Genomic DNA, 54173 nt, shown 5'->3' with positions numbered 1-54173 from the left:
CCGCCAGGCGGTGCACTTCCATCTGCGCAACGCGCAGGCGTGGGCGAACAAGGCGGTCGGTGAGGATCTCACCGCCCAGATCGACCCGGACTTCGCCTTCGGGCCGGAGACCACCGTCACCTGCCACTCCGCCTGGCGTGCCCACCGGCGTCAGGGCTTCCTGCCCACTCCGCACACGATCAGGGCCTGCGACGGGTCGTCGTAGAGCGAGAGGTCCCTGGGCCTCCACTCGGGCAGCCAGACGAGTCCCGGATCCACCAGCTCGAACCCGTCGAACAGTTCCATGATCTCCTCGCGGGAGCGCAGGACGAGGGGCGAGTTGGCCCGCCGGTAGACCTGGGTGCCCTTCTCCGCGACCTCGGCCCGGTAGTCGTGGGTTCCGTGGGAGAGGACCAGGCAGCTGCCGGGCGGTACGGCGTCCCGCAGCGTGGCGAGGATGCGCCGGGGGTCGTCGGCCTCGGTGATGAAGTGCATGATGGCCACGAGAAGCACCGCCACGGGCCTGGAGAAGTCGAGATGCTTGTGGATCTCCGGGGCGTTCAGGATCTCCTCGGGCCGTCGCAGGTCGCCTGAGACGACTGTGACCTCGCCCCGCATGCCGCGCAGGAGCGCCCTGGCGTGGGCCAGGACGATGGGGTCGTTGTCGACGTAGGCGACCCGGGCGTCCGGGATGATCTGCTGCGCCACCTCGTGGACGTTGCCCTGGGTGGGCAGTCCGGTGCCTATGTCGAGGAACTGGTCGATCCCGGCCCGGGCCAGGAACCTGACGGCTCTGCGGAGAAAGGCCCGGTTCTCCCTGGCGGCGATCCGTACCTCGGGCACGATCGAGAGGATCTCCTCGGCGGCGACGCGGTCGGACGAGAAGCTGTCTTTACCACCGAGGTAGTAATCGTACATTCTGGCGACGCTTGGAGTGTTGACGTCGATCCCGCGTTGCGTCCACTCTTCGTCGGCCACGTTCACCCTCCGCCTGAACAATAGTGAAGATCTCTAGCCCGAGAGTAATGCCCCATGTGTCGGCATAGGCAATATTTTTGGTAGAAAGCATTACCGGTCGTTGTGCTGCGAACAGGCGGCGTGGGCCGTTCCCCTACATGTGGGCGGCGGAACCCCGACGGGCCCCGGGGCCGGAGAACTCGGGGGACCTGGGTTCTCCGTGCCGTACGGGGCCTGCCGGGGGGTGGACGCCGTTCCTCATGGAGGGGGCCGTCGGTTCTTCGCGGAGGGTTATCGACGCCAGACCCGGACCCAGGCCGACCGGCTGGTGCTCTCGTCGAGTTCGTCGTTGCCCTCGAAGACCGCGCGGTACTCGCCGCTCCTCAGAGCGCGGGCCCTGGCGTTGAACTTGCCCTTCCACTCGGTGTCGCCGGAGGCGACCCACTTCCAGGTGTTGGAGCCGTTGGAACGGAAGTAGATCGCCACCTCCTCGTCCTCCACGCCCTGCCAACGCCGGTCGTCGTCGACCTGCAGGCGGCCGGTGAAGTAGACCCAGCGTCCCTTCCGGACCGGCTGCGGGCCGGCCCGGAAGCTCGACAGGCGGGTCTCGGCCTTCTCCCGCTGCTCCTGCTTGACGGAGAAGTTGACCTGGTCGGTCACCTTCCTGCCGTCCTTGTCGTAGGCGTTGGCGATCGCAAGCCAGCGGCCTTCGAAGTCGTTCTCATCGAAGCTGGTGCTGAAACGCCACAGATCACCCTCGTGCATGATCTTCGGCTCGCGGACGTCCTGGGCACGGAACCGGTCGGAGACCGGCTTGAGGCGGAGCTCGACCCGGGTCGCCTCCGTCGTGCGGACCTCGATCGTGACCTGCGTGTCCCGGCCGTTCTCCACCACGACCGGGTTGGGGTTCACGCTGTCGACGCGCACGCTCAGGGCGGTGCGCTCGGCGGAAGCCGTACCGGCGGACAGGAGCAGCGAGCCCCCTACCGCCGCGGACAGCAGGCCGACGGCGATTCGGTTCATCAAGATGTTCCCTCTCCCCGTTGTCGAAAGCGGTCAGGAGTGATCGCTTTCACCTATATAAGACAGGTTTGTCGGAGCAAAGGTTGCTCCAAATCCCAAAAAAGTCTGGATAAAGTTTCCATCAAGTAACGTTTCGCTGTAAAGCTGCAGGTCAGGGCTTGTCCGGGAAATCCCCCCAATTTTGGGGACTTAAAGTGAAATATGTCGGATTTGCCGGGAATGGGCTCGATTCTGCCGTCCGATGACCGGACACACGGGGCAGCCCTCCGGGCGACGGGACCGGAGCGCGCCCGGGACCGCGGATCGCAGGTAGCGTCTTCCCATGAGCGCCACCATCGTCGCCAAGGGGATCGCCGCGGGACACGGCGACCGCGCACTGTTCTCCTGCCTGGACCTGGTCGTCGCCCCCGGCGACGTGATCGGCCTGGTCGGCGTGAACGGGGCGGGCAAGTCCACCCTGATGAGGATCCTGGCCGGGCTGCTGCCCCCGGAGCAGGGCACCCTGCGGCTCAGCCCGCCCACGGCCTCGGTCGGCTACCTTCCCCAGGAGCGCGAGCGCCGGGCGGGGGAGACGGTCGCGGGCTTCCTCGCCAGGCGGACCGGGGTGGCCGGGGCCCAGCACGCGCTGGACACCGCGACCGAGGGACTGGTCGAGGGCCGCCCGGGAGCCGACGACGACTACGCCGTGAGCCTGGAGAGATGGCTGGCCCTGGGCGGCGCCGACCTGGAGGAACGGGCCGAGGAGGTCGTCGCCGAACTCGGCCTGGCGGTGGAGCCGGACCGGCCGATGACGGCGCTCTCCGGAGGCCAGGCGGCCCGGGCCGGGATGGCCTCCCTGCTGCTCAGCCGCTACGACGTGTTCCTATTGGACGAACCCACCAACGACCTCGACCTGGACGGGCTGGAGCGGCTGGAACGCTTCGTCGCCGGGTTGCGCGCCGGGACGGTCCTGGTCAGTCACGACCGCGAGTTCCTGGCCAGGACCGTGAACCGGATCGTCGAGATCGACCTCGCCCAGCAGCAGGTCCGGGCCTACGGTGGCGGTTACGAGGCGTACCTCGCCGAGCGGGAGGTCGCCCGGCGGCACGCCCGCGCCGAGTACGAGGAGTTCGCCGGCACCGTCGCCGCGCTCAACCAGCGGGCGAGGACGCAGCGCGCCTGGATGGAGAAGGGCGTCAAGAACGCGCGGCGCAAGGCGCCCGACGGCGACAAGATCGGCCGGAACCTCCGCACCGAGACGAGCGAGAAGCAGGCGGCCAAGGCCCGGCAGACCGAGCGGATGATCGAGCGGCTGGAGGAGGTCGAGGAGCCGCGTAAGGAGTGGGAGCTCCGGATGGAGATCGCGGTCGCGCCCCGGGCCGGCGCGGTCGTCGCGACCTTGCGCGGCGCCGTGGTCCGGCGCGGCGCCTTCACCCTCGGCCCGGTGGACCTGCAGATCGGCTGGGCCGAGCGGGTGGCGATCACCGGGGCCAACGGCTCCGGCAAGTCCACGCTGCTGGCCGCGCTTCTCGGCCGGATCCCGCTGGAGGAGGGGAGCGCCTCGCTCGGCCCCGGCGTGGTCGTCGGCGAGGTGGACCAGGCGCGGGGGCTGTTCCTCGGCGACGAACCGCTGATGGACGCCTTCGGCGCCGCCGCGGGCGACATGCCCCCCGCCGAGATCCGTACGCTGCTCGCCAAGTTCGGGCTGCGCGCGGCGCACGTGCTGCGCCCGGCCGCGACCCTCTCCCCGGGAGAGCGGACCCGGGCCGCGCTCGCGCTGCTCCAGGCGAGGGGGGTGAACCTGCTCGTTCTCGACGAGCCGACCAACCACCTGGACCTGGCCGCGATCGAACAGCTGGAGTCCGCCCTCGCCGCCTACCCCGGCACGCTGCTGCTGGTCACCCACGACCGCCGGATGCTCGACGCCGTGCACACCACCGGGCACATTCATCTCGCCGACGGCACGGTCACCGGCGGCTGAACCCACGACGGCCCCGGCGGGCGGCGAACCCGCGAGGGCGGTCGCGGACGGTCACCTGGACAGGTAGAGGATCTTCCAGCTCCCGGCGTAGAGGCAGTTGAGCGAGGGCTTGGCCGCCCTGCCCTCGGCGCAGACCTTGAGCTCGACCTGGTAGACGTCGTGGTAGGCGAAGGTGAAGGGCTTGGGCGTGCCGTAGGAGCAGTTGCGGACGCTGTGGTGCTTGAACGGCAGGTTTCCGTCCGGGCTCCGGTAGGTGACGCGGAAGACCGCCCAGCCGCAGGTCGGGCCCTTGCCGGTCAGGTCGTGGAGCCTGCCGGAGATCCGGGCGGTCGCGGCGGCGGGGATGTCCCGGTGGTCCTCGCCCGAGACCTTCAGGGAGCCGACCGCCCTGGCCTTGTGACCGGGCGCGTCGTAGGGGCCCCACCGGGTCGCGGCGGCGGTGGTGGCGTCCGGCGCGCCGGACGCGGCCTGTGCGGCCACCGGGGCGGCCAAGGCGATCAGGACGGCCAGGGCGAGGCCGGCCAGGGGCCGAGTGATCGTCATCATCGGAGGGGTCCTTTCCTGTCGGGATATTCCGCAGTTTGTGACGGACCGCTTTCAGTTCGGTTGACCGCTCACTGCAGACGAGTATCAGCGGCCCGTCAGGGGGAAGGAGCCCGGGACAGGAGGTGGGCGTCATGGAGACCCTGGGGATCGACATCGGCGGATCGGGGATCAAAGGTGCCCCGGTGGACACCGCCAAGGGGGAGCTGACCCGGGAGCGGCTGCGGATCCCGACCCCCGCCCCGGCCAAGCCCAAGGCGGTCACCGAGGTGGTCGCGAGGATCGTCGAGCACTTCGACTGGGCCGGACCGGTCGGGGTGACCTTCCCCGGAGTCGTGATCGACGGTGTCACGAGGTCGGCGGCCAACGTGGACGAGTCGTGGATCGGCACGGACGCGCGGGTGATGTTCGCCAAGGCGACGGGCCTGCCCGTGGTGGTGCTCAACGACGCGGACGCGGCGGGCATCGCCGAGATGGCGGTGGGTTCGGCCCGCGACCAGCCCGGCGTGGTGCTGGTGCTGACCTTCGGCACGGGGATCGGCAGCGCCCTGTTCGTCGACGGGCGCCTGGTGCCCAACACCGAGCTGGGGCATCTGGAGATCAGGGGCAAGGACGCCGAGAAGAGGGCCTCCGACCACGCGCGTACGGAGGGCGAGCTGAGCTGGGGCAAGTGGGCGGGGCGGGTCGAGGAGTATCTCCAGCGCGTCGAGGCGCTGTTCTCCCCCTCGCTGATCGTCATCGGCGGCGGGGTCAGCAGGAAATCCGACAGGTTCCTGCCCATGGTGAAGGTGCGCACACGTGTCGTCCCGGCCACCCTCCAGAACGAGGCCGGCATCGTGGGCGCCGCCATGGCCGCCGCGGCGCCGTAGTCGCCCTGTGCGTCATATGCCGGAAAGGCCGTTGAGATTTTGATCTTCCTTTGACGGACACGCCCTCTTACCTGGGTAGGTAGCGAGAGTTAGCAAGATCGCATCTGCTGGAAGCGGAGAGACGTGATGCACTCGACTGGCGTGCTGGCCCGCTGGATCGTGGTCACCGGGACGGTGGTCCTCACGGCCGCCGGGGCGGCGGGGACGGCCGCCGCCTCGGGAGACGGCGAGGAGGTGAGGCTCTCGCCGTACCGGGCGGGGCCGGGGGCCGACCTCAGGATCACGGCGTACGACTGCCGGGGACCGGCCTTCGCCCAGTCGGACGCCTTCCAGGACGAGCCCGAGCTGGAGGAGGACGACTCCGGCGTCGCCGTCGGCTGGGCCCAGGTGGACTACGGCGCGCGGAGCGGTTCGTACACCGTGGAGGTGGACTGCCGCGGCGACGGCGGGACCATCTACGGGGAGTTCTACGTGGTCGACGGCTACGGCCCCAACACCGGGGGCGGTGGTCTCGCCCTCGCCAGGGGCGCGGCGCGGGCGGCGGAGAACTGGAAGGCCGTCCCCCGGCAGACGTCCGGCACCCTGCCGGGCTCGATGCTCGGCTGGGAGACCGGCGGGGCCGCCGTACTCGCCGGTGCCGGCCTGCTCGCGCTGCTGAGGCGCCGCAGGGTGGTGAGGCGCGGCTGACCCTCGGGCGGGTCCACCCCGACCGGCCCGCATCCCACCGGAACGGCCCGCATCCCACCGGACAGGGCCGAGAATATTGAGGTGCACAGGGTGCGGAACGTCGGGCACCATGGGCGGTTGGCTCCTGATCTGTGGGCCGAACGTATTCTGGTCGCAGTATGGGAACATCTTCGTTGACATCTCCCCTCGCCGAACTCCACGCGCGCCTGCCCGAGCTCACGCTGCGTGACCAGCGGCGGTTGCGGCGCCGGCTCGACGGCGCGCGCAGAATCAGAAACCGTGCCGCGCAGCAGAAGATCGCCGCGGAGATCACCTCCGACATCGAGAGGGCGGAGCGCCGGGTGGCCGAGCGCCGGGCCGGAGTGCCCGCGGTCACCTATCCGGAGGCGCTGCCGGTCAGCCGGCGCAGAGACGACATCCTGGCGGCGATCCGCGACCACCAGGTCGTGATCGTCGCCGGTGAGACCGGTTCCGGCAAGACGACCCAGCTGCCGAAGATCTGCCTGGAGCTGGGCCGGGGGGTCCGGGGACTGATCGGGCACACCCAGCCGCGCCGGATCGCCGCCAGGACCGTGGCCGAACGCGTCGCCGAGGAGCTCGGCACCGAGCTCGGCGACGCCATCGGCTACAAGGTGCGCTTCACCGACCAGGTGAGCGACGGCACGCTCGTCAAGGTGATGACCGACGGCATCCTCCTGGCCGAGCTGCAGACCGACAGGGAGCTCGCCCAGTACGACACGCTGATCATCGACGAGGCGCACGAACGCAGCCTCAACATCGACTTCATCCTCGGCTACCTCAAGCAGCTGCTGCCGAAACGGCCGGACCTCAAGGTCATCATCACCTCGGCCACCATCGACCCGGAGCGCTTCTCCAAGCACTTCGGCGGGGCGCCGATCGTGGAGGTCTCCGGCCGGACCTATCCGGTCGAGGTCCGCTACCGGCCGATCGGCGAGGAGGACGACCAGATCCAGGCGATCGGCAAGGCCGTGGACGAACTCTGTGCCGAGGGGCCGGGCGACATCCTGGTCTTCCTCAGCGGCGAACGCGAGATCCGCGACACCGCCGACGCGCTCTCCAGACGCGAGGACACCGAGATCCTCCCGCTGTACGCCCGGCTGTCGGCCGCCGAACAGCACAGGGTCTTCCAGCGCCACACCGGCCGCCGGGTCGTGCTGGCCACCAACGTGGCCGAGACCTCGCTGACCGTGCCCGGCATCAAGTACGTGGTCGATCCAGGATTCGCCCGCATCTCCCGTTACAGCCACCGCACCAAGGTCCAGCGCCTGCCCATCGAGGCGATCTCCCAGGCCTCGGCCAACCAGCGCAAGGGACGCTGCGGTCGTGTCTCCGAGGGGGTCTGCATCCGGCTGTACGAGGAGGACGACTTCCTCACCCGCCCCGAGTTCACCGACCCGGAGATCCTGCGCACCAACCTCGCCTCGGTCATCCTGCAGATGACCTCCATCGGCCTGGGGGACATCGGGGCCTTCCCGTTCGTCGAACCGCCGGACCAGCGCCAGGTCAAGGACGGTTACGACCTGCTCCAGGAGCTGGGCGCGTTCGACCAGGTCAAGCAGATGACCCCGCTCGGACGGAAGCTGGCGGGCCTGCCGGTGGACCCGCGACTGGCCCGCATGGTGCTGGAGGCCGACCACAACGGCTGCGTCCGCGAGGTCATGGTCATCGCCGCCGCGCTGTCCATCCAGGACCCGCGCGAACGCCCGGCGGACAAGCAGCAGGCCGCCGACGAGAGGCACCGCCGCTTCGCCGACAAGGAGTCGGACTTCGTCTCCTATCTGAACCTGTGGAACCACCTCCAGGAGCAGCAGCGGGAGCTGTCCTCCAGCGCCTTCCGGCGGCTCTGCAGGGCCGACTTCCTGAACTACCTGCGCGTCCGCGAGTGGCAGGACGTCTACAGCCAGCTCCGCCAGATGTCGAAGTCCCTCGGTGTCACGCTGAACAGCACCCCCGGCGACGAGCAGAAGATCCACATGTCCCTGCTCTCGGGCCTGCTCTCCCACATCGGGGTCAAGGACATCGACAGGAAGACGCCGAACGACGGCCCACGCAGGCCGGCCGGCGAACCGCGCAGGCCGCTCACCGAGTACGCCGGTGCCCGCAACGCCCGCTTCGCCATCTTCCCCGGCTCCGCGCTCGCCAGGAAGCAGCCGCTGTGGGTGATGTCCGCCGAGCTGGTGGAGACCTCCAGGCTCTGGGCCCGGGTCAACGCCAAGATCGAGCCCGAGTGGGTCGAGCCGCTCGCCCAGCACCTGGTCAAGCACACCTACTCCGAGCCGCACTGGGAGAAGAACCAGGGCTCGGTGGTGGCCTATGAGAAGGTCACCCTGTACGGCGTGCCGATCGTGGCGCAGCGCAAGGTCAACTACGGCCGCATCGACCCCGAGCTGAGCCGGGAGCTGTTCATCCGGCACGCGCTGGTCGAGGGCGACTGGGAGACCCACCACGCCTTCTTCACGGAGAACCGCAGGCTCCTGGAGGAGGTCGAGGAGCTGGAGGAGCGGGCCCGCCGCCGCGACATCCTCGTCGACGACGAGACGCTGTTCGACTTCTACGACCAGCGTGTCCCCTCAGACGTCGTCTCCGGGCGCCACTTCGACTCCTGGTGGAAGAAGGCCAGGGCCGACCAGCCCGACCTGCTGAGCTTCGAGAAGTCGATGCTGATCAGCGAGTCGGCGGCCGACGTCAGCCGGCGCGACTACCCCGACGTGTGGCGCCAGGGCGGCCTGCGCTTCCCACTGACCTACCAGTTCGAGCCCGGCACCGACGCCGACGGCGTCACCGCCCACATCCCGATCTCCCTGCTCAACCAGGTGAACGCCGACGGTTTCGACTGGCAGATCCCCGGCCTGCGTGAGGAACTGCTCGTCGCGCTGATCCGGACCCTGCCCAAGAACATCCGGCGCAACTTCGTGCCCGCTCCGAACTACGCCGGACAGGTGCTCCAGCGGGCCGAACCCACCCAGGAACCGCTACTCGCGGTGCTGGAGCGGGAACTGCTCAACCTGACCGGCGTCCAGGTACCGAGGGACGCCTGGCAGCTCGACCTGGTCCCAGAACACCTGAAGATCACCTTCCGGGTTGTCGACGGGCGCAAGCAGAGACTGGCCGAGAGCAAGGACCTGGCCGAACTGAAACGCCGGCTCGCGCCCAAACTCCGCCAGACCCTCTCCAAGGCGGCGGACGGCCTTGAGAGGTCCGGGCTGACCACGTGGACCGTGGGGGAGCTGCCCAAGACGTTCGAGCAGCGCAGGATGAAGGCCTATCCCGCGCTGGCCGACGAGGGCGCGACCGTGGCCGTGCGGATGTTCGAGACCGAGGCCGAGCAGCGCCGGGCCATGTGGGAGGGCACCCGCAGGATGCTGCTGCTCAACACCCCGTCCCCGGCCAAGTCGGTGCTCGGCCGCCTGGACAACCAGTCCAAGCTCGCCCTCAGCCGCAGCCCGCACGCCGGTGCCGCCGCGCTGTTCGACGACTGCGTCGCCTGCGCCGCCGACGAGCTCATGGGCCGGTACGGCGGGCCGGTCTGGGACGGCCCGGCCTTCACCGCCCTGCACGACAAGGTCCGCGCCGAACTGTTCGACACCACCGCCGAGGTGGTGACCAGGGTCGAGGCCGCCCTCAAGGTCTGGCACAAGGTCATCACCCTGCTGCCGGAGGCCCGTTCCACCCCCGCCGTCGAGGACATCCGCGACCAGGTGGCCGATCTGGTCTACCCCGGCTTCGTCACCGACACCGGTTACAAGCGCCTGCCCGACCTGCTCCGCTACCTCAAGGCGGCCGAGCGGCGGCTGGAGAAGCTCCCGGACGACCGGTTCCGCGACGAGGAACGGATGCACAAGGTCCACGACATCGAGGACGAGTACCACGAACTGATCGAGAGGCTTCCCCCGGCCCGCCGCTCCGCCGACGACGTCCTGCAGATCCGCTGGATGATCCAGGAGCTCAGGGTCAGCTACTTCGCGCAGACCCTGGGCACGCCGTACTCGATCTCCGACAAACGCATCCGCAAGGCGATGGAGCAACTGTAGGCCCCACCTCCCCGGGAGCCGGGGAACGCCGTTCCCGGCCCCGCGAGAGCCGCGAACCCCACCCCCGGCCTTCCGCGAGTCGCGAACGCCGTTCCCCGGCTCCAGCGAGAGCCGTGGACTCCCCCCGGTGATCAGCCGATGTCTTCGCCGGGGTCTTTCACCACTCGCGCCGGTACGGCGAGTGGTGAAACCGGCCCGCCCGGCGTCGGTGCGCGACGCCCGACCGGCCACGGCAGGTCGGCCGGGCAGAGCGCCGTCAGCCGGAGGGGCTCACGGTCAGGTTTCCGTCGATGATCTCGGCGCGAAGGCAGAGGGTGGGGGGCAGGGATTCGAAGAGCTCTCTCGGGGTGCGAGGCAGGATGTGCCCCGCTGGAGCCGTGGTCTGCTCCGGCTGAGAGACGGTCTGCTCTCCGGCAGGGGTGTGCCGACCGGATCGCTGCGGGGCTGTCATCACCATTGACCTGTATCCCTTCGTATCCGAACAGACACTCCAAGTATTTCATGGGATGCCTGCGGCGGCGGAGGACATGCGCCATGGCTATGACGCACCTTGTCCTCCTTTTCTGGACTAAGAAAGTGATCACATGGGCTGCGGGCCCTCATCTAGAGTCGTCCGCGTGCCTGATCTCTCCTACCTCGCCGCTGTCCGGGAGTCGTACGACACGGTCGCCGCCGACTACTTCGAACAGGTCAAGCCCCCGGCCGAGCTGGATCCGCTGTCACGTGGGATGTTGAACGTGTTCGCCGAGGTCGTGCGAGCGGCCGATCTCGGGGCTGTCGCGGATCTGGGATGCGGGCCCGGCAAAGTGACGGCGCACCTTGCCGAGCAGGGAGTGCCCGCGTTCGGCATCGACCTGTCGCCCGCAATGGTCGAGTTGGCCCGTAAGGCATACCCACATCTGCGCTTCAGCGTCGGCTCGATGACCTCGCTTCCGATCGAGGACAACGAACTTGGCGGCATCCTTGCCTACTACTCCACCCACCACACGCCGCCAACGCTGTTGCCGGTCGTGTTCAACGAGTTCCACCGCGTTCTCGCACCCGGCGGCTGTTTGATGCTGGCCGGCCACGTGGGAGTCGGCCAGCATCTACGTCCAACACAGGCGTATGGCGGCCATCAGGTGTCTTACGAGTCCTACCTGTTGCCGCCAGATCGGATAGTCGAGCTCTTGAAGCAGGCTGGGCTCGTCATCACAGCGCGCTTGATGGAGGAACCCGACGAAGGAGCTCAGAGGACCATCGCTACCTTTCTTGCCCGCAAGCTCGAACGGCCTTGAAGCTCGTATCTGTCCGCGGTGGCGGGGCGGCATCGGTGAAGACCGGCATGCCGAGGGAGACCTTGCGGAGCTCGAACAGGCCTTCAGCTGCGCATTCGCGCGGTCGCCGGGGCCGCGGAGCTTCGCGTGAGCGGAGTTGGCCGCCTTCTGCGAGGCCGACTTGTTCCTGCCCTTGTACGGCACCAGCACCCGATGGCCTGCGCCGGCGTACCCCCTATCCGCCGGCGTGAGCAGCCCGGCGACCTCAAATCGGTGGACGATCCCTCAGATCCGGGAACTTCGCCCAGCCACCCGTTGACCTGGGCCTTGCCGATACATGCTTCTCTGAACCAGCGATAGCCCGGGCGAACGGACGGGAGGGAAGATCGTGATTCTCTCGGCTCGCCTCAGCGCCGGGAACTACTGTCGCGAGCATGGCCGAACACGATGCCCTCAGTACCACCCGCGAGGCTTACGATGCTGCTGCCCCCACCTACGCGCAGCTGTTCCGCGGCGAGCTGTGTGACAGGCCCCTGGACCGTGCGATCTTGGGTGTCTTCGCCGAGGTCGTGAGTGCGAGTGGGGACGGCCAGGTCGCGGACCTGGGGTGTGGACCTGGCCATATCACCGCCTATCTGGACGGGTTGGGGCTGGCGGCGTTTGGTGTCGATGCCTCTCCTGCGATGATCGAGTTGGCTCGACATGCCTATCCGGGCCTGCGGTTCGACGTGGGCTCGATGGCCGCGTTGAACATCGCTGACGGCGTGCTGGGCGGCGTACTCTCACGTTGGTCCATCATCCACACTCCCCCGCGGGAACTCCCCGTCATCCTGGCGGAGTTCCATCGTGTGCTGGCACCCGGCGGCCACCTTCTGGTCGGCTTTTCGGCAAGCGACGATCCGTCTCACCTGACGCAGGTCTTCGATCACACAGTCGCGCCGGCCTATCGGTGGCGGCCTGATCACCTCGCCGCGATGCTGCGCAAGTCCGGGTTGGCCGAGGTGGCCCGGATGGTTCGCGAGCCTCAGCCCACCGACCGGCGGCAGTTCCAGGAGGTTCAACTGCTCGCCCGCAAAGCCCAGGCAGGAGCCGCCTGACCGAACACATGCCCGCGTTCGGATGCGCAACGCGTACCGGCCGGACCAAGTGGGTGAGGCAGTCCTCTTCGGCGCGCCGCCCCTTGGTCCGGTCAACACCTCGGTGCAGGTCCCCGGCCCCGCCACCGTGCGGAGGCGACGGCGCTCGCCGAGGTCCGCCGTACGGAAAGTAGGATCGGTGGGCCGATCGAAGGGGGAGCATCGTGGTCCGGGCGCTGGTGTTCGATGTCGGGGAGACACTGATCGACGAGACGCGGATCTGGTCCCGCTGGGCCGACAGGCTCGGGGTCACCCGGTTCACCATGCTCGGGGTGCTGGGCGGCATGGCGGCCCTCGGCCAGTCGTTCGAGGAGGCGTTCCAGGTCGTCAGGCCCGGGTTCGACGTCGAGGCCGAGCAGGAGTCGTGGCGCCGGGACGATCCCGGCGGGCTCCGGGTGAACTTCGACGCCGACGACCTCTACCCGGACGTACGGCCCGGCCTGGCCGCGCTGCGCGCCCTCGGATACGAGCTGATCATCGCCGGGAACCAGCCGCCGCAGGCGTACGACGCGCTGGCCACGATGGATCTTCCGGTCGACGCCATCCACACCTCCGACGGCTGGGGGGTGGCCAAGCCCGACCCCGGGTTCTTCGCCAAGGTCGTCGCGGTGTCGGGACGGGAGCCCGGTGAGATCCTCTATGTGGGGGACCGGCTCGACAACGACGTTCTACCGGCCCGTACGGCGGGCATGCGGACCGCCCTGATCCGCCGGGGCCCCTGGGGGCACCTGCACGCGATCCGTCCCGAGGCGGGCGAGGCGGACTTCGTCGTCGACGACTTCCCCGCTCTCGTCGCGGCCCTCTCCTAGTGCCTCGTTTCCCAAAGCAGGGTTTCCCAAAGCAGGTAGGTAAAACGGCGTCGGCGCCGGCTGTTCAAAAAGGAACGGAGCACTAACCCGCGGAACCTCGAACGCCCGGTCAACGGCGAGATCCTCTGATCAGCCATCTGTTGCTCTCTGCTGGGCTTCCTATCCGTTCCGTAGGCGAATTTCGTCATTCGGCCCCCCGTGAATATCCACCGGCGGATACTTAGTGTGTACGACTCCTGGCAATGCGTTGGGTAGGGGGTGAGAAGTGAGTCCTCGGGCGACGCGGGCTTGGGCGGCGGCGGGCACGGTCGCCGTCGCCGCCCTCGTGAACATCACGACGGGAGTGCTCACCGAAAAGTGGACGTCGGCTTGGTGCGCGTTCCTCGCCGTCCTGGTGGTCGTCGGCGGCGCTCTCCACGCCTGGCTCTCGGTCGGCGAGAGAGCGGCGGCATCCCAGCGAGCTCAGGACGTGAAGGTCGGCGGCCGGGTTCATCAGCGGATGGGCGGCTCCGGCGAGCAGGCCGTCATCGGCTCCGAAATCGGGGCCGACCTGATCCAAGAGCAGGGCTGAGCGTTGGCGCACAAACCGCAGCCACGGGAACCCGAGCAGGTGGCGGACGGCAACAACGTCGGCGGCGGGATCTACCAGAATCGTGGCGCTCCCATGTTCGTCGGCGACGGCATGCAGGTGCACCTCACGGATCAGCGCTCCGGCCACGTCTCGCGTCGTGCGGTCCTGATTGGGCTGGGTTCGGTGGCACTGACCTCCGCTGGTGGCTGGGCCGGTTACCTGATCCTCGGCTCCGAAGAGGTCGGGAAGCCCGCGAAGGGCACGGCCGCCAAGGCGCCCTCCGATCGTGATGTGCTGACCGGCCACACGGGGGCGGTGAAGGCCGTCGCCTTCAGCCCCAACGGCAGGACGCTCGCCAGCGCTGGCGCCGACGGCACGATCCGATTTTGGGATCTATCGACCAGGGTGACCACCGTGACACTCACCGGCCACGGCGCGGATGTCACGTCCGTGGCGTTCAGCCCGGACTGGAAGACGCTGGCCAGCGCCAGCGCGGACAGCACGATCCGGCTGTGGGACCTCGCGCGCGGCGTCACCAGGACGGTGCTCGCCGACCACACCGGCCCGGTGAACTCCGTGGCCTTCTCGCCCGACAGCGGCTCCCTCGCCAGCGGCAGCACGGACCGGACCACCCGGTTGTGGCGTACGGCGAGCGGGAAATGCACGGCGGTGCTCCGGAAGAGCCCGGCGACGGTGAACTTCGTGATGTTCGGTCCCGACGGATCCAAGCTCCTGGCCGCGTACGCCGACAATACCGTGGGCTTCTGGGACACCGCGAACACCGGGGACGGCCCCAGTGTGCTGACGGTCAACGACATCAGTTCGGTCAACAGCCTGGCGATCTCGGCGCCGGTCATCGCGGTCGGCGCGACGCCCGGCATTGTGCGGCTTTGGAACGGCGACAAGAGCGTCGGGCCGCTGCTGGAGACCGACAGTCCGGTGAACGCCCTCGCGTACCACCGCGACGGCAGGAGGCTGGCCGTCGGCACGAGCAGTGGAACCGTGCTGCTGTGGGACACGAAGACATACAAGATCCTGGGCTCCCCCTTCACCGGGCACACCGGCGCCGTCACCTCCGTGGCGTTCAGCCCCGACAGTAAGGTGCTCGCGAGCGGGAGCGAGGATCACTCTGTGCGCCTCTGGACGGTCTGACGCGCCCGAGGGCGGGCCACAGGGAGCGGGATCCGGTCAGACGTCCGGCTCGATGTGGATCGCGCGTTCCTCGGCCGACAGATCACCCCCGTCGGGGCCGACGTCCCTGGCGTACTCCTCGGAGGTCTCGTCGGGACCCAGCCCCTGGTCCGGTGCCACCAGCCGGTCCTCCCGGCGCGGGGTCCGCTCGCGCTCCGGAGCCTCGCGCCAGAGGCGCTCGTCGAGGGTGTCCTGGTGCCCGGGGTCGTCCTCGACGATCTCGTGGGTGAAGCCGAGGTCGTCTGTCCATCCCTCGACTTCGACCGCTTGCTCATCGCTCAGACCTTCGCGGTCTGCGGGCATTTCACTCATACTGCCGCCCTACCCGTTCCATGCCCGAAAACCCTAGAAAACCAGCCCGTACCTGCCCGCGTCAGTCGACCCGCTCCTGGTCCGGGCCGGGGTCCGCCCGGCGGCGTGGTCACCGAGCCGGCCTGACCACCAAGCTGCACTTGGCCGTCCATTAGCGGCAAAAGCCCATGTCGATTGTCATCGCCGCATGATCCAGCCATGGTTCATACCTCCTCGAAACCCAGTAGGCCGTAGAACTCCCGGCTCTCCTGCACGGCCTCGGATTGGATATTGGGCACGACACGGCGAACGGCCATCGATGACTCCAAACAAGCGAACGGGTCTCTGAGACTGGGCCGATCCTGGTTACGATGTTCCGATGCGTGAAACGCCCGAAGAACTCAACGAACTCCAGGCACTGCTCGACGCCTCCCTGTCCCGCTCCACTACCCATCTCCGCTCGATCATCGCCGAGCGCACCCTGACCGCGGAGCGGCTCACCCGGATTCTGACCGGCATGTGCACGCTCGCCCTGTCCACCGTGACGGCGAAGGGGGAGCCGCGGATCAGCGGCGTGGACGGGCATTTCCTGCACGGCAAGTGGTACTTCGGCACGGCGCGCAGCGCCGCCAAGGCCCGCCACCTCGCCGCCCGCCCCGCCGCCAGCGTCGCGCACATGCGCGGCGAGGACTTGGGCGTGTTCACGCACGGCACGGTGGAGATCCTCAATCCCGAGGACGGCGAGTCGGCCGCGGACTGGCCAGACCTGCTCGCGTACTTTCAGGACTTCTACGGCGATGACGCCTTCGACTGGGACAATGACGTGGTCTTCTACCGGCTGCGCCCGCACTGGATGACCGTCTACGCCCCCGATGTCGCGAAGCTCACCGCCAAGTGACCGTAGGCTCTTGAGCGATCACAGCCACTCGTTGACCGCGGCGGCGGGGACGGTGGCTTCGTAGTGGACGGTCGGCTTGTCATACCGGATCGCCACCGCTCGATGGTGCTTGAGGCGGTTGATGCCGCACTCCACGGCATGGCGGCCGCGGTAGTCGCCCCGGTCGAACGCAGGCGGACGGCCGCCCCGGTTCTTGCGGTGACGGATCTGATCAGCCTTCTCCGGGATCGTGCAGGTGATGCCACGCCTGCGCAGGTAGAGGCACGGTTGGTGCGGGAGATCAGGGCATGCCCTAACCCGTCAGGTACACGGTCTGCCTCTCCTTCCGGGCGTGGCGGGCCGAGGGCAGCCGCGCCGCGGTGTGGCTCGGCAGCAACGCGGTGGCCTCGTCCCAGGGCAGGAAGACCAGGTCGTCGAGCTCCTCCGTCTGGAGCCGGATGCCGGAAGGGTCGTCCACGGTGCCGCCGTCGAACAGGAAGTTGACCATCGGTCTGGGGCGCTCCTCCAGTGGAGGCGACCAGTGCACGACAAGAAGCTCACCCGCCGTCACCACCAGGCCGAGCTCCTCGGCGATCTCCCGCGCGGCGCAGTCGTGCGGCGTCTCACCCGCCTCCACCACTCCGCCGGGGATGGACCAGTACGGCCGGTAGTTCGGTTTGACCAGCAGCACCCGGTCTTCGGCGTCGGTGAGCAGCAGGCACGCCGAGGCGAACACACTGGGCAGGCTGGCATACCACTCGGCGGGCTCAAGGTAGGGCTTGCTCACCTTGATCAGATTACCTTTCCCGGACGCGGCGTCACCGGTCGAACCGGCCGCCGGGACTCTCCCCGGGGCGTCGCCGGACGGGTGCCCGTTGCCGGCGCGGGATCACCGGCATCTCCGTACGGCGATGCCGGTGCCCCCTCACGCCCTCATGCGTGGTTACGTGCGGCCCTCTTCCCGCTCTCCCAGCCAGACGAGGTCGGAGTGGAGCCGCTTCGCGGCGCTGTAGGCGCTCCTCCACCGGCCGAACCCCTGGACCACGCCGACGGTGGCCGCCGCACCGCACGGCATTTCCAGCCCGTAGGCCACCACCTCGGCGGCGTCCTCCTCCTCGAACCCCTGGACGAGCGCGAACAGACGGGGCAGGCCGCCGGTCAGCACACGTACCCTCTCCATCCCCACAGCCGCGAACGCGACGTTCCGAAGCGCGTCCTTTTCGCCGTTCTCACTCGTGCTCCCCCGGGGAGCCGGGTCGTGGTAGACAGTCGGGTAGTCGGAACCAGTGAGGTGCTCCATAGCGGGTGCTTCCTTCCGGCGTCTGAGGCCGGGGCGGCCCTGCCCTCCAAGCGAAGGCCGCCCCGGCCTTTCCGATGTTCATGTGATCACGTGACCGTTCCGTGGTCACTGGCTGCCATTTACTGCACTCCTTGTGACCAAGTTGCTACCGTGGGTATAGTGACACGCGGTTACGAAGTTTCACAAGCTGTGAAATCAATGACTGTGAAGTCTTTGGCTGCACAGCGCAGTCTGGGAGGGATGGTGTATGGCTGCTCCGAAGTGGGTGACGCTCCGAGCGCAGTGGCTCGGTCAGCAACTCCGTGACTTACGGGAGGCCAACGGCCTGCTGCTCAGGGACGCGGCCGAGTATCTCCAGCGTGATCCGTCCACCGCGGGCCGTTTCGAGTCCGGGGAGTATCCGATCCGGCGCCCCGATCTGCTGGCACTGCTCGACCTGTACGGCGTCGCCGACAGCAGACGGCGCGAGGACCTGATGAAGCTCAGCCAGGAGGTCTGGCAGAAGGGCTGGTGGGACGGATACGCCGGAGAGGTCGCCGGAGCGTTTGTCGACTACGTGTGGCTGGAGTCCCGAGCACGCGAGATCCGTGCCTTCGACAACACATTGCTCCTCGGGTTGTTCCAGATCGAGGAGTACGCGCGTGCGGCAATCACCGCAGCGGAGTTCGGAGCCGGGGACGAACAGATCGATCGTTGGGTCGAACTGCGTATGGCCCGTCAGGAAATTCTCAAAGGCGATAATCCGCCTCGACTCTCGGTCATTATCGATGAAGCGGTATTGCGCCGTAAGGTCGGGGGTCCGGCATGCCTGACGGAGCAACTCCGTCACCTGGCCGAACAAGCTGTTCAGCCGAATATCGAGATCCGGGTGTTGCCGTTCAGCGCAGGGGCGCATGCCAGTCCGACGGGTGCCTTCCGCGTCCTGATGATGGAGGCCCGTTTTCCCGAGGTTGCCTATGCGGAAACCGCGAAGGGGGCCATCTACGTGGAATCACCCGATACAGAGCAGTTCATACTGACGTACGATAATTTACAGAAGCTCGCCCTCGGCCCCGAAGAGTCGGCCGAGTTCATCTCCGCAACGGCAGAAGAGGTGCGGTGAACGCGATGGAAGAGCACAGGTCTACCCCCGGAGAACTGGTCGGCGTCGCCTGGCGCATCAGTACGAGGAGTGAGAACGGCGGTGGGAGTTGTGTTGAGGCTGGGCCCTTCGCCGATGGTAGTGGGCGGGTGGCGGTGCGGCACAGTCATCGGCCTGGTGGTGAGGTGATCGTCTATACCCGTGCCGAGTGGGAGGCGTTCATCGGCGGCGTCAAGGACGGCGAGTTCGACTTCCCCGTCGGGTAGAGGTGGTGTCGCGCGGGGGCGCGTGGAGCGATGAACATGAGAGCAGGGGGCCGTCCCGTGCCGGGACGGCCCCCTGCTCTCCCACCCTCCGGGTCAGATCATCGGAAGCCGGCCGTAGTAGCCGCCGATCTCCTCGCGGTAGCCGGAATCCCGGTAGGTCGCCTCGTCGAACTCCGGCGCCGCCTTGATCTCGTCCTTGGTACGGTTGACGTAGACCTTGCGTTCCTGCGGGTCAATCCGGGTGACGGTGGAGGCCGGCAGCACCACCTTCTTGCCGAAGATCCAGAAACCGGTGTCGACGACGATGTAGCTGTCACCGACCACGTTGCTCTCCTCGTCCACCGAGCCGATCTTGCCGTCGGTGGCCTCCACGTCGAAGCCGATCACGCTCAGGCTCTCGTCGCCGAAGACGCCGGAGCGGTAGGCCCACACGTTCTCACTCGTCATCTTCACGCTCTCCTCATCGATCATGGGGTCGGGCAGAAGATGAGCTACCCGGGTCGGCCGGGCTAAACGGGTCCGGGGCAAGGTTTCCCTCGATCACCGGCGATGACCGGCTTGGCCGCCCCGGACTCCGTCACGCGTGGTCGTTCAGTAGGCGATCCGCTCCAGGATCCAGTCGGCGAGTGTCTTGGTCACCTTGCTGTGCTCTGAATTCTCGGTGTCGCAGTGGAAGTCGTCCAGGTCGCTGCTTCCGGCGGGCATGGTCGACAGGTCGGTGTACAGGTCGACCGGCCAGTCGACCGGGTCGTATTTGAGGGCGACCGCGCTCACCGAGGGGACGAAGCACACGCTGCGATGCCGGTCCCCGATCTCGACGCCGAGCTTGTCGGCGAGCATGCCGTAGGAGGCGAGGGTGCCCCCGGGGGCGCCGTCGAACGGCGGGACCTCGGTGGTGTAGGTCTTGCTCACCCACAGGGGCACGGCACGCATCCCGCCGACGTGCTGCCTTGTCCCGTAGGCGGGCTGGGCGTGGACCGTCGCCCCGACGAGGCCGCCCAGCTCGCTCCACTCGAAGATCAGCTCCCCGGGGGTCACCTCCCGGCCGGTCCCGGTGGCGGTGCCGTTGGCCACTCCGAGCTTGCGCGGCCGGGCCGGGAACCAGTTCACCCCCTTCAGGTCGGCGAGGAACTCGCCGCGCAGGGGGCTGGCGGTGGCGACGGGGCCTGAGTAGCCCGTCTTCTCGATCCAGCCCCAGAGGAGCTGCTGCGCCGCCGGGCTCTTGATCAGGTCCGCCTGGCTGGGTCGGCCGGGCTCGGGCGGGGTCAGGTTCTCGGAGAAGTAGGCCAGCTGCTGGAGGATCAGCGGGATCCAGGCCCCGTTGTGCGGTGAGTCGTAGGACAGGTAGGTCTCGGTCTGGTGGTCTTCGCCCTGGCTCTCCATGGCGGCCAGCGCGTAGCGGGTGACCAGGCCGCCCATGCTCGCGCCGCCGACGATCAGGGGGGCGTCTCCCTGCCTGCGCTCGATGGCCTGGCGGATGCAGCTCACTGCCACACCGGCGTTGGCCTGGATGTGGGTGTGCCGCATGTCGAAGCCGAGCAGGACGATGTCGACCCCCGCGGCGAGCAGCTGGTCGAAGAGCCTCTCCTGGGAGGGCGAGTAGGGCTCGTTGAAGTGGTCCCAGAGCGCCGCCAGGTCGCTCGGGCCGTAGTTGAACCCGTCCGCGAAGATCATTGGCCTCGTCAGGTGGCTGTGACCGGCGCCGTAGTAGACCGCGGCCGTCCCGCTCGCCGTCTGCCCCTGGTACGGCCAGGCCGAGGTGAGCGTCCACTCCTCGTCGGGCACCCGGGCCGGTTCGCCGGAACGGCTCGGCTGGGTCGCGAACATGACCCCCTTGGGGAGCAGTGCGGCGATCTCTTCCGCCCGCCCGGCGGGAGGGGTCTCCGCCTGTTGCTGGAGGAGCCGCTCGACGTCGACCCTGGCTTGCTGGTCCATCGGAGAATTAGTCATCTTTTTCCGATTTCCTCTCGCTCGACATCTTTGTAAGAGATGTCAGAAATTGGGCGATAACTGCCATGAGGGAGTTCGCAAGACGCGTCCTACCCGGCGCCATTGAGTCGGCAACTCGATCGGGTCGGAAATCTTTCCTCCTTGTCATGATTTTTTTCCTCTGGAATTTCACGAAAAGCCTTTAGTGGGAGCTAATCGACATTTAGTGCATGTTCTCGGGGTGGGGTCTGTCGGCGCCGGAGCCGCGGCGACACCTGTGGGAAAGCCGCGGAGCTGCGGAAACGGCCAGGCTGGACGCGGTCGACGGCGTGATGGGACCCGCTGGGCCATGCCGGGGAAAAGGAGAGGGAAAGAGGCTCCGTGTGGCCGGGTGTTTCGGCGCCGATTCATATGAAAGCTATTTTGGGGCCTGTGGTCTGGGATAAAGAAGGCTCGATCGGGACGCCGCTCCGTCGATTGTCTGGTTCATTCCTTGGCGTCTTGACCGAAACGTCGGGCGGGGGAGTCATTCGGCGGTGTGCTCGCCGAGGCGCTCTCCCCGTGCCCCGCGAGATCCTCCATGTCCTGCGAGAGCTGCCATGTCCTGAAAGGGGCGCCGTGTCCTGAGGGAGCCGTCGTCCCGGCGGGGGCGGACACCGCCGGGGCGGCGGGATCGGCCGGTCAGTCGTGGGGAGGGATGCCGGAGACCTCGTGGTCGGCGTGGAAGAGGGCCTCGCCGATGAGCGCGCTGACATGGGCGTCGCGCGCCCGGTACAGCACGCGGCGACCCTCCCGGCGAGTGCGTACCAGCCCGGTGAGGCGGAGTTTGGCCAGGTGCTGGGAGACCGAGGGGCGCGCGACCCCGACGGCTTCGGCCAGCGAGCCCACGTCGTACTCGCCGGAGGACAGCAGCCACATCAGGCGGAGCCGCGTGGCGTCGCTGAGCATGCGGAAAGCGTCGACCGCCTTGTCCACCTGGGCGGGAGTCGGTTGTTCCTGCGACAGGCCGGTACTTGAGTCGTTGTCGCGTGCGTACATGAATACATATACTCCGGGATGAAGGCGTCATTCGCAAACGAGGTGGCTATGTCCGACCAGCAGGATGCGGGTTCCCCGTTCCCCGACGCGCACCACGAACACGGGCACGAACACGGCCGTGGGCACGGACACCCTCGCGGGCGTGGGGTGTCGGCCGGAGGCGGCCGGCTCAGAGGGCTGATCTCGCGGGCCGGCCACGTTCTCACCCCGCACGGTCACGACGGCGCGGACAAGACCGACGCGGCACTGGAGTCCAGCAGCCGGGGCATGCGTGTGCTGGGCGTCTCGTTCGCGGTACTGGTCGTCACCGGGGTGATCCAGGCGGTGATCGTGGTCCTCTCCGGCTCCGTGGCGCTGCTGGGTGACACGCTGCACAACTTCGCCGACGCCCTGACCGCGGTTCCGCTGGCGATCGCCTTCTCTCTCGGGCGGCGGACGGCCACCCGCCGGTTCACCTACGGCTACGGCAGGGCCGAGGACCTGGCCGGGATCGTCATCGTGGTCATCATCGCCGTCTCGGCCGTGTTCGCCGGATACGAGGCCGTGGAGCGCCTGATCAACCCTCAGGACATGCACGCGCTCGGCTGGGTCGCCGTCGCCGGGGTGGTCGGTTTCCTGGGCAACGAATGGGTGGCCCGCTACCGGATCAAGGTCGGCCGTCAGATCGGTTCGGCGGCGCTGGTCGCCGACGGACTGCACGCCCGTACCGACGGGTTCACCTCGCTGGCCGTACTGCTCGGCGCCGGGGGTGCCGCCCTGGGGTGGCCGCTCGCCGACCCGGTCGTCGGCCTGCTGATCACGGTGGCGATCTGCTCCGTGCTGCGCGACGCGGCCAGGGAGATCTACCACCGGCTGATGGACGCCGTCGATCCGGCCCTGATCGACCTGGCCGAGCGGATCCTCACCGCCACCCCCGGTGTGCGGCGGGTCGGGTCGCTGCGGCTGCGCTGGATCGGCCACGCACTCCGCGCCGAGGTGGACATCGTGGTCGACCACGACCTGTCGCTGCTGGAGGCGCACGCCGTGGCCGTGGAGGTCGAGCGTCGGCTGATCCACGGTCTGCCCCGGCTGAGCGCCGCCACGGTGCACGCCGACCCCGACGGCCATGACGGCGAGGGTCATCATGTCGTGCCCGCCGCCCGGCAGGCCCCGCACCTGCGCGGCGTCTCTCCGCGATAGGGCCGGGGCGGGGGCGTCACGCTCAGGCCGGGCGTCTCGTCTCGACGTCTCCGCCGGTGCCGGTGACGCCCCCGGCGGCCTGGGCGTCGCCGAGGCGCCAGCGGGTACGGCCGCCGACGATCGTGGCCACGCACCGTCCCGGCCCCTCGTGGAGCAGGGCGGTGTAGGCGGTCCGCGCGTCGGCCTCCACCGCGAAGACGGCGAAGTCGGCGCGGCTGCCCGGGCCGAGGCACCCCAGCCGGCGCCGTCCCTCGGCCACGCCCAGGGCCCGCGCGCCGCCCAGCGTCACCGCCTCGACCAGCAGCCGGTCGAGGCCGGGGGAGCGGTCGTGGGCGAGCATGCGGGCCGCGGCCAGCGGGTCGCCGCCCGTCCGGGTGCCGAACGCGATCGGGTTCCCGCCGTCCAGCAGCCCCTCGGCGGCGAACGGCGAGGAGATCGCCACCGTGGTGTTCCGGATCCGCAGGAGCTTGCGGTCGGCCTCGTCGAGCGGACCGAAGATCGCCACATGGCAGCCGCGGCCCAGGGCTCCCACCTCGTCGAGGAACCCGGCGGGGTGGCGGCCGAGCTCGACGTGGAGTCGGAGTCCGAACGTCCGGGACAGGATGGCCAGGTCCTCCATGACCAGGGGGTCGGGGGAGTGCGGGGCGATGCCGACGGCCCCCGGATGGTCCACCTCGCGGATGGCGGTGATCAGCCGGTCGCGCTCCTCGCCCTCCCAGCGGGCCTCGTCCGCACAGCGCGTCTCCAGGTAGGTCACGCCGCCCAGTCCGGTCCCGCCGAACGCGGAGGCGGTCTCCGGGTCACCGGCCACGCCCGCGACCGAGGTGACACCGTGGACGAAGACGGGAGGAGCGTTCCGGTCAAGCCTGAGATGGGCGTCGATCAGTCCCGGTGCGACCGTGCCCGGCCAGCGGACGGGGGCGAGTTCGGGATAGGCGGCCTCGATCTCGCGGCGAGGCCCGACCCGGAGCACCCGGTCGTCCCTGATGGCGAGGGCGCCGTCCTCGACGGGCGGCCCGCAGATCGGAAGGATCAGCGGCGCGCTGTGCACGACGACCGCCGACGGCGTACGCGCGCCGATGGCATGGCGCACGTGCGTGGGCATTAGGCACTCCTGGCTGTTTTGTCCTTTGGGAGAGATTAAGGGCATTACCCTGCTGATCTCAAATGTCGGACCGAAATGATCTGAAGTGGTCGTTTTCCCGCCGTCGGTGGATCTTCCTGGCGGGCGATTGATCGCTGCTAAACCGATCTATAGCGTCATTTATCGTGACTCGTCCCCCCAGGTTCCTGAAAGTGCTGATCGCGGCTATCGTCGTGATCCCGATCGGGTTCGGCTCCGTGCCCGCCTCCGCCGACCCTCCGTCCGGCCCCGAGTACCCCTGGCGCCTGGACCAGTGGCCCCGGATCCAGCCGTGGCAGCGGGACGCGCCCGTGACGGCCACACGGCGCGGCCGGCCGGGCGACCCGGCCCCCATCGACCCGCAGAACTGGAAGAACCCCGACCACATGACGTGGGCCGACTACACCAGGCCACCGGGCACGAACTGGGCCGACCCCACGGCCAAGGGCTCCAGGCGGACCTTCCGCGGCGCGCTCGTCCTGCTCGACTATCCCGACCAGCCGTTCGTGGTCACCCGGCCCCAGGGCTCCACGGTTTTCCGGAACCCCAGCGCCGAGGCCCACGACATCCCGCGCGAGCGGGTCGCCCGGTTCTACCGGGACTTCCTCAACACCCCGAACGAGCTCAACCGGGGGCACACCATCCACGAATACTGGATGGAGGACTCGGGCGGTCGCTACGGCGTCGAACTGACCGCCTTCGGCCCCTACCGGATGCCGGGCAGGTCCCACGAGTACGGCATGGAGTTCCAGGCGGGCACCGGCTGCCCGGCCGGGGACCGCTGTGACAGGAACATCAGGACCGACGGGCGGGCGGCGTGGACCGCCGCCGCCGGCCAGGACGTTCCGGCGGGGTTCGACTTCGTCTTCTACCTGAGCGCGGGCCAGGACGAGTCGGCCACCTGGCAGGAGTTCGGATCGATCAAGTTTCCCGTCAAGGAGGCGGTGACCGACGACTTCGGCCCGCCGGACCCGGCCCTGCCCAACTGGGCCGGGACCCGCTACGTGGAGTGGACCTCCTGGGCCTCGGCCGCCTCCCTCTGGCCCAACGCCGGGGGTGGCTCGTCCACCCAGGCGGAGAGCTCGGGACAGGGCGTCTACGCCCACGAGTTCAGCCACATCCTCGGCATCGGCGACAACTACAACAACCCGTTCGGGGTGCCGCCGCGCCGCGCGTACACCGGCATCTGGGAGATGCTCAGCCGGGGCAGCTTCAACGGTCCCGGCGGGCCGCACAGCCGGTGGCTGATCCCGCCCACCTCGGGGGGCTCGATGGGCGCCCAGCACATGCTCCGCAACAAGATCAAACTTGAGATGGTGGACGAGCGGAACGTGCTCCGCCTGTCCCGCGAGGCGCTGGCCGAGTCCGGGCTCGTCGTGGCCAGGGTGACCGCGCGGGCCGTACAGCCGGGCCCTGACGACCTGTCCGGGATCACCGTCGCCCTCGGCGGCGGAGACCGGAGCCCCGCCTGCGACATCGCCGCCGACCCGCTCTGCGACGGCGGTGGTTACGACGACTACACCGTCGAGGTCGTCGACCGGATGGGCGCCGACTCCTTCACCCCGGACTCCGGCGTGCTGCTGGCCAAGACCAAGAACGCCGACCGCGCGCCCTTCGAGTGGGTCGTCGACGCCAACCCGCGGGACATCGGCATGACCGACTACGTCCTGCCCGACGGCACCGCCGTGCCCATCACGATCGGCGACTACCGTCAGCTGTCGGACGCGCTGTTCCACGCGGGCACCGGCTCCGGCTCCGAGTACGAGTACGCCGACAGGGCCAACGGGCTCCACTTCTACGTGCTCGACGTACGGCGGGACCGTCGGGGCGTCCTGTCCTACACGGTGGCGGTCCGCTCCCTGGACGGCGGGGGACCGCGGCGGCGCGGTCCGAGGCTGCTCCCGGCCGCCGGGATCCCCTCGGGCGGGGACCTGTCCACCTGCCGTTTCCCGCTCCTCAACACCGGCGGGCCGGCCCCCGCCGGGGGACGGCACCCCGAGGACGTGAGTGCCTATCTCGGCGGTGACGTCTACCGGCTGTCGGCCACCGTGGAGGGGCGGGGCTGGACGGCCTCGCTGCCCAACGGCCTGGCCACCGCGGACTCCGGCGGGTGGGTGTCCGTGGCCGTCGACGCCCGGCGGACCTCCGGCGGCAGCCGCCTGGCCAAGGTCACGCTGACCGCCGTCTCCGAGAGCGACCCGTCCAGAACCGCCCGCGCCACCTGCCACGTGGTCGGTCTGTGACGCCCGTTCCCGCCGGAGGAGAGCACGCCGGACGGGGCGGTGAGCCGCGAACCAGGAGGTCATGGAAGGGGGTTGCCGTTTGCGGTAATGAGCCCGGACGTTAACTGCATGGTCATTCCATGACGTATAAGCTCATTGGTGATGAATGATCTGACGCGATGGATTGATCTTGAAGGTGCCGTCAACGTGCGCGACCTCGGCGGGCTCGCGACGGTGGACGGCGGGACCACACGCTTCGGCCGGGTGTACCGGTCGGACAACCTGCAGGGCCTGACAGGGCGTGACATAGAGCTGCTCGTCGGAGGGCTCAAGCTCCGCCACGTCGTCGATCTGCGCTCCGGAGCCGAGGTGTCCCTGGAGGGCCCCGGCCCGCTCACGGCCGTTCCCGAGGTGAACATCCACCATCTCACCCTCTTCGCCGAGGGCGGCAGGAACACCGACGTCGGCGCCGACAGGATCGACGCCGACAGGGTGCTGCCCTGGCAGACACAGCTGGAGGAGGATCTCGCCGAGCTGCGGGTGACCGGCTACTACTACGGCTACCTCCGCGACCGCCCCGACTCGGTACTGGCCGCCCTGCGCGCCATGGCCCACGACGACGGCGCCGCCATCGTCCACTGCGCGGCGGGCAAGGACCGCACCGGCGTGGTCAGCGCCCTGGCCCTGGAGGTCGCCGGGGTCACCAGGGAGGCGATCGTCGCCGACTACGTCGCCACCGGCGACCGCCTGGAGGGCATCATGGCGCGGCTGCGGTCCAGCACCACCTACCGCGACGACCTCGACTCACGCCCGACCGACGACCATCTGCCCCGCGCGGAGTACATCGAGCAGTTCCTGAGCGTCCTCGACGACCGCTTCGGCGGTCCGCTGCCCTGGCTCGCCTCCCAGGGGTGGACCGGATCCGACCTGCGGGCCCTGCGCTCCCGGCTGCGGGACTGACCGTCCAGGCCGCGCCGTACCCGGCGAGGCCGACACGGAGGTCAGTCACCGCGCCGCTCGTCGCGTTCGGCGAGGAACGCCTCGAACTGGGCGGCGAGCTCCTCGCCGGTGGGCATCTCGGCGGACTCGGCCATCAGGTTCTCCTGCTGGGAGCCGGCGGCGAACGCGTCGTACTGCTGCTCCAGGCCGGTGATGGCGGTGGACAGCTCCTCGGAGGACTCGATCTGCTCGGCGATCTCGGCGTCGGTCCGGCCGGCGGCCTCACGCAGGCTCTCCAGCGGGAACACCAGCCCGGTGCTTCCGGCGACCGCCTCCAGAGCCGTCAGGGCGGCCGCGGGATACTCCGCCTGGGCGAGGTAGTGCGGGACGTGCACCGCGTAGCCGAGCGCGTCGTGCCCCTTGGCCCCGAGCCGGAACTCGACCAGCGCGGCCACGCTCCCCGGCACCTGGACCCTGCCGAAGGCACTGGTCTGGCCGCTGATGAGCTCGGGGCGGCTCGCGTGCCCGGTGACGCCCAGCGGGCGGGTGTGCGGGACGGCCATCGGGATGCCGTGGGCGGTCACCAGCCTGCCGACGCCCAGCCGGGTGGCCAGCGCCTCCAGGGCCGAGGCGAACAGCTCCCACTGGCTGTCCGGCTCGGGCCCGCTGAGCAGCAGGAACGGCGTGCCCGCGGTGTCGTGGACCAGGCGCAGGGCGAGCTCTGGGCTCTCCACCTCCACCCACCGGTCGGTGTCGAAGGTCATGATCGGCCGTCGTGACCGGTAGTCGAGCAGGCGGTCCACGTCGAACGTCGCGACGACCCGGTGCTCCAGCTCGTCCATCAGGTGGCCGATGGCGAGCCGCCCGGCGCCACCCGCGTCCACGAACCCGTCGAAGTGGTAGAGCAGCACCGGATCGGTCAGCTCAGGGACATCTCCGCTGAGCCGGTAGAGATCCGTCGGGTCGAACACGTGTTCCAGCCTTTCGTCGGGCGTCTCTTCACATCATGAACCCGTGGGCCGCCCGGTGAATTCCGTCCGCCCCCAGGCGATCACTGGGCACCCTATCGGGGCACAATGAACGCCATGCAGCCTGACCCTGAGCTTGAGGAGTTCGCTACCCGCCTGTTCGACCTGGCCAGGACCGGGGAGACCGACCGGCTCCGCGCCTACGTCGAGGCCGGGGTGCCGACCGACCTGAGCAACGACAGGGGCGACACCCTGCTCATGCTCGCCGCCTATCACGGCCACGCCGGAACGGTCCGGGCGCTGGCCGCCCTCGGAGCCGACCCCGGCCGGGCGAACGACCGGGGGCAGACGCCGCTGTCCGGCGCGGTCTTCAAGAAGGAGTCCGAGGTGATCCGGGCGCTCCTGGAGGCCGGCGCCGACCCGGACGAGGGGACCCCCTCGGCGAGGGAGACCGCACAGATGTTCGGCCACAACGAATACCTGAGCTGGTTCGCGCGGTAACTACGATTTACGGCGTTCCGTTATTGGAGGTGTATAGGAAACCTTCTAATTTTCGGTCATTCTTAACGGGTGGGAATTACTACTACGCACGGTTTTGACCAATCCCTCCGCCTCCCGCCGCTTCCCTGCCCCTTCCCGAGCGAGGTGAATCCCCACGTCGAACGGGTCAACGTGGAGACCCTGGAGTGGCTCGTCGCCTCGGGAATGCTGGGCGACGGGAAGATGATGGAGAGCTACAGGCAGGCGAAATACGGCTGGCTCGGCGCGCGCACCTACCCCTACGCCGAGCATCACACGCTCCGCCTGGTGACCGACTGGTGCGTGTGGCTGTTCGCCTTCGACGACGCCTTCTGCGAGTCGGACCGCCGTGCCGCGGAGATCGCCCGCGCGCTGCCCCAGTTCTACGCCGTCCTGGAGGATCTGGACACGGGCGACGAGGTGGACGACGTGTTCGCGAAGTCGCTGCTGGAGATCAAGGGCAGGATCGCCGCCTACGGGGACGACGACCAGCTCGACCGCTGGCGAGCCGTCACCAAGGACTATCTGTTCGCCCAGGTCTGGGAGGCCGCCAACCGCGAGGACAAGGTGGTGCCCCCGGTGGAGGACTACATCTTCATGCGGCGCAGGACCGGGGCCATGCTCACCGTCTTCGCCCTGATCGACGTCGCCACCGGCCGTCCCCTCACCCCCGGCGAATGGCGCCACCCCGGGATCCGCGCGATCACCGAGAGCGCCAACGACGTCGTCGTCTGGGACAACGACCTCATCTCCTACGCCAAGGAGAGCGACGGCGGCAACTCCCGCAACAACCTGGTGAACGTGCTGGCCAGGCACCGGGGCTACTCCAGGCAGGGCGCGATGGAGGTGATCGGCCGGATGCGCAACCGGGCCATCGCCCACATGGTCGAGCTGCGCCCGTCACTGGAGGCGCTCGGCTCGGAGGCGGTGCTCGCCTATGTGCGCGGCCTGGAGTTCTGGATCAGCGGCAGCGTCGACTACTCGCTGACCAGCTCTCGCTACACGCTCGCCTGGCAGCAGACCCGGCGGCCGGCAGGGACGTGATCACACCTGGGGGAGCGGGTCGCCGGGCTCCTGGTCGCCGAGCGCCAGCTCGATCAGCTCCTCCAGGTTCAGCCTCTTGCCGTCGGCGAACGCCTCCTCGTGCGCCCTGTCGCCCATGACGCGCCTGCACTCCTTGACACATCGGTCGTGCTCGGCGTTGAAGAACGGCGAGTTCATCCGGGGCATCCCGAAGGTCCGCCAGTTCGCCTGACCGGCACCCATCAGCTGCGAGGCGAGCACCGGCTGCCCGTCCTCCAGCGCCTGCTTGGCGACCACCTCGATCGCCAGGCCGATGCCGAGCACATCGTGGAAGTGGCGCTTGAGCCGGAGCGACTCGCGTGCGTTGGCCATGGCCTCGGAGCCGCGGCCCATCGCCTGATAGACGCAGGCCAGCGCGTAGATGGCGTACGAGCGCAGCCACAGCTCGCCGCGCTGGGTGCAGACCATGACGCAGTCGCGCAGCAGCACCTCGGCCTCGTCGGGGTCGTTCTGCATGAGCAGCACCATCGACAGCTCGACGATCGAGGGGAGCAGTCCCGGGTTGAGCTCCCGGCCGCTCTTGTGGAACTCGATCGCGACACCGAGCAGCGCGCTGGCCTTCTGCAGGTCGCCTTGGAGGAACGCGGCGGTGCCGAGCATCTTGGTGGACAGGATGACCGCGCCGGAGTCACCCACCCGCACGGCGTCCGAGCTGCACCTCTCGGCGGCCTCGACAGCCCCGGAGATGTTGCCCTGGGCGCTGTTGATGTAGGAGAGCACCCACAGCGCCTTGCACCGTTCCGGGCTTGGCTGGGGCGTCAGCTCCAGGGTCCGCTCCAGGTACAGCCTGCCCTCGCGGCCCAGCCCGCAGGCCACCCACATGAACCAGAGCGACGACAGCAGCCTGAGCCCGGCCTGCACCTCGCCGGGGGTGCTCAGGCAGTACTCCAGGGCCACCCGGACGTTGTCGTGCTCGTGGCGCATCCGGACGTACCAGTAGACCTGGCGGGCGCCCGACCAGGCGTCCTCGCTCCTCTTGGCCAGCTGCAGGTAGTAGTCGCGGTGCCGCTCCCGGATGCGGCCGGTCTCGCCCAGCTTCTCCAGCCACTCCTCGCCGTACTGGCGCAGCGTGTCGATCAGCCGGTAGCGGTGCCCGGAGGGCGTGTCGACGCTCAGCAGGATCGACTTCTCCACCAGGCTGGAGACGAGGTCCATGATGCGCTCGCCGGGCAGGTTGTCCTCCGAGCACACCTGACGGGCCGCGTCCAGCTCGAAGTCGCCGGCGAAGACCGACAGCCGGGCCCAGAGCAGCCGCTCCGCCGGCTCGCACAGCTCGTGGCTCCAGCCGATCGCGGCGCGCAACGTCTGGTGCCGGGGCAGCGCCGTACGGCTGGCGCCCGCGAGCAGGCTGAACCGGTCGGCCAGCAGGCCGAGGATCTGCTCCACCGACAGCGCCCGCATCCGCACGGCGGCCAGCTCGATGGCGAGCGGGATGCCGTCCAGGCGGCGGCAGAGCTCCGCCACCGGGCCGATGTTCTGCTCGTCGAGCACGAAGTTGGGCACCACCGCACCGGCCCGCGCCGCGAAGAGCTGCACGGCCTCGTTGGTGAAGGGGCTCTCGCCGGGGAAGTCGCCGGGGACGGTCAGCGGCGGGATGGTGACGGTGTGCTCACCCCGGGCGTTCAGCGACTGGCGGCTGGTCGCCAGGATGGTCAGGCCCCCGGCGCTGCTCAGCAGCTCCTCGAAGAGCATGGCGCACGCGTCGACCAGGTGCTCGCACGTGTCGATGATCAGAAGGACCTCACGGTCGCCCAGCCACTCGACCAGCGTCTCGTCCGCCGTGCGGGACGACTGGTCGGCGATCCCGAGAGCGGAGGTGATCGTGTGCCGGACCATGCCGGAGTCCTGCAACCTGGCCAGGTCGGCGAACCAGATGCCGTCCCTGAACCGGCCCCTCATCAGATGCGCGATGCGCAGCGCCGTACGGGACTTGCCCACCCCGCCGATGCCGGTCACGGTGACCAGCCGATGCTCGCCGAGGCGCTGCCGGAGAACGGTCAGGAGCCTGGTGCGCCCCACGAAACTGGTTAGCTCGTTGGGGAGATTGCCGTCTCGCCGCCATCCTGATGGCGTTGCCATGGCCGCCTCACGGGGGTAGCTGACACCTGCCCTCGCATCGTACTCGGCTGCGCCGCCGCTGTCCCCGGGGCCGAGGGCGCCGGGAGCCGGCCTTTCCCCCGGGGCGGAAACGGCGCGCCGTGACGCTGGCTAGCATGGACGGGTGACTCCGCTTGAGCCCGACGACCTGCGCCCCGTCGACATCTCCGACGACGGCCCGCCGATCCTTCCCGACTCCACCCGTGACGACACCGATCTCGGGTGGGGCGGGTGGCACGAGCCCGACGACAACGACGCACGGCTGCTGGAGGACCGCCCGCCCCACTGGGGCTGAGCCCCGCCGGTCATGACACCACGTCCCCGCGCCGGAACCGGCGGAAGGCGAAAGCGGTCAGGATCGCCGAGTAGGCGATCGACACGGCCACGCCCCTGACCATGCCGCCATACTCCGGTTGCGGCGCGAGGGCGTCCAGCCAGGCCGTGTTCCAGAACGTCGGGAGAAACTCCCGGAGCGAGCCGAGTGCCTCCACCGCCTGCAGGATGTTGCTCACGATCACCAGGCCGACCGCGCCGCCGACCGCGCCGAGCGGGGAGTCGGTGCCCGTCGAGAGCAGAAAGGCCAGTGCGGCGGCCGTGAACTGGCTGACCAGCACGTAGCCGACCACGACGCCGAAGCGCGGCAGCACCTCCAGCGCGGCGACGGTCTCGCCGGTGCCGGGAACCCGCACGTCGTTCCAGCCGAACGCCAGCGTCCCGGCCAGCAGCGCCATCAGCGGCAGGCAGACCACCGCGGCGGCCGAGTAGGCCAGCGCGACGATCAGCTTCTGCCGGAGCAGCCGGTCGCGGGGGATCGGGGCGGCCAGCAGATAGCGCAGCGAGGACCAGCCGGCCTCGCTGGCCACGGTGTCGCCGCAGAACACCGCCACCGCGACGACCAGCAGGAAGCTCGCCGACACCGACAGCGCGAACGCGGCGAAGTTCAGCCCGCCCTCGGTCGCCAGATCCGAGACGCGCAGTGCGGTTCCCGGCTGGCCCGACCCGGCGCCGACCTTGAACGCGATCACCAGGATCCACGGCAGCGCGAGCAGCAGGCCGAACATCACCAGCGTGCGGCGCCGCCTGAACTGGCGGACGAACTCCACCGAGAGCGGCAGCGTGCGCCCGGCCAGGTAACCGGCGGCCGAGCCGTCCTGCCGGAATCGCCCGCGCCCGGCCGCCGGGCCCGCCTCCCGGGAGCCGGATCCGGCGGCCGGTCCGGCCTCCGGCGGGCCGTCTTTGGCCGGGTCGCCGGTGAGGATCCCGCCGGAACCGTTGACGTCGCTCATCGAAACTCCTTAAGCGTGGAGACTCCGGGCTTCAGCCGTGGGGAGGAGGTCAACTCTTCTCTCCGATCAGGTCCAGGAACACGTCCTCCAGGCGGATGGATGAGCCGTTGGCGGAGGTGCGGCCGCGCAGCAGCTCACTCACCGGGCCGGCCGCGACGAGGCGCCCGCGGTGCATGACGACCACGTGGCCGCAGGTCTGCTCCACCTCGGCGAGCAGGTGGCTGGAGACGATGACCGTACGGCCCCGGGCGGCGTAGGAGATCAGGACCTCGCGCATCTCCCGGATCTGGGGCGGGTCGAGGCCGTTGGCGGGCTCGTCGAGGACCAGTAGGTCGGGCAGGCCGAGCATGGCCTGGGCGATGGCCAGGCGCTGGCGCATGCCCTGGGAGTAGGTCCGCACGGTACGGTCCAGCGCGCCGCCGAGCCCGGCGATCTCCAGGGCCTCGGCGAGATGGGCGTCCTCGGCGGGGCGGCCCGTCGCCCGCCAGTAGAGCTCAAGGTTGGCCCGGCCGGTCAGGTGCGGCAGGAATCCGGGCCCCTCGACGAACGAGCCCAGCCGGGACAGGACCGGCGCGCCGGGGACGACCCGGTGGCCGAAGATCCGGATCTCGCCCGCGTCGGGGTGGATCAGTCCCATCAGCATCCGCAGGGAGGTTGTCTTGCCCGCGCCGTTGGGGCCGAGCAGGCCGAGCACCTGGCCGTGCTCCACCGTGAAGGAGAGCCCGTCCACCGCGGGTTCGCCGTTGCGGTACGCCTTGGTCAGGCCGTCGATCCGCAGCGGGACCCCGGCCAGGGCCGGGTCGTACTCGCCGGGGTCGCGCCGGCGCCCGGCGAGCAGCAGGACCGCCGCGACGGCCAGGGCGGATGCCGGGAGCGCCCAGGTCCACCAGGCGGGACCGCCGGCGGGGGTGCGCAGCGAGGCGTCGGTGGGAACGGTCAGGACCGGTGAGGCCAGCCCGATCTCGTAGACGGCGGGGGTGGAGGGCGAGCTGTAGCCCAGGTCGGTGGTGGTGAACGCGACACGCAGCCGGTGCCCGGCCTCGAAGCGGTGGTCGACGGCGGGCAGGGTGACCGTGGCCTCGCCGCCGCCGCCCGCGGGGATGTCGATCCTGACCGGGGCGACCAGGCCTTTGGGCAGCAGCGGCGCCTGCGCGCCGCCCGCCACGTCGTAGAGCTTGGCGAACAGCGTCGCCTCCGTCGGGGCCGCCCGGCCCGGCCTGGGCGCGCCCCCCGGGGCCGCGGGAGGTCCCTCCTCGACGGACCTCACCCGTACCGTCACCGTGGAGCCGCCGGTGACCTGGAGCGGGGCGGTGAGCGGGGCGGAGTCGAAGAAGGCGCTCTGGCCGGCCACGTCCATCGACACGCTCAGATTGCCGGCGCCGCCGGTGAGCCCCGCGAACCCGGGGACGGAGGAGATCGAGGCGGGCGAGCCGCCCGGCGGGCTCGCCACCAGCTGGCCGGGGCCGCTCACCGGCACCGTGACCTCGGCGGCGCCGGACAGGCCCGGATAGCGGTCCGCGGTGGCGTGCAGCTGGACGGGGCGGCGGGTGCCGGGGTCGCGCCCGCCGTCGCGGGTGACGGTGAACGGGCTGTTCACCCGGTCGGCGCCGGCGGTCTCGCGCAGGTGGTGGTCGAACCAGCCGAGGGTCTGCTCGTGGATCCAGTCGACCTCGCCGCTGCCGCCGTCGTGGCCGCCGTCGAACCAGGCGACGCCGACCGGGGCGCCGGTCGCCGCGATCGCCCTGGCGTTGGCGTCCGCCTGGCCCAGTGTGAACAGAGAGTCGCGCAGCCCCTGGAGCAGCAGCGTGGGGATCCTGATCCTGCCGGGTACGGAGATCGGGCTGGATCTGCGCAGCGTCTCGACCGCGTCCGGTGTCGCCCGGCCGGTCTCGGCCACCCGCTGGTAGACGGCGCAGATCTCCGGCAGGAACCGGCCGCACCGGGCCTCCTGCGCGGTCGTGGGCCCGCCGGGCTGGGCGGCGTCCGCCTGGCCGGGCCTGGCGGGCCGGGCCGCCCCGCCGCCGGCCGACGGCGCCGGACCCGTGGCCGGACCGCCCCGGCTGAAGAACAGCCCGGCCCACATGCGCTTGAACACCCCGTTCTCCGGCCCCCGGCCGCCCGCGTCGGGGAAGAGCGCGTCGGCCAGGTCGTACCAGGTGATCTGGGGGACGATCGCGTCGATCCTGTCGTCGTAGGCGGCGGCCATCAACGCGATGGCCCCGCCGTAGGAGCCGCCCGTGACGCCCACCCGGGGGTCGCCGCCCGCGTCGAGCCGGACCTCGGGCCGGCGGGCCAGCCAGTCCACCAGCCCGCGGACGTCCTTGACCTCGTAGTCGGGGGAGTTGAGCGCGATCTGCCCGGTGGAGCGGCCGAAACCCCGCGCCGACCAGGTCAGTACGGCGTAGCCCTCTCCCGCCAGCCGTGCCGCCGCGTCCCGGACGCTCTCCTTGCTGCCGCCGAAGCCGTGGGCCAGCAGCACCGCGGGGGCCCTGCCGCCTCCGGCGGGCGGGAAGAAGCTCGCGTCGAGTGTGACCCGCTGGTCGTCGCCCGGACCGTCGATCACCGTGATCCTGTGGTCCTGAGCCTCCACCGCGGGCGCCGACGGCCAGAGCCACCAGGCCGAGGCGCCGACGACCAGCACGGTGACCACGGCGACCCAGATGACGGGCCTTCCCCCAAGCTTCATGCGGCGAGCCTACTGACGGCGGCTGAGAGGTGGCTGAGACCGTTCCGCGATGGCCGGAGAGCCTTCCGAAGGGGTGAAATTTTCCGACATATCACCTATAAAAGGCAACTAGTTGGACAGAGAGGTCAACCCCTACCGATCTCTCAGGGATGTTCCCGATTGCGGACCAAGGTAAAGGGCGGGCATCATTTCGCGCGTGAAGTCAGTCCTGAGCTTGAGAAGAAGAGCCGCCCTGGTCATCCAGTGGGCCCTGCCGTACTGGACCAGGGGGAAGGCGGGCCGTGAGACGCCGGAGGCCCTGTTCCGGGTCCTCTACCTCGGCTGGCTGGTGGCCTTCTCCTTCAAGGTCCTTGGCGCGTCCTGGGACGTCTCGTGGCACTTCAAGTGGCTCCGCGACGACCTGGCGCCACCCCACCTGCTCAACAGCGTCGGCACGGCCATCGCCCTCGCGCTCACCGTCGCCCACCTCTACACCGGCTACGGCGTGGACAGAACGGCCCAGCGCCTGATCGGCTGGGGCACCGGGATCTTCCTGGTCGCGGTCCCGCTCGACCTGATCAACCATCGTGTCAACGGGCTCGACATCACCTCGTGGAGCCCGTCTCACATGATGCTCTACTTTGGCACGTTCCTGATGATCGCCGGGGTGATCCGAGGCTGGTTCATGGGCGCCCCCGCAGGGCGGACACGGACGATGGTGCTCGGCGGCCTCTTCGTGTTCCTGTTCGAGAACGTCTGGTTCCCGGCCCAGCACCAGGAGTACGGCGTGTTCGGTATCGCCGCCTGGGACCGGGGACAGCCGGAGGCCGAGCCCATCCTGCTGCAGTTCGCCGCCGACCAGATGGGCCGCGCGGTGGACCGGAAGATGGTGGTCAACTTCGCGCTGCCGGTCCCCGACCAGGTGTATCCGCTCTACGCCGCGGCCGTCGCCGTGATCGTCCTGGTCTTCGCCCGCGCCATGATCGGCCGGACGTTCGCCGCCACCGCGGTGGCCGCCTCCTACATCGCCTACCGCACGCTCATCTGGCCGCTCCTCGCCCTCGCGGACTTCCCGCACTCGGCGGTGCCGATCTTCCTGATCGCCGGGGCGCTCGCCGTCGACCTCGCGTTCCTGATCCGCGTCCCGCCGCTCCGGGCACTGGTCGGCTCGCTCGCCGCCACCGTCCTGGTGGACCAGGCGCTCCGCCTGCAGAGCATGGCGTTCCTCACCCCGCCGCTGGTGCCGCCGCTGACCATGCTGATCGGCGGGGCGCTGCTCACCGCCCTGTGGCTCGGCGGCGAGTGGGCACTGACCCGCCACCGGCTCCGGGCTCAGGATATGGAGGCCGTGGTCAGCGCCACCGCGACTCCGTAGGCCAGGCCCATCACGGTGAGCTCCGCCGCGGCCCAGGTGACGACGGCGGTCCCCCGCCCCGCCGCGACGTGCGGCAGCAGCCGGAATCGGATGTGGGCGGCGAACGGGATCAGCAGCGCCACGCAGACGGTCTTCGCCACCACGAGCGGTCCGTACTCTCCGGCGAACAGCGCCCCGGGCAGCTCGACCCCCTGGGTGAGGGCGATCGTGGCCAGGCCGTTCACCAGGCCCGAGAGGCTCACCACGACCAGCGCCAGGGTCGCCAGCCGGGAGAACCTCGGCAGGACCCGCGCCAGCAGCTCACGGTCTCCGGCGACCAGCAGGACGATCGTGAGCAGCCCGCCGGTCCAGGCGGCGGCGCCCATCACGTGCAGTTCCATCGAGATCATGATGGGGTCGTGCCAGATGGAGTTCACCGCGTGGCCGGTGACGGGGATCGGCAGCAGGCCGAAGAAGGCGATCACGATCCTCAGCTCCGCCGGGACCTTCTCGCCGAACCGCACGGCCAGCAGCCCGATCCCGGCGTAGCCGAGCGCGCAGGCGGCGCTGAAGAGCATCCCCTGGCCCGCGCCGACGTTGTCGACGTACTCGGCGATCATCCCCGGTGTCGGGACCGGTCCCGGGTTGAGCTCGGCGGTCTGGAAGACGATGACGACCAGCGCCAGCACCGCCCACGCCCACGCGAACGTCACCGCGGCCGGCCGGGCCCGGCGCATCACCGGCTCGGTCCGGTCCGGGTCGTCGAACCCGAGCAGCTTCGGCAGCAGGCTCAGCCCGACCACGGCCACCGCCGCCAGGTCCAGCAGCACCCGCAGCACCGGCAGGCCGTACTCCACGAGCGGGCCGGGGATCGCGATCCCCGGCACCGCCTCCTGCGAGGTGAACGCGGTCGCGGCCAGCACGGCGATCAGGGCTCCCGAGACGAACCCGCCGGCCACCAGTCGCCGGACCGTTCCCGCCTCCGAGGGCCGCTCCAGGGTCGCCGTCATCGCGGTGCCCCCGGCCCCCCGGTACGGCGCAGCGCCACGACGGTGGCCCCGCCCAGCACGACGAGCGCGCCGACGATCCAGAGCACCGCCATCCCGGCCCCGCCGTTCTGCGCGGCCTCGGCCGCCTGGGCGCTCAGGTCGGGCGCCTGCGACGCGGTCGCCGGGGTGGCGCCCGCGGTGGCGGCCGGCTGCGCGGCGGTGCCGGTGCCCGCGGCGGTCAGGGTGAAGGTCACCTTGCCGGCCACCGGGTGACCGTCGGAGGACAGGATCCGATATCCCGCCACATACCGCCCAGCCGGGCCCAGGGGCCTGACGCCGACGCTGACCCGCGCCCCGTCCACGGCCGTCCCGCCGTCCTCCCAGCGCGTCCCGTCGGGACCGGTCACACTGATCTGCGCGAAGCCCCGCCGTACCGACTGGTCGAAGGTGAGGGTGATCCTCTCCGGTCCGGCGGCGAGCCGGGCGCCGTCCTTGGGGTCGCTGCCGATCAGCACGTTGTGGGCCTGCGCCGGGGTGACCACGCCCAGGAGCGCGGCGCCCGCGAACAGCAGGACGGTCAGTAGCCGCCTCACCGATCGTGGCCTTCCTTTGGGTCTGTCATGACCCGGCCATGCTCCCATCCCCGCCTTCCGCCGTGGGAACCGAGTGAGGTCCATACTCACCCACTCGGCGGGACGCCGCGCGGACCGTGGCGCCCGCCCGTCCGCCAAGGCGGTCCGGGGGGTGCCGCCGGAGGGGCGTACCGCGTACTATTCCGAGCATGCCTCGCGTTTTTGGGCGCCTGGGCGACGCTGCGAGCACGGAGTACGAGGCACATGAGCACTGTCCAGCCGGTTTCCGACCTTCCGGCGGCGCTCGCCGAACCGACCCGCAGGGTGGGCCCGCGCTGGGTGGCCTTCATCTCGCTGGCCAACCTGGCGCTGTGGATGGGCTACTTCGGCCCGCTCCAGGTGCTCCTTCCCTCGCAGGTGGCGCAGATCGCGCCCGGTGGCAAGGAGGCGGCTCTGGCCCTGGTCACCGGGGCGGGGGCCGCGGTGGCGATGCTCTGGAACCCGATCGCCGGAGCCCTGTCCGACCGGACCGCGAGCCGGTTCGGGCGCCGGCATCCCTGGTCGCTGGCGGGGGCGCTGGCCGGCGCCGGGGCCATGGTCCTCCTGGCCGGGCAGACCACGATCCTCGGCATGGCGGTCGGCTGGTGCCTGGTGCAGGCCGGGCTCAACGCGATGCAGGCCTCGCTCACAGCGGGGGTGCCCGACCACGTGCCGGTGAGCCAGCGGGGTGAGGTGTCGGGCTGGGTGGGGATTCCGCAGTCGCTGGGGGTGGTGATCGCCGTGGTGCTGGTCACCGTGGTCACCACCACCACCGAGTCCGGATATTTCCTGATAGCGGCGCTGATCCCGCTCTGCGTGCTCCCCTTCGTCCTCACCACCCCGGACCCCCGGCTGACGGCCAGGCCGCGCTTCGAGCTCGGCGCCTTCCTCAGGGGTTTCTGGATCAGCCCCCGCGCCCACCCCGACTTCTTCTGGGCCTGGCTGACCCGGTTCCTGATGCAGCTCGGCAACGCCGTCGCCACGCTCTACCTGCTGTACTTCCTCACCGACGCGGTCGGCTACGAGCGGCTCTTCCCCGGTGAGAAGGCGGAGAACGGCCTGCTCACACTGATCCTGATCTACACCGCGGCCGTGGTCCTGACCGCCGTCGTCGCGGGTGTGGTCTCCGACCGGCTCGGCCGCCGCAGGCTCCTGGTCACGGTCTCCGGCCTGATCAGCGCGGTGCCCGCGGTCATGCTCGCGTTCTGGCCGCAGTGGCCGGTGGCCATGGTCGCGGCCGCGATCCTGGGCGCCGGCTTCGGGATCTACCTTTCGGTCGACAACGCCCTGGTCACCGAGGTTCTGCCGACCGCCGAGGGGCGCGCCAAGGACCTGGGTGTCATCAACATCGCCAACTCCGGACCACAGGTCCTCGGCCCCGTCATCGCCGGTCCCATCGTGGCGAGCTTCGGCGGCTACCCCGCCCTCTATCTGGTCTCCGCCGTGCTGGTCCTGGTCGGCGCCGTCCTGGTGACGAGGATCCGCTCCGTCCGCTGACCCCGCCCGCGGTCCCCTGACGCGGAAAGTCCTAGTGCGGAAAGTCCTCGGCGGGTATGAGGTCCACCGTGTCGGTGTGGCGTCCTTCACTCCGCGTGTTAGTCGGGCCACCCTCCATCCGTTTAGTGATCTTCCGGTAGCCGAACGTAGTGGAATCCTTCTTCCATGGCAGCGGTACCCGCTCCCCGACCCCTCTTGGGAGCCGTGCTTCTGTTGTTCGTCAGCGTCGCCTGGGGGTCGGCTTTCCCGCTGATGAAGGACCTCATCACCCGCATGCCGGTGGCGGACCTGCTCACCGAGCGGTACGCGGTCTCGGCGTTCGCCCTGCTCGCGCTGCGCCCGCGCTGCCTGCGCGGACTCTCCGAGAGCACCTGGCCGACCGGCGTCTGCCTTGGCCTGCTGTTCGGCGTGGGCCAGACGGCCCAGGCGGTCGCGCTGCGCGACCTGCCCTCGTCGATCTCGGGCTTCACCGTCGGCTCCTACGTGGTGATCACCCCCATCCTCGGGCTGATACTGCTCGGCGCCGGCGTCTCGGGGCGCACCTGGGCCGCGGTGGCGCTGGCCGCGGCGGCGATGACGCTCTTCACCCTGCTCAGGGGGGCCGAGGACGGCGCGGTCTCGCTGCCGGCCCTGGCCGTCACCCTGCTGTCGGCCGTACTGTACGCCGGGCACACGCTGATGCTCGGCAACCTCGCCAGGGCGCGGCGCGACGCCTACGCGATCACGGTGATCCAGCTCGGCACCATCGCGCTGCTGGCGGGTGTCCTCGCCCTGCCGGACGGTCTCACCCTGCCCAGCTCGCCGGGTGACTGGGTGATACTCGCCCACCTGTCACTGGTGGCCTGCGCCCTGGGGTTCCTGGCCCGCTCCTTCGGGCAGCTCCACGTGCCGCCGGCGCCCGCCGCGGTGATCCTGTCGGCTCAGCCGCTCTGGGTGACCGCCCTGGCCGTCGCGATGTACGGCGAGCGGCTCACCTGGACCGTCTTCCTCGGGGGAGGGCTGATCGCCCTGGCCATGCTCCTGGTCGTGCTGCCCCGGGGGCTGCTCAGCGCAGTGTGTCGGGGGAGAGGCCCAGTTCCTTCGCGGTAGCCGTACGGACGAACTCGGCCAGGCGGCCCCGGGGCAGCAGGCGCTTGTGCACGGTCACCTGGGTGGACAGGCCGTCGATGAGCGAGACGATCCGCCAGGTCGCGCCGTCGGGGTCGGAGCAGGTGAAATCGCCCGCCTCGGCGCCCTCGTCGATGATCGCGCGCAGGGTCTGCTTCCAGCGAAGGTCGGTCCTGCGGGACATCTCCTCCAGCTCGGCGTTGCGCATCGACTCCGCCCAGGCGTCGATCCACAGTGCCCACGACTTGGACCTGCCGGTCGGGGAGTAGAGCCTGAGCAGGGTGCGCAGCCGCTCCACCGGAGGGCCGCCCGCCCTCTCCAGCTTGATGAGACCCTCCAGGTCGCGCTGGGCCGCGTAGTCCAGGGCCAGCGCGAACAGTTTCTCCTTGGTCTGGAAATGGTAGAACAGCAGCGCCTGGCTGACCCCGGCGGCCTGAGCGATGTCCGCCGTCCGCGTGTGCCCGAAACCTCGGACCGCTATGACGTCGCAGGCGGTCCGGAGTAGATCTTCGCGACGTAGTCGCCCAAATCCCCGTGCCACATGGGAACCCTAGCGGTTTAGGGGGAGACGCAACACGAAACGTGCGCCTTGGGGGCTGTCTTCCAGCGTCAGGGTTCCGCCGTGCGCCTCGGCGACCTCCCTGGCGATGGGCAGTCCCAGGCCGGTGCCCCCGGCGTCCCTGTTGCGTGAGGCGTCGAGCCGGGTGAACCGGCGGAAGACCACGTCCCACTGGTCGCGGGCGATCCCGGCGCCGTCGTCGAGCACCTCCAGAACGGCCGTGTTCCCGTGCGCTGCCACGCTCACCGTGATCCGCGAGGCCGCGTGCCGCTGGGCGTTGTCCATCAGATTGGTCAGCAGCCGTGCCAGCCGCAGCCGGTCACCGGTCACCGTGACCCCGGACCGCAGCTCGCGGACCACCTTGACACCGCGTTTGCGGCGCCCCAGCTCCTCCTCGCACAGCCTGCTCAGGTCGACCGGCTCCGCGAAGGCGGGTGCGCCGGAGTCGAGCCTGGCCAGCATCAGCAGATCGGAGACGATCGCCTGGAGCCGGTCCAGGCTGGTCAGCATCTCGTGCGCCTTCGCCTTCCAGTCGGTGTCCTCGGGGTAGTGCAGCGCCTCCTCCACCTGGGTGCGCATGGCGGTGAGTGGGCTGCGCAGATCGTGGGAGGCGTCGGAGGTGAACCTGCGCTGCTGCTCCGCCGCGGCCTCCAGCCGGTCCAGGGTCTGGTTGATCGTCATGGCCAGCTGCCTGATCTCGTCCCAGGCCGGAGGCACCGGCACCCGGCGGCCGAGGTCGGTCGCGGTGATCTCGGCCAGTTCGCTCCTGATCGCGTTCACCGGGACCAGCACCCGTGTCACCGCGTGATGGACCCCGAACCCGGTCAGCGTCACCAGCAGCAGATAGGTGCCGACGATGATGGTGAACAGGCCGGGATGGACGTACCAGGGGACGACGTCGTCGGCGGAGTAGACGATCCAGTCGCCGTCCGGCTGGTGGATCCGGAAGGTCGCCACGACCATGCAGCGGCCGGGGAACCGGGGGAGGTCGCAGCTCTCCCGGAACGTCCTGATGCTTCCCGGCGGGGGGAGGAACTCCGCGATTCGCGGGGCGCCGTACAGGTTCGGGGTCGACGAGACGACCCGGCCTCTCGGGTCCAGGACCTGGATGCCGCCGGACGTCCGCGGCGGCAGTACGGCGGGCAACCGCCCCCTCAGCGTCAGGTTCAGGGTCTCCAGGGTGGCGTCGCCGATCTCCCGGGCCTGGAAACCGCCTGCCAGGTTGTACAGCGAGAGTGTGGCGACCACGGTGAGGATGAGGCCCGACAGGGCGGCGACGGTGATGGCGATCAACGTCAGCCGGGTCCGCACGGACCACGTGTGCCGCGTGACCATGCCAACCTCCCCCGAGGTCAGACGAGCGCATTAGACGGAATAATTGCCGTTTCCTGGCCATCCATGGCTAAGCGGGGGCAAAGATCCTCCCTGCTTCCGCTGTAGAGCATTGCCCGGCGTGGTCGTTCCGTGGCGGGTTAGAGTAAGCGGGCACTGACGAGAGCCCGGACGGATCCTCAGGAGCACCGAGGGATCCCCGAGCCCGTCTCGCCGGCCCGCTGGAGCTCCGAGGGAGGAGTCCCATGCCCGATATCAGCGCGCTCCCCGGCTTCTACCGGATCGCCGGGGCGGACCCGGACCGCCGGGCGGTGATCGGCACCGGTGGCACGGTGATCACCTTCGGTGAGCTGCTCGCCAGGGTCAACCAGGTCTCGCACGGGCTGCGGGCCAGAGGGCTCGCCGAGGGGGCCGTGGTCGCCGGGGTGCTGCCGGCTGGTGTCGACGCGCTGGTGATGCTGCTGGCCACCGGGCAGACGGGGCTGTACTACGTGCCCGTCGACCGGCACCTGACCGACGCCGAGATCACCTACGTCCTGGCCGACTGCGGTGCCGAGGTCGTGGTCACCGGGCCGGGCCGTCCGGTGAACGGCACCCTCGACGCCGGTGACGGCGGTGTTGCCGGCAGATCCCCCGGCGGGCCCGCCGGGGGATCTGCCGGCTGGGCCGGCGGCGTCGCAGACCTGGCCGAGGGGCAGCCGGTGACCGCCCCCGGCGGCAGGTCGGCGGGGAGCGTCATGTGGTACACCTCGGGCACCACCGGCCTCCCCAAGGGGGTGCGGCGGCCACTGCCCGGCACCGAGCCCGAGGCGACGATCCCGCTCGCCACCTGGTTCCTCGGCGAGATCTGCGACCTGCGGCCGGGTGACGGCGTCCACCTGGTGACCGCGCCGATGCACCACTCCTCGCCGTGCGCCCACAGCGTGTTCGCGCTCCACCTGGGTCACACCCTGGTCATCGCCCCCCGCTTCGATCCGGTCACCGTCCTGGAACTGATCGACAGGCACCGGGTGACCAACTCCATGATGGTCCCGACGATGTTCCACCGGATGCTGCGGCTGCCACAGGAGGTCCGGGACGGGTACGACCTCTCGTCGCTCCGGCAGGTGATCCACACCGGCGCGGCCTGCCCGGTGGCCGTCAAGAGGGCGATGACGGACTGGTGGGGCCCGGTGCTGTACGAGTACTACGGCTCCACCGAGTCGGCCATCGCCTTCTCCGTCAAGCCGCGCGACTGGCCGGCACGCCCCGGCACGGTCGGCCGCCCGGCCCCGGGTTTCGAGGCGAGGATCCTCGGCCAGGACGGGCGCGAGCTCCCGGCGGGCGAGCCCGGCATGATCTACATCAAGTCGGGTATCGGCGGTTTCCAGTATCACGGGGACCCTGAGAAGACCGCCCTGAGCATGCGTGGCGAGTGGTACGCCTCCGGCGACATCGGCTTCCTGGACGAGGACGGATTCCTGTTCCTGTGCGACCGCCGTACCGATCTCATCGTCTCCGGCGGGGTGAACATCTATCCCGCGGAGATCGAGGCGGCGCTGCTTGAGCACTCGGCGGTCGCCGACGTCGCGGTCATCGGCGTGCCCGACGAGGAGTGGGGGCACCGGGTGGTCGCGCTGGTCCAGCCGATGCCCGGCCCCCGGCCGTCCGCGCGGGAGCTGCTGGACCACCTCGGTCCGCGCCTCGCCCGCTTCAAGCACCCCAAGGTCGTCGAGTTCCGCGACGAACTGCCCCGCACCCCCGGCGGAAAGCTCTCCCGCTCCAGGCTCCGGGAGGAGTATCCGGCCGGATAGCGCCTCGTGCGGGGGCGGCGCCCCTACAGAGTGATCCATTCGGTGGAGACGGTGACCTCGTCAAGGATGTCGGGAACGGGGTCGACGCCGATGCCGGGGCCGGTGGGCACGGGCAGGTGGCCGTCTCGCAGGACGAACGGTTCGGTGATGTCGGTGGCGTAGTAGCGGTGGGAGCCGGAGGTGTCGCCGGGCAGGGTGAAGCCGGGCATGGCGGCCAGTGCGAGGTTGGCGGCACGGCCGATGCCGGTCTCCAGCATGCCGCCGCACCACACCGCCAGGCCGTGGGCGCGGGCCAGGTCGTGGATACGGCGGGCCTCCAGGTAGCCGCCCACGCGGCCGGGTTTGATGTTGATGATCGAGCAGGCGCCCAGGCTGATCGCGGCGGCGGCGTGCTCGGCGGACTCGATGGACTCGTCCAGGCAGAGCGGGGTGGTGAGCCGGGGGGCGAGCCGAGCGTGCTGGACCAGGTCGTCGTTGGCGAGGGGTTGTTCGATCAGCAGCAGGTCGTAGGGGTCGAGTCTGGCCAGGTGGGGCGCGTCGGCGAGGGTGTAGGCGGCGTTGGCGTCGACCTGCAGGAGCAGGTCGGGGCCGAACCGCTCGCGCACGGCGCGGACCGGGGCCAGGTCCCAGCCGGGCTCGATCTTCAGTTTGATCCGCCGGTAGCCCTCGGTGAGGTAGCCCTGGACGGTGTCCAGCAGCTCGGGGATGGAGTTCATGATGCCGATCGACACTCCGCAGGGCACCTGGTCGGCGGAGGCGCCCAGGAAGGCGGCCAGGGACTGGCCGCCGATGCGCAGCTGCGCGTCCAGTACGGCGGTCTCCAGGGCGGCCTTGGCCATGCGGTGGCCCTTGAAGGGGTGCAGGGCGCGGCCGACGGTGTGGGCGTCGGGGTGGGCGGGCAGGGCGGGGATGAGGAAGCGGCGCAGGACCTCGGCGGCTCCGTCGACGTATTCCGGGGAGTAGAGCGGATCGGTCATGGCCACGCATTCGGCCCAGCCCTCGGCGTCGGGGGTGACGACTCGCAGCAGCAGGACGTCGCGTTCGGTCTCGGTGCCGAAGGAGGTGCGGAAGGGCGCGACCAGTGGCATCGCGATCCGCCGTAGTTCGATTCCGGTGATCTTCATGGTGGTGTGCGGCGTGGGCCGCGTCTCCGTTCCGTTGTTCTGTTCCGTTGTTCGCCGGCCCTCTTGGGCGGGCCCCTGGGCGGGCTTGGCCGTACGGGCGGCCGGATGGGGCGACGGGGTCAGCCGGTCCGTTCCACGATGTAGCCCGATTCGGGGTGGAAACCGGTGACGGCGGCCCCCTGCCCCAACAGGCCGCCCAGGACCTCGCGGACGGCGTGCCGCCAGGCGCGGGCGGCCCGCGGATCGGCGCGGCGCAGGGTCTCGACGTCGCGGGGGACGGCCACCAGGATCACGGCGGCGTCGACGGTGCCGACGACGGGCCGGTCGTGCCGGTCGCGCAGCCCGGCCGCGGCGCCGGCCGGGACCGCGGGGGTGTACGGGTTACCGGCGGCGGCGGCGATCACGTGGGGGGCGTTCAGCCGCCAGCGGACCAGGATCCGGTCCGACTCGTCGCCGACGTTGATCGCATCGTCCATGGTGCCGTAGAAGGACGGCAGGTAACTCTCGGGGCGGGCGCCGAGCTTGACCAGGTTGAAGTGGGCGTTGCGGCGGACCAGCGGATCGTAGGTCCAGGTGATGTGCTCCAGGCCGCGTTCCAGCGCCCAGGCGCGCTGGTGCTGCTTGAGGGCGAACCCGACGCCCCTTCCAGAGGGGGCGCCGGTGACGTGGGAGTGCAGGACGTGCCCGGCCGGGGCGGCCAGGAAGCCGACCGAGGCGCCGACCAGCAGATCGTCCCGGTAGGCGCCGGCCACGTAGTTGCCCGCGTGCGACAGCGCCCGCATCAGCTCCACACTGATCGGCGTGTCGCCCGATTCGGGGCGCCAGATCTCGTCGAACAGCCGGCGGACCCGCTCGAACTCGCCGAGGTCGAACAGCTCGGCGACCCGCACCCCGGCGACCCCGGCCGCCCCCTCCGCGGCCTTCCCCGCCTCGGCCGCGACCTCCGCCGCGCTCTCGGCCGCGTTCTTCACGGCGGCCTCGGCGCGTACGTCCTCGGAGGAGGGGCCGGTCATCCGCCGTCCTCCGCCGACGGAGACGCGGCCTCCCTCAGCCGGCCCCGGAACTCCCCCGACGGGGCCGCGGTCCCTCCCGCCGGGGCGGCGACCGCCCCCGCACCCGTCCAGGTGTCCCCCGCGAGCACCGCGCCGATCAGCCCGGCCAGCAGTCTCGTCCTGCCGGGCATATCCGCGACGACCACGTGCTCGTGGGCGGCGTGCGCGCCGCCACCCACCGCGCCCAGCCCGTCGAGCGTCGGGCAGCCGACCCCCGCGGTGAAGTTCCCGTCCGAGGCGCCGCCCACGGCCACCCCCCGCAGCGGCTCCATACCCAGATCCTCCGCGATCCGGCAGGCCAGCTCGAACAGGCGCGCCGAGGAGGACTCCTCCAGCGGAGGACGGTTCGGCCCCCCGCTCACCTCCAGACGGGTCCCCGGAAGACGGGGAACGAGCGCCCGCACCAACCCGTCCACGCGGCCCTGCTCGGCGATGCTGGGAACCCTGACGTCCACGGCCACACGCGCCAGCGCGGGCACCGTGTTGACCGTGGTCCCGCCGGACAGCACGGTCGGCGTCACCGTGGTCTCTCCGGAGCCCATCGCGCCGAGCGCGAGAATCTGATGGGCCAGCTCGATCCCGGCGTTGGCCCCCTTCGCGGGCTCCAGACCCGCGTGGGCGGCCCTGCCGTGCACGGTGACCCGGTAGTCGGAGGTGCCCTTGCGCGCGGTCTTGAGCGCCCCGCCGTCGGCGCTCGCCTCCAGCACGAACGTGGCCGTGCACCCGCGGGCCGACTCCTCGATCAGGGCGCGCGACGACGTCGAACCGACCTCCTCGTCACCGGTGATCAGCAGGCGGACCCCCTCCGGCGACGGCAGGGCCGCCAGCGCGTGGAACATCTGCACCAGCCCCGCCTTCATGTCGAACACGCCCGGTCCGCGGGCGATCCCGTCCACGAGCGACCAGGGAAGCTCGCGCAGCGTCCCGACCGGCCAGACGGTGTCGTGGTGGCCGACCAGCAGGACCCGGGGCGTGCCGAAGGTCCACCGCAGATGGGTGACCCCGTCGATCACGATCGTCTCCGGCGGCGCGCCGAGCCTGCCGCGCCCCTGGTCCCCCACCACCCCGGCGCTACGCGCCACCGCGGCGTGGTCGGCGGAGAAGGACTCGCAGGTGACGAGCTCCTCCAGGTCGTCGAGCATCACATCGAGGTTCAAGCGTGTCTCCCCAGTTCGGCACGGAACAGGCGCAGAACATTGTCGCCGAGGATCTTGACGATCTCCTCGTCCGCGAAGCCGTGTTTGAGTAGCGCGTCGGTGACCGAGGACAGTCCGGAGGGACCGGCGAGCCCCGGGATCGCCGCCATGATGTCCAGGCCGCTGAAGCCGGACACCTCGCAGCACGGCGGGGTGACGTCGTGCACGACCTCGCGGACGAAGTCGGGGCCGAGTCCCACGTGGTCGATCCCGGCGACGCCCACGACGTGCTCGATGTGGTCCACCAGGCGGTCCACGGTGTAGTCGGCGGGATCCTCGGCGAGGAGTGCCGGCAGGAAGTTCACGCAGACCACCCCGCCGGTCGCGGCGACCGCGCGGATCTGGTGGTCGGTGAGGTTACGGTGATGATCGCGCAGGGCCCGGGCCGAGGAGTGGGTGGCCATCACCGGCCGGGTCGCCAGTTCCAGCACGTGGGCGACGCCGGAGGCGCTCAGGTGCGAGACATCGAAGATCATGCCGAGGCGCTCCATCTCCCGGAACGCCGCCACACCCGCCGAGGTGAGCCGGCTGCCGGTGGCCTCCTCGCCGCTGCCGTCCGCGAGAGCCGTACGGCCCCAGTGCGCGATCGAGGCGATCCGCACGCCCAGCCGGTACAGCGTGGGCAGCAGTTCGACGCTCGTGTCCAGGCCGGGGGCGCTCTCCAGCGCCAGTACCAGGGCCATCCTCCCCTCGCCGAGGGTCTCGTCGATCTGGGCGCCGTCCAGGCAGAGCCGTACCGTGTCCGGGTTGCCCTCGGCCAGCGTGTGCGCGCACTCGATCATGCGCAGGGTCTGCCTGAGCGCTCCCTCCGGCCGATACCGGTCGTCCACGAAGACCGGGAGCACCTGGAGATTCACCCCGCCCTCGTGAAGCTGGGGCAGCCAGCGTTCCCTGAAGAACGACGCCCACCGCTGCGGGGGCCTGGCCGCGACCGCCATCAGCAGGTCGTTGTGGGTGTCGGCGACCACGGCGTCGCGGTGCAGTTCGGTGAACACGGGCGGTCCTTCGTCGCGGGTGGCTCTCGTCTGTCACGACGCTACCCACAGGCCGGCCCCGGTGTCCGTGAGGGACCGCCCTCCGCCGGGGATTCCCCTCCGGTGCCGGGCAGGCGGGTAGTCTGCGCGGGTGTCTACCCTTGCCGACATCGTCGGAGAGCTCGAATCGATCTACGATCCCGCGTGGGCGGAGGCGTGGGACGCGGTCGGACTCGTCTGCGGAGATCCCGCCGTGGAGGTGGGTAAGGTCCTGTTCGCGGTCGATCCGACTGCGGTCGTCGCCGCCGAGGCGGTCGAATGGGGCGCCGGTCTGATCGTCACGCACCATCCTCTCTACCTGCGGGGCACCACGAGCGTCGCCGCCACCACCTTCAAGGGCCGTCTGATCCACACGCTGATCAGGAACGACGTCGCCCTGTTCACCGCCCACACCAACGCCGACGTCGCCGACCCCGGCGTCTCCGACGCCCTCGCCCGCGCCGTGGGGCTGACCGGCCCGCTCACGCCCCTGCTGCCCGCCGCCGATGACCAACGGCGCGGCCTCGGCCGGATCGGCTCGCTGCCCGCGCCGCTCTCCCTGCGCGAGTTCGCCCGGCAGGCCGCGCGCGGCCTCCCCGGTACGGCGGGCGGCCTGCGAGTCGCCGGAGACCTCGGCCGTGAGATCCGGCGAGTCGCGGTGAGCGGGGGATCGGGCGACTCCCTGCTGGGAACGGCGCGGGCCGCGGGAGTGGACGTGTTCCTCACCGCCGACCTGCGTCACCACCCGGCGAGCGAGTTCGTCGAGGAACCAGGCGGTCCCGCGCTGATCGACGCCGCTCACTGGGCCACCGAATGGCCCTGGCTGGCCGATGCGGCACACCGTCTGACGTCCGCTCTGGCCCTGCGGGGGATTACTGTTGAGACGCGCGTATCCGAGACGGTCACGGACGCCTGGAAGACAACAGCAGAGTGCGAGGAATTGAAGTGAAAGCAGCCCCGGCCGCCCAGAAGCGTCTGCTCGACCTGGCCGAACTTGATTCAGTCATCGACCGCCTGGCCCATCGCCGCCGCACGCTGCCGGAACTGGCCGAGATCGACGGCCTCTCCACCCGTGTGGCCCGGCTCGCCACCCAGGTGATCACCGCTGAGACCGAGGCGACCGACCTGGCCCGTGAGCAGGTCAAGGCCGAGGCCGACGTCGACTCGGTCCGCATCCGGGCCGAGCGTGACCAAAAGCGCCTCGACTCCGGCCAGGTCTCCTCCCCCAAGGACCTGGCCAGCCTCCAGTCGGAGATCGTCTCCCTGAACCGTCGCCAGAGCGACCTGGAGGAGGTCGTGCTGGAGATCATGGAGCGCCGTGAGGCGGCCGACGCGCAGGTCACCAAGGTCGCCGCCGAGCGGAACGAGCTCTCCGCGATCTGCGCGAGGGCCGAGGACCGCAGGGACGCGGCCTTCGCCGAGATCGACAAGGAGAGCGCCGAGGTCAAGAGCCGGCGCGCGGAGGCCGGCGCCGACATCCCGGCCGACCTGCTCGCCCTCTACGAGAAGCTTCGCGAGCAGTTCGGGGTGGGCGCCGCCATGCTCCAGGGCACCCGCTGCCTGGGCTGCCGCACCAGCCTGTCCATCGCCGAGATCAACCGCATCAAGGCGGCCTCCCACGACGAGGTCATCCGCTGCGACGAGTGCCGCCGGATCCTCGTCCGGACCCCGGAGTCGGGCCTGTGAGTTCCTTCGTCGTCGAGGCCGACGGCGGATCGCGGGGCAACCCCGGCCCCGCGGGATACGGTGCCGTCGTCAAAGACGCCGCCGACGGTCAGGCGCTGGTCGAGGTCGCCGAGGCGATCGGCGTCCAGACCAACAACGTCGCCGAGTACCGAGGGCTGATCGCGGGTCTGCGATCGCTGCTCGACCTCGCGGGCGACGGCGCGGCCGTCGAGGTCCGGATGGACTCCAAACTGGTCATCGAGCAGATGGCCGGCCGATGGAAGATCAAGAACGAGGGGCTGCGGCCGCTCGCGCTGGAGGCCGCCGCCCTGGCCCGCCGTCTCAGGGTCACCTGGCGGTGGATCCCCAGGGAGCGGAACAAGGACGCCGACCGCCTGGCCAACGAGGCCATGGACGCCGCCGCCAAGGGCCACCCCTGGCGGCACGGCACCTCGCCGGGCACCGAGTCCCGGTCCCTTGACCTCTCCGGGGCGCGGACGCCAGCTCCGGCCTCCGGCGCGGCTCCCGCGCAGGACTCCCTCTTCGACACCGCCGGCGCCCCGTCCGCCGGAGTCCTCTCCGCCGACGTTCCGCCCGCGGAGAGGACGGCACCCACGGCCACCGGTACCGGCTGGCACGCCCCCACGACCGTGGCGACCTCGCTGCTCCTGCTCCGGCACGGAGAGACCCCGCTCTCGATCGAGCGCAGGTTCTCCGGGCTCGGCGACCCCGAGCTCACCCCCAACGGCATCGCGCAGGCGGAGGCCGCCGCGGCCAGGCTGTCGCGCGAGCCGTACGACGTCCAGGTGGTCGTCAGCTCGCCGCTCAAGCGCGCCCGCGTCACCGCCGAGATCGTGGCCGCCAGGCTCGGGCTGGAGGTGGTCGTCGAGGAGGGGCTCAGGGAGACCGACTTCGGCGACTGGGAGGGCCACACGTTCACCGAGATCCAGCGCCGCTGGCCGGACGAGCTCGCCGCGTGGCTGGCGGACCCGTCCGCCGCGCCGCCGGGTGGGGAGAGTTTCGGGGAGGCGGCGCGGCGGGTCCAGGCGACCGGGGACCGGCTGGTGGAGCGTTACGAGGGCAGGACGGTCCTCGCCGTCTCCCACGTCACGCCGATCAAGATGCTGCTCCGGTTCGCGCTGCTGGCTCCCCCCGCCGCGCTGTACCGCATGCACCTTGATCTGGCCGCTCTGTCCCTGGTCGAGTACTACGCCGATGGGCCGGCGGTCGTGAAGGCGTTCAACGACACCTCGCACCTGCGCTGAACCCGCACTCCCGCCCCGGCGACCGGACAGGATCCCGGAGACCGCCCGGAGCCCGGCATCCCGCCCGGCCCCATCCGGCCCGTCCGGTCACCCGGACGCGTGGCCCCGTCCGGACCGGCCCGCTGGTCGGTCGTGCTCTCATCGGTGGCTCCTCCGGTGCTCGTGCCCCCGGGGGCGCCTGATCCCCATTCCAGCCGAGACGACTTGCCGCTCGGTTGGAGACCACTTGGGAGCCGTTAGGCTGGGAAGTACGGCGGACGAGCCGGCCGGGCGGCCGCGTCGGGTCTCTTCGGAGACCCGCCGAGGAAGGTCCGGGCTCCACAGGGCAGGGTGGTCGGTAACGCCGACCCGGGGTGACCCGCGGGACAGTGCCACAGAGAACAGACCGCCTCTCGTGAGAGAGGTAAGGGTGAAACGGTGGTGTAAGAGACCACCAGCGCCCACGGCGACGTGGGCGGCTAGGTAAACCCCACCCGGAGCAAGGTCAAGAAGGGACGCCCCCTGGGGCGTCCCGCGCGCGACGTCTGAGGGCTGCCCGCCCGAGCCGCGCGGGTAGACCGCTTGAGGCCGTCGGCAACGTCGGCCCTAGATGGATGGTCGCCCCTTCACTTCGGTGAAGGACAGAACCCGGCCTACAGGCCGACTCGTCCGCCTTCCCCGCCCCTGACCTGCGGCGGAGCTCTCCTTCAGGGGGCTTGAAACCCCGAGAGGGCACATCGGGGGCACATTCAGATTGGGTCAGAGCGCGGCGGCGAAGGCATTGCCCAGCGCCGCCCGCGCCCGCTCGGACGCCTCCGGGACCAGATGCCCGTACAGATCCACGGTCGTGGTGATGGACTCGTGCCCCAGCCACCGGGACACCTCGGAGATCGGCACCCCCTCGGCGAGCGCCGTACTGGCGAAGGTGTGCCGCAGATCGTGGAACGTCATGTCCACCGGCACCCCGGCCGCGAGGATCGCGGGCTTGAGGATGTCGGCGTTGAAGTAGTCGCGCCGGATCAGGTTGCCGCGCGTCGTCCGGAACAGCGCGTCCTCGGGCTTGTGCCGGTCGATGTGCTCGGCCAGCGCGTCGGCGAGGACGGCCGGGATGGGGACGTCACGGATGGACGCCCGCGTCTTGGGCGGGGCCAGCGTCGGACGCCGGTCGATCACCACGACCTGCTGGTCCACCGTCAGCATGCCCTCGGCGAAGTCGACCCGGTCGACGGCCAGCCCGAGGGCCTCTCCCTGCCGGAGACCGGCCGTGGCGCCCAGGAGTACTAGCGGCGCGTACTCGGGCCGCATGGCCCGGTAGAGCGCGATCACCTCGGCGGGGGAGAGGAGCCGGATCGTGGTCTTGTCCGGCTCGGGCAGGCGGATGTCGACGCAGGGGGAACGGCGGATCATGCCGTCCCGTACGGCCCCGCGCATGACGCTGGAGAAGATCACGTAGACGGTCTCGACCGTACGCGGGGACAGGCCCTTCCCGTGCAGTTCCTTGACCCACCTCTGCACGGAGGTGGGCCGTATGGAGACCAGGGGCACCAAGCCGAAGACCGGGTTGATGTGATTCTTCAGGTGCCCCTCGTAGGTCGTCGTGGTCCCGGGCTTATGCAGCCGCGACGCCATCCAGGTCTGCGCGTACACCTGGAACCTGGTCTGCCCGAGCTTGGGGTCGATCCACTCGCCACGCGGTTCGTCGGCCCGGCGCGTCACGTCGAAGCGGTCGGCGTCGGCCTTC

General features: G+C 70.2%; 49 protein-coding genes, 1 other RNA gene and 2 pseudogenes (1 of these 52 running past the window's edge). 27 read left to right on the top strand and 25 right to left on the bottom strand.

Translation table 11 applies throughout. The annotated features are described in order from the left end of the window. Positions 1–205 (top strand): annotated as a pseudogene (locus ACWEF2_RS23400) (hypothetical protein); the annotation flags it as partial. On the opposite strand, the gene ACWEF2_RS23395 reads toward ACWEF2_RS23400, so the two are convergent. Both ACWEF2_RS23395 and ACWEF2_RS23390 read right to left on the bottom strand, forming a co-directional pair. Further along, the gene (locus ACWEF2_RS23395; protein WP_453818417.1) at positions 151–957 is read right to left on the bottom strand and encodes an SAM-dependent methyltransferase; all 807 of its coding nucleotides are present in this window, start codon (positions 955–957) and stop codon (positions 151–153) included. The pseudogene ACWEF2_RS23400 and the gene ACWEF2_RS23395 sit on opposite strands and share 55 nt — an antisense overlap. A gap of 270 nt (positions 958–1227) precedes the next feature. Beyond that, complete coding sequence (locus ACWEF2_RS23390) at positions 1228–1959, bottom strand: hypothetical protein (RefSeq protein WP_453818415.1); 732 nt, start codon at positions 1957–1959, stop codon at positions 1228–1230. Between the two features lie 322 nt (positions 1960–2281). Between ACWEF2_RS23390 and ACWEF2_RS23385 the strand changes: the two genes are divergently transcribed. Further along, positions 2282–3919 carry an ABC-F family ATP-binding cassette domain-containing protein gene (locus ACWEF2_RS23385; protein ID WP_453818413.1) on the top strand — a complete coding sequence of 546 codons (1638 nt, stop codon included), beginning with the start codon at positions 2282–2284 and terminating at the stop codon, positions 3917–3919. Positions 3920–3970: 51 nt separating this feature from the next. On the opposite strand, the gene ACWEF2_RS23380 is transcribed toward ACWEF2_RS23385, so the two are convergent. Then, on the bottom strand, positions 3971–4465 hold the full coding sequence (locus ACWEF2_RS23380) for a hypothetical protein (RefSeq protein WP_453818411.1): 495 nt from the start codon (positions 4463–4465) through the stop codon (positions 3971–3973). Positions 4466–4596: 131 nt separating this feature from the next. On the opposite strand from ACWEF2_RS23380, the gene ppgK reads away from it, so the two are divergent. The 3 genes from ppgK to hrpA all read left to right on the top strand — a co-directional run bounded on the left by ppgK (position 4597) and on the right by hrpA (position 10070). After that, positions 4597–5331: a polyphosphate--glucose phosphotransferase gene (gene ppgK, locus ACWEF2_RS23375; protein WP_453818409.1), complete on the top strand. Its 735-nt coding sequence runs from the start codon at positions 4597–4599 to the stop codon at positions 5329–5331. A 123-nt stretch (positions 5332–5454) separates the two neighbouring features. Continuing rightward, positions 5455–6018 (top strand): hypothetical protein, encoded by a 564-nt coding sequence (locus ACWEF2_RS23370; RefSeq protein ID WP_453818407.1) that lies wholly within the window; start codon positions 5455–5457, stop codon positions 6016–6018. 158 nt (positions 6019–6176) lie between these two features. Continuing rightward, entirely contained in the window at positions 6177–10070 is a 3894-nt protein-coding gene (hrpA, locus tag ACWEF2_RS23365; protein WP_453818405.1) for an ATP-dependent RNA helicase HrpA, read from the top strand. A gap of 256 nt (positions 10071–10326) precedes the next feature. Here the strand turns inward: hrpA and ACWEF2_RS23360 are convergent, their stop codons facing one another. Further along, the gene (locus ACWEF2_RS23360; protein ID WP_453818403.1) at positions 10327–10527 is read right to left on the bottom strand and encodes a hypothetical protein; all 201 of its coding nucleotides are present in this window, start codon (positions 10525–10527) and stop codon (positions 10327–10329) included. Positions 10528–10687: 160 nt separating this feature from the next. Here ACWEF2_RS23360 and ACWEF2_RS23355 point away from each other — a divergent pair, with 160 nt between their 5' ends. Continuing rightward, positions 10688–11347: a class I SAM-dependent methyltransferase gene (locus tag ACWEF2_RS23355; protein WP_453818401.1), complete on the top strand. Its 660-nt coding sequence runs from the start codon at positions 10688–10690 to the stop codon at positions 11345–11347. Between the two features lie 81 nt (positions 11348–11428). Here ACWEF2_RS23355 and ACWEF2_RS23350 read toward each other — a convergent pair. Beyond that, positions 11429–11587, bottom strand: a pseudogene (locus tag ACWEF2_RS23350) (IS5/IS1182 family transposase); the annotation flags it as partial. Positions 11588–11760: 173 nt separating this feature from the next. On the opposite strand from ACWEF2_RS23350, the gene ACWEF2_RS23345 reads away from it, so the two are divergent. The 4 genes from ACWEF2_RS23345 to ACWEF2_RS23330 all read left to right on the top strand — a co-directional run bounded on the left by ACWEF2_RS23345 (position 11761) and on the right by ACWEF2_RS23330 (position 14994). Beyond that, the gene (locus tag ACWEF2_RS23345) at positions 11761–12423 is read left to right on the top strand and encodes a class I SAM-dependent methyltransferase (protein WP_453818399.1); all 663 of its coding nucleotides are present in this window, start codon (positions 11761–11763) and stop codon (positions 12421–12423) included. A 203-nt stretch (positions 12424–12626) separates the two neighbouring features. After that, the gene (locus tag ACWEF2_RS23340; protein WP_453818397.1) at positions 12627–13271 is read left to right on the top strand and encodes an HAD family hydrolase; all 645 of its coding nucleotides are present in this window, start codon (positions 12627–12629) and stop codon (positions 13269–13271) included. A gap of 265 nt (positions 13272–13536) precedes the next feature. Then, complete coding sequence (locus ACWEF2_RS23335; protein WP_453818395.1) at positions 13537–13842, top strand: hypothetical protein; 306 nt, start codon at positions 13537–13539, stop codon at positions 13840–13842. Between the two features lie 3 nt (positions 13843–13845). Beyond that, the gene (locus ACWEF2_RS23330; protein WP_453818393.1) at positions 13846–14994 is read left to right on the top strand and encodes a WD40 repeat domain-containing protein; all 1149 of its coding nucleotides are present in this window, start codon (positions 13846–13848) and stop codon (positions 14992–14994) included. A gap of 36 nt (positions 14995–15030) precedes the next feature. On the opposite strand, the gene ACWEF2_RS23325 is transcribed toward ACWEF2_RS23330, so the two are convergent. Beyond that, positions 15031–15345: a DUF5709 domain-containing protein gene (locus ACWEF2_RS23325; protein ID WP_453818391.1), complete on the bottom strand. Its 315-nt coding sequence runs from the start codon at positions 15343–15345 to the stop codon at positions 15031–15033. 358 nt (positions 15346–15703) lie between these two features. Between ACWEF2_RS23325 and ACWEF2_RS23320 the strand changes: the two genes are divergently transcribed. Beyond that, positions 15704–16222, top strand: a complete 519-nt coding sequence (locus tag ACWEF2_RS23320; protein ID WP_453818389.1) for a pyridoxamine 5'-phosphate oxidase family protein — start codon at positions 15704–15706, stop codon at positions 16220–16222. Between the two features lie 292 nt (positions 16223–16514). Here ACWEF2_RS23320 and ACWEF2_RS23315 read toward each other — a convergent pair whose 3' ends face one another. Continuing rightward, a complete protein-coding gene (locus tag ACWEF2_RS23315; RefSeq protein WP_453818387.1) occupies positions 16515–16988 on the bottom strand; it encodes an NUDIX domain-containing protein in 474 nt (157 codons plus the stop codon). Positions 16989–17144: 156 nt separating this feature from the next. After that, a complete protein-coding gene (locus ACWEF2_RS23310; protein ID WP_453818385.1) occupies positions 17145–17501 on the bottom strand; it encodes a hypothetical protein in 357 nt (118 codons plus the stop codon). A 247-nt stretch (positions 17502–17748) separates the two neighbouring features. Here ACWEF2_RS23310 and ACWEF2_RS23305 point away from each other — a divergent pair, with 247 nt between their 5' ends. Continuing rightward, positions 17749–18603 carry a helix-turn-helix domain-containing protein gene (locus tag ACWEF2_RS23305; protein ID WP_453818384.1) on the top strand — a complete coding sequence of 285 codons (855 nt, stop codon included), beginning with the start codon at positions 17749–17751 and terminating at the stop codon, positions 18601–18603. A 5-nt stretch (positions 18604–18608) separates the two neighbouring features. Next, positions 18609–18848, top strand: a complete 240-nt coding sequence (locus ACWEF2_RS23300; RefSeq protein ID WP_453818419.1) for a DUF397 domain-containing protein — start codon at positions 18609–18611, stop codon at positions 18846–18848. 93 nt (positions 18849–18941) lie between these two features. Here ACWEF2_RS23300 and ACWEF2_RS23295 read toward each other — a convergent pair whose 3' ends face one another. From ACWEF2_RS23295 to ACWEF2_RS23285, 3 genes are all read right to left on the bottom strand, one after another. After that, the gene (locus ACWEF2_RS23295) at positions 18942–19295 is read right to left on the bottom strand and encodes a PRC-barrel domain-containing protein (protein ID WP_453818382.1); all 354 of its coding nucleotides are present in this window, start codon (positions 19293–19295) and stop codon (positions 18942–18944) included. A gap of 144 nt (positions 19296–19439) precedes the next feature. Then, entirely contained in the window at positions 19440–20798 is a 1359-nt protein-coding gene (locus ACWEF2_RS23290) for a hypothetical protein (protein ID WP_453818380.1), read from the bottom strand. Between the two features lie 660 nt (positions 20799–21458). Further along, positions 21459–21815 (bottom strand): ArsR/SmtB family transcription factor, encoded by a 357-nt coding sequence (locus ACWEF2_RS23285; protein WP_453818378.1) that lies wholly within the window; start codon positions 21813–21815, stop codon positions 21459–21461. A gap of 48 nt (positions 21816–21863) precedes the next feature. Here ACWEF2_RS23285 and ACWEF2_RS23280 point away from each other — a divergent pair, with 48 nt between their 5' ends. Continuing rightward, positions 21864–22994 (top strand): cation diffusion facilitator family transporter, encoded by a 1131-nt coding sequence (locus tag ACWEF2_RS23280; RefSeq protein WP_453818376.1) that lies wholly within the window; start codon positions 21864–21866, stop codon positions 22992–22994. 22 nt (positions 22995–23016) lie between these two features. Here the strand turns inward: ACWEF2_RS23280 and ACWEF2_RS23275 are convergent, their stop codons facing one another. Then, entirely contained in the window at positions 23017–24099 is a 1083-nt protein-coding gene (locus ACWEF2_RS23275; RefSeq protein ID WP_453818374.1) for an amidohydrolase family protein, read from the bottom strand. Positions 24100–24290: 191 nt separating this feature from the next. Here ACWEF2_RS23275 and ACWEF2_RS23270 point away from each other — a divergent pair, with 191 nt between their 5' ends. Beyond that, entirely contained in the window at positions 24291–26360 is a 2070-nt protein-coding gene (locus ACWEF2_RS23270; RefSeq protein WP_453818372.1) for a M6 family metalloprotease domain-containing protein, read from the top strand. A gap of 141 nt (positions 26361–26501) precedes the next feature. Continuing rightward, positions 26502–27299: a tyrosine-protein phosphatase gene (locus ACWEF2_RS23265; protein ID WP_453818370.1), complete on the top strand. Its 798-nt coding sequence runs from the start codon at positions 26502–26504 to the stop codon at positions 27297–27299. Between the two features lie 41 nt (positions 27300–27340). On the opposite strand, the gene ACWEF2_RS23260 is transcribed toward ACWEF2_RS23265, so the two are convergent. Then, complete coding sequence (locus ACWEF2_RS23260) at positions 27341–28249, bottom strand: proteasome assembly chaperone family protein (RefSeq protein WP_453818368.1); 909 nt, start codon at positions 28247–28249, stop codon at positions 27341–27343. A 105-nt stretch (positions 28250–28354) separates the two neighbouring features. On the opposite strand from ACWEF2_RS23260, the gene ACWEF2_RS23255 reads away from it, so the two are divergent. Together ACWEF2_RS23255 and ACWEF2_RS23250 are read left to right on the top strand one after the other, a co-directional pair. Further along, positions 28355–28747 (top strand): ankyrin repeat domain-containing protein, encoded by a 393-nt coding sequence (locus tag ACWEF2_RS23255; protein WP_453818366.1) that lies wholly within the window; start codon positions 28355–28357, stop codon positions 28745–28747. A 144-nt stretch (positions 28748–28891) separates the two neighbouring features. Then, the gene (locus tag ACWEF2_RS23250) at positions 28892–29809 is read left to right on the top strand and encodes a 4-epi-cubebol synthase (protein WP_453818364.1); all 918 of its coding nucleotides are present in this window, start codon (positions 28892–28894) and stop codon (positions 29807–29809) included. Here the strand turns inward: ACWEF2_RS23250 and ACWEF2_RS23245 are convergent, their stop codons facing one another. After that, on the bottom strand, positions 29810–31867 hold the full coding sequence (locus ACWEF2_RS23245) for an ATP-binding protein (protein WP_453818362.1): 2058 nt from the start codon (positions 31865–31867) through the stop codon (positions 29810–29812). Between the two features lie 202 nt (positions 31868–32069). Between ACWEF2_RS23245 and ACWEF2_RS23240 the strand changes: the two genes are divergently transcribed. Beyond that, positions 32070–32240 carry a hypothetical protein gene (locus ACWEF2_RS23240; RefSeq protein ID WP_355599090.1) on the top strand — a complete coding sequence of 57 codons (171 nt, stop codon included), beginning with the start codon at positions 32070–32072 and terminating at the stop codon, positions 32238–32240. A 10-nt stretch (positions 32241–32250) separates the two neighbouring features. Here the strand turns inward: ACWEF2_RS23240 and ACWEF2_RS23235 are convergent, their stop codons facing one another. Beyond that, on the bottom strand, positions 32251–33231 hold the full coding sequence (locus ACWEF2_RS23235) for an ABC transporter permease (RefSeq protein WP_453818360.1): 981 nt from the start codon (positions 33229–33231) through the stop codon (positions 32251–32253). A gap of 49 nt (positions 33232–33280) precedes the next feature. Beyond that, the gene (locus ACWEF2_RS23230) at positions 33281–35917 is read right to left on the bottom strand and encodes a CocE/NonD family hydrolase (RefSeq protein WP_453818358.1); all 2637 of its coding nucleotides are present in this window, start codon (positions 35915–35917) and stop codon (positions 33281–33283) included. A 214-nt stretch (positions 35918–36131) separates the two neighbouring features. On the opposite strand from ACWEF2_RS23230, the gene ACWEF2_RS23225 reads away from it, so the two are divergent. Beyond that, positions 36132–37271, top strand: coding sequence for a hypothetical protein (locus tag ACWEF2_RS23225; RefSeq protein ID WP_453818356.1), 1140 nt, complete (start codon positions 36132–36134; stop codon positions 37269–37271). Here the strand turns inward: ACWEF2_RS23225 and ACWEF2_RS23220 are convergent. Continuing rightward, positions 37229–38260 carry a copper resistance D family protein gene (locus ACWEF2_RS23220; RefSeq protein WP_453818354.1) on the bottom strand — a complete coding sequence of 344 codons (1032 nt, stop codon included), beginning with the start codon at positions 38258–38260 and terminating at the stop codon, positions 37229–37231. The genes ACWEF2_RS23225 and ACWEF2_RS23220 overlap by 43 nt on opposite strands. Further along, positions 38257–38832 (bottom strand): copper resistance CopC family protein, encoded by a 576-nt coding sequence (locus tag ACWEF2_RS23215; protein ID WP_453818352.1) that lies wholly within the window; start codon positions 38830–38832, stop codon positions 38257–38259. The genes ACWEF2_RS23220 and ACWEF2_RS23215 overlap by 4 nt, the downstream gene beginning before the upstream one ends. Before the next feature lie 243 nt (positions 38833–39075). Here ACWEF2_RS23215 and ACWEF2_RS23210 point away from each other — a divergent pair, with 243 nt between their 5' ends. Both ACWEF2_RS23210 and ACWEF2_RS23205 read left to right on the top strand, forming a co-directional pair. Continuing rightward, positions 39076–40347, top strand: coding sequence for an MFS transporter (locus ACWEF2_RS23210; RefSeq protein WP_453818350.1), 1272 nt, complete (start codon positions 39076–39078; stop codon positions 40345–40347). A gap of 204 nt (positions 40348–40551) precedes the next feature. Beyond that, a complete protein-coding gene (locus tag ACWEF2_RS23205) occupies positions 40552–41436 on the top strand; it encodes a DMT family transporter (RefSeq protein WP_453818348.1) in 885 nt (294 codons plus the stop codon). On the opposite strand, the gene ACWEF2_RS23200 is transcribed toward ACWEF2_RS23205, so the two are convergent. Both ACWEF2_RS23200 and ACWEF2_RS23195 read right to left on the bottom strand, forming a co-directional pair. Continuing rightward, entirely contained in the window at positions 41393–41995 is a 603-nt protein-coding gene (locus ACWEF2_RS23200; protein ID WP_355599082.1) for a TetR/AcrR family transcriptional regulator, read from the bottom strand. The genes ACWEF2_RS23205 and ACWEF2_RS23200 overlap by 44 nt on opposite strands. 9 nt (positions 41996–42004) lie before the next feature. After that, positions 42005–43348, bottom strand: coding sequence for a sensor histidine kinase (locus ACWEF2_RS23195; RefSeq protein WP_453818345.1), 1344 nt, complete (start codon positions 43346–43348; stop codon positions 42005–42007). A 242-nt stretch (positions 43349–43590) separates the two neighbouring features. On the opposite strand from ACWEF2_RS23195, the gene ACWEF2_RS23190 reads away from it, so the two are divergent. Beyond that, positions 43591–45138, top strand: a complete 1548-nt coding sequence (locus tag ACWEF2_RS23190; RefSeq protein WP_453818343.1) for an AMP-binding protein — start codon at positions 43591–43593, stop codon at positions 45136–45138. Between the two features lie 23 nt (positions 45139–45161). Here the strand turns inward: ACWEF2_RS23190 and menC are convergent, their stop codons facing one another. The 4 genes from menC to ACWEF2_RS23170 all read right to left on the bottom strand — a co-directional run bounded on the left by menC (position 45162) and on the right by ACWEF2_RS23170 (position 49505). Then, positions 45162–46262 (bottom strand): o-succinylbenzoate synthase, encoded by a 1101-nt coding sequence (gene menC / locus ACWEF2_RS23185; RefSeq protein WP_453818341.1) that lies wholly within the window; start codon positions 46260–46262, stop codon positions 45162–45164. A gap of 119 nt (positions 46263–46381) precedes the next feature. Beyond that, positions 46382–47275: a GNAT family N-acetyltransferase gene (locus tag ACWEF2_RS23180; protein WP_453818339.1), complete on the bottom strand. Its 894-nt coding sequence runs from the start codon at positions 47273–47275 to the stop codon at positions 46382–46384. After that, on the bottom strand, positions 47272–48471 hold the full coding sequence (locus ACWEF2_RS23175; RefSeq protein ID WP_453818337.1) for a M20 family metallopeptidase: 1200 nt from the start codon (positions 48469–48471) through the stop codon (positions 47272–47274). The genes ACWEF2_RS23180 and ACWEF2_RS23175 overlap by 4 nt, the downstream gene beginning before the upstream one ends. Next, on the bottom strand, positions 48468–49505 hold the full coding sequence (locus ACWEF2_RS23170) for a dipeptidase (protein WP_453818336.1): 1038 nt from the start codon (positions 49503–49505) through the stop codon (positions 48468–48470). Before ACWEF2_RS23170 ends, ACWEF2_RS23175 begins: the two co-directional genes overlap by 4 nt. Positions 49506–49635: 130 nt before the next feature. On the opposite strand from ACWEF2_RS23170, the gene ACWEF2_RS23165 reads away from it, so the two are divergent. From ACWEF2_RS23165 to rnpB, 4 genes are all read left to right on the top strand, one after another. Then, positions 49636–50472 (top strand): Nif3-like dinuclear metal center hexameric protein, encoded by an 837-nt coding sequence (locus tag ACWEF2_RS23165; RefSeq protein WP_453818333.1) that lies wholly within the window; start codon positions 49636–49638, stop codon positions 50470–50472. After that, on the top strand, positions 50469–51209 hold the full coding sequence (locus tag ACWEF2_RS23160; protein WP_453818331.1) for a zinc ribbon domain-containing protein: 741 nt from the start codon (positions 50469–50471) through the stop codon (positions 51207–51209). The genes ACWEF2_RS23165 and ACWEF2_RS23160 overlap by 4 nt, the downstream gene beginning before the upstream one ends. Next, positions 51206–52453, top strand: a complete 1248-nt coding sequence (locus tag ACWEF2_RS23155; RefSeq protein WP_453818329.1) for a bifunctional RNase H/acid phosphatase — start codon at positions 51206–51208, stop codon at positions 52451–52453. Before ACWEF2_RS23160 ends, ACWEF2_RS23155 begins: the two co-directional genes overlap by 4 nt. A gap of 258 nt (positions 52454–52711) precedes the next feature. Then, positions 52712–53104: RNase P RNA component class A (rnpB, locus tag ACWEF2_RS23150), an RNA gene on the top strand. 87 nt (positions 53105–53191) lie between these two features. Here the strand turns inward: rnpB and ACWEF2_RS23145 are convergent. Next, positions 53192–54173, bottom strand: partial view of a tyrosine-type recombinase/integrase gene (locus ACWEF2_RS23145; protein WP_453818327.1) — the 3' portion only. The gene runs 161 nt beyond the window's last position; 982 of the gene's 1143 nt are visible here — the last part of the coding sequence; the start codon falls outside the window, past its right edge; the stop codon is at positions 53192–53194.

It is taken from the genome of Streptosporangium sp. NPDC004631, assembly GCF_053601935.1.
The sequence above is the reverse complement of the archived record's forward strand: the minus strand, read 5'-3'. Positions and strand labels throughout refer to the sequence as shown.

Coding starts and splice junctions, on each gene's coding strand:
- ACWEF2_RS23390 (WP_453818415.1), bottom strand. CDS start 1,959: ATGAACCGAATCGCCGTCGGCCTGCTGTCCGCGGCGGTAGGGGGCTCG.
- ACWEF2_RS23385 (WP_453818413.1), top strand. CDS start 2,282: ATGAGCGCCACCATCGTCGCCAAGGGGATCGCCGCGGGACACGGCGAC.
- ACWEF2_RS23380 (WP_453818411.1), bottom strand. CDS start 4,465: ATGATGACGATCACTCGGCCCCTGGCCGGCCTCGCCCTGGCCGTCCTG.
- ppgK (WP_453818409.1), top strand. CDS start 4,597: ATGGAGACCCTGGGGATCGACATCGGCGGATCGGGGATCAAAGGTGCC.
- hrpA (WP_453818405.1), top strand. CDS start 6,177: ATGGGAACATCTTCGTTGACATCTCCCCTCGCCGAACTCCACGCGCGC.
- ACWEF2_RS23360 (WP_453818403.1), bottom strand. CDS start 10,527: ATGGTGATGACAGCCCCGCAGCGATCCGGTCGGCACACCCCTGCCGGA.
- ACWEF2_RS23345 (WP_453818399.1), top strand. CDS start 11,761: ATGGCCGAACACGATGCCCTCAGTACCACCCGCGAGGCTTACGATGCT.
- ACWEF2_RS23325 (WP_453818391.1), bottom strand. CDS start 15,345: ATGAGTGAAATGCCCGCAGACCGCGAAGGTCTGAGCGATGAGCAAGCG.
- ACWEF2_RS23320 (WP_453818389.1), top strand. CDS start 15,704: ATGCGTGAAACGCCCGAAGAACTCAACGAACTCCAGGCACTGCTCGAC.
- ACWEF2_RS23310 (WP_453818385.1), bottom strand. CDS start 17,501: ATGGAGCACCTCACTGGTTCCGACTACCCGACTGTCTACCACGACCCG.
- ACWEF2_RS23305 (WP_453818384.1), top strand. CDS start 17,749: ATGGCTGCTCCGAAGTGGGTGACGCTCCGAGCGCAGTGGCTCGGTCAG.
- ACWEF2_RS23300 (WP_453818419.1), top strand. CDS start 18,609: ATGGAAGAGCACAGGTCTACCCCCGGAGAACTGGTCGGCGTCGCCTGG.
- ACWEF2_RS23295 (WP_453818382.1), bottom strand. CDS start 19,295: ATGACGAGTGAGAACGTGTGGGCCTACCGCTCCGGCGTCTTCGGCGAC.
- ACWEF2_RS23290 (WP_453818380.1), bottom strand. CDS start 20,798: ATGACTAATTCTCCGATGGACCAGCAAGCCAGGGTCGACGTCGAGCGG.
- ACWEF2_RS23285 (WP_453818378.1), bottom strand. CDS start 21,815: ATGTACGCACGCGACAACGACTCAAGTACCGGCCTGTCGCAGGAACAA.
- ACWEF2_RS23280 (WP_453818376.1), top strand. CDS start 21,864: ATGTCCGACCAGCAGGATGCGGGTTCCCCGTTCCCCGACGCGCACCAC.
- ACWEF2_RS23275 (WP_453818374.1), bottom strand. CDS start 24,099: ATGCCCACGCACGTGCGCCATGCCATCGGCGCGCGTACGCCGTCGGCG.
- ACWEF2_RS23265 (WP_453818370.1), top strand. CDS start 26,502: ATGAATGATCTGACGCGATGGATTGATCTTGAAGGTGCCGTCAACGTG.
- ACWEF2_RS23255 (WP_453818366.1), top strand. CDS start 28,355: ATGAACGCCATGCAGCCTGACCCTGAGCTTGAGGAGTTCGCTACCCGC.
- ACWEF2_RS23235 (WP_453818360.1), bottom strand. CDS start 33,231: ATGAGCGACGTCAACGGTTCCGGCGGGATCCTCACCGGCGACCCGGCC.
- ACWEF2_RS23230 (WP_453818358.1), bottom strand. CDS start 35,917: ATGAAGCTTGGGGGAAGGCCCGTCATCTGGGTCGCCGTGGTCACCGTG.
- ACWEF2_RS23220 (WP_453818354.1), bottom strand. CDS start 38,260: ATGACGGCGACCCTGGAGCGGCCCTCGGAGGCGGGAACGGTCCGGCGA.
- ACWEF2_RS23210 (WP_453818350.1), top strand. CDS start 39,076: ATGAGCACTGTCCAGCCGGTTTCCGACCTTCCGGCGGCGCTCGCCGAA.
- ACWEF2_RS23195 (WP_453818345.1), bottom strand. CDS start 43,348: ATGGTCACGCGGCACACGTGGTCCGTGCGGACCCGGCTGACGTTGATC.
- ACWEF2_RS23190 (WP_453818343.1), top strand. CDS start 43,591: ATGCCCGATATCAGCGCGCTCCCCGGCTTCTACCGGATCGCCGGGGCG.
- menC (WP_453818341.1), bottom strand. CDS start 46,262: ATGAAGATCACCGGAATCGAACTACGGCGGATCGCGATGCCACTGGTC.
- ACWEF2_RS23180 (WP_453818339.1), bottom strand. CDS start 47,275: ATGACCGGCCCCTCCTCCGAGGACGTACGCGCCGAGGCCGCCGTGAAG.